This is a genomic window from Kurthia sp. Dielmo, from assembly GCF_000307285.2.
GTDB lineage: Bacteria > Bacillota > Bacilli > Bacillales_A > Planococcaceae > Kurthia > Kurthia populi.
Window position 1 is genome coordinate 337855 of record NZ_HE578959.1, and the last position, 57671, is coordinate 395525.

The 57671-nt window shown below is 39.8% G+C and carries 45 protein-coding genes, 3 pseudogenes and 2 riboswitches (1 of these 50 running past the window's edge); of the genes and pseudogenes, 11 read left to right on the forward strand and 37 right to left on the reverse strand.

All coding sequences use genetic code 11. The features are described from left to right. From KTHG_RS21295 to KTHG_RS12885, 13 genes are all read right to left on the reverse strand, one after another. Positions 1 to 1030, reverse strand: a 1030-nt coding sequence (locus KTHG_RS21295; RefSeq protein WP_147633112.1) for a response regulator, incomplete at its 3' end; no start/stop codon positions are given. Then, positions 1020 to 2444, reverse strand: a complete 1425-nt coding sequence (locus KTHG_RS12830; RefSeq protein WP_126991337.1) for a sensor histidine kinase — start codon at positions 2442 to 2444, stop codon at positions 1020 to 1022. The genes KTHG_RS21295 and KTHG_RS12830, both read right to left, overlap by 11 nt. A 124-nt stretch (positions 2445 to 2568) precedes the next feature. Further along, complete coding sequence (locus tag KTHG_RS12835) at positions 2569 to 3405, reverse strand: substrate-binding domain-containing protein (RefSeq protein WP_139994046.1); 837 nt, start codon at positions 3403 to 3405, stop codon at positions 2569 to 2571. Between the two features lie 68 nt (positions 3406 to 3473). After that, a complete protein-coding gene (locus tag KTHG_RS12840) occupies positions 3474 to 4649 on the reverse strand; it encodes a sugar ABC transporter permease (RefSeq protein ID WP_139994048.1) in 1176 nt (391 codons plus the stop codon). 12 nt (positions 4650 to 4661) lie between these two features. Further along, the gene (locus KTHG_RS12845; protein ID WP_139994051.1) at positions 4662 to 6182 is read right to left on the reverse strand and encodes a sugar ABC transporter ATP-binding protein; all 1521 of its coding nucleotides are present in this window, start codon (positions 6180 to 6182) and stop codon (positions 4662 to 4664) included. Positions 6183 to 6251: 69 nt separating this feature from the next. Next, positions 6252 to 7355, reverse strand: coding sequence for a sugar ABC transporter substrate-binding protein (locus KTHG_RS12850; RefSeq protein ID WP_139994053.1), 1104 nt, complete (start codon positions 7353 to 7355; stop codon positions 6252 to 6254). Positions 7356 to 7507: 152 nt separating this feature from the next. Further along, on the reverse strand, positions 7508 to 8518 hold the full coding sequence (locus tag KTHG_RS12855; protein WP_139994055.1) for an ABC transporter ATP-binding protein: 1011 nt from the start codon (positions 8516 to 8518) through the stop codon (positions 7508 to 7510). Further along, positions 8511 to 9494 carry an ABC transporter ATP-binding protein gene (locus tag KTHG_RS12860; RefSeq protein ID WP_126991331.1) on the reverse strand — a complete coding sequence of 328 codons (984 nt, stop codon included), beginning with the start codon at positions 9492 to 9494 and terminating at the stop codon, positions 8511 to 8513. Before KTHG_RS12860 ends, KTHG_RS12855 begins: the two co-directional genes overlap by 8 nt. An 11-nt stretch (positions 9495 to 9505) precedes the next feature. Then, entirely contained in the window at positions 9506 to 10387 is an 882-nt protein-coding gene (locus tag KTHG_RS12865; RefSeq protein WP_139994057.1) for an ABC transporter permease subunit, read from the reverse strand. Positions 10388 to 10398: 11 nt separating this feature from the next. Further along, positions 10399 to 11322, reverse strand: coding sequence for a nickel ABC transporter permease (nikB, locus tag KTHG_RS12870; protein ID WP_126991329.1), 924 nt, complete (start codon positions 11320 to 11322; stop codon positions 10399 to 10401). A 57-nt stretch (positions 11323 to 11379) separates the two neighbouring features. Next, positions 11380 to 12954, reverse strand: a complete 1575-nt coding sequence (locus tag KTHG_RS12875; RefSeq protein ID WP_255512453.1) for a glutathione ABC transporter substrate-binding protein — start codon at positions 12952 to 12954, stop codon at positions 11380 to 11382. A 187-nt stretch (positions 12955 to 13141) separates the two neighbouring features. Next, positions 13142 to 13912, reverse strand: a complete 771-nt coding sequence (locus tag KTHG_RS12880; RefSeq protein WP_139994059.1) for a YwqG family protein — start codon at positions 13910 to 13912, stop codon at positions 13142 to 13144. A 53-nt stretch (positions 13913 to 13965) separates the two neighbouring features. Then, on the reverse strand, positions 13966 to 14220 hold the full coding sequence (locus KTHG_RS12885; RefSeq protein ID WP_126991327.1) for a hypothetical protein: 255 nt from the start codon (positions 14218 to 14220) through the stop codon (positions 13966 to 13968). A 256-nt stretch (positions 14221 to 14476) separates the two neighbouring features. Here KTHG_RS12885 and KTHG_RS12890 point away from each other — a divergent pair, with 256 nt between their 5' ends. Further along, positions 14477 to 15244 (forward strand): SH3 domain-containing protein, encoded by a 768-nt coding sequence (locus KTHG_RS12890; protein ID WP_139994061.1) that lies wholly within the window; start codon positions 14477 to 14479, stop codon positions 15242 to 15244. Between the two features lie 263 nt (positions 15245 to 15507). On the opposite strand, the gene KTHG_RS12895 is transcribed toward KTHG_RS12890, so the two are convergent. The 5 genes from KTHG_RS12895 to KTHG_RS12915 all read right to left on the reverse strand — a co-directional run bounded on the left by KTHG_RS12895 (position 15508) and on the right by KTHG_RS12915 (position 21501). Then, positions 15508 to 15948 (reverse strand): hypothetical protein, encoded by a 441-nt coding sequence (locus KTHG_RS12895; protein ID WP_139994063.1) that lies wholly within the window; start codon positions 15946 to 15948, stop codon positions 15508 to 15510. 90 nt (positions 15949 to 16038) lie between these two features. After that, positions 16039 to 16770, reverse strand: a complete 732-nt coding sequence (locus KTHG_RS12900; protein WP_126991324.1) for an amino acid ABC transporter ATP-binding protein — start codon at positions 16768 to 16770, stop codon at positions 16039 to 16041. A gap of 12 nt (positions 16771 to 16782) precedes the next feature. After that, positions 16783 to 17568, reverse strand: coding sequence for an amino acid ABC transporter permease (locus KTHG_RS12905; RefSeq protein WP_139994065.1), 786 nt, complete (start codon positions 17566 to 17568; stop codon positions 16783 to 16785). Between the two features lie 22 nt (positions 17569 to 17590). After that, on the reverse strand, positions 17591 to 18430 hold the full coding sequence (locus KTHG_RS12910) for a transporter substrate-binding domain-containing protein (RefSeq protein ID WP_139994067.1): 840 nt from the start codon (positions 18428 to 18430) through the stop codon (positions 17591 to 17593). A 113-nt stretch (positions 18431 to 18543) separates the two neighbouring features. Next, positions 18544 to 18731, reverse strand: a riboswitch (Lysine riboswitch). A 151-nt stretch (positions 18732 to 18882) separates the two neighbouring features. Then, complete coding sequence (locus KTHG_RS12915; protein ID WP_139994070.1) at positions 18883 to 21501, reverse strand: hypothetical protein; 2619 nt, start codon at positions 21499 to 21501, stop codon at positions 18883 to 18885. Between the two features lie 241 nt (positions 21502 to 21742). Between KTHG_RS12915 and KTHG_RS12920 the strand changes: the two genes are divergently transcribed. Then, positions 21743 to 22195 (forward strand): hypothetical protein, encoded by a 453-nt coding sequence (locus KTHG_RS12920; RefSeq protein WP_139994072.1) that lies wholly within the window; start codon positions 21743 to 21745, stop codon positions 22193 to 22195. A gap of 366 nt (positions 22196 to 22561) precedes the next feature. Here KTHG_RS12920 and KTHG_RS12925 read toward each other — a convergent pair whose 3' ends face one another. Both KTHG_RS12925 and KTHG_RS12930 read right to left on the reverse strand, forming a co-directional pair. Beyond that, positions 22562 to 22870 (reverse strand): hypothetical protein, encoded by a 309-nt coding sequence (locus KTHG_RS12925; protein WP_126991319.1) that lies wholly within the window; start codon positions 22868 to 22870, stop codon positions 22562 to 22564. Between the two features lie 51 nt (positions 22871 to 22921). Continuing rightward, positions 22922 to 23335 (reverse strand): YrvL family regulatory protein, encoded by a 414-nt coding sequence (locus KTHG_RS12930; protein ID WP_126991318.1) that lies wholly within the window; start codon positions 23333 to 23335, stop codon positions 22922 to 22924. 271 nt (positions 23336 to 23606) lie between these two features. On the opposite strand from KTHG_RS12930, the gene KTHG_RS12935 reads away from it, so the two are divergent. Continuing rightward, positions 23607 to 24884: a CAP domain-containing protein gene (locus KTHG_RS12935; RefSeq protein ID WP_186439599.1), complete on the forward strand. Its 1278-nt coding sequence runs from the start codon at positions 23607 to 23609 to the stop codon at positions 24882 to 24884. 39 nt (positions 24885 to 24923) lie between these two features. Here the strand turns inward: KTHG_RS12935 and KTHG_RS12940 are convergent, their stop codons facing one another. The 4 genes from KTHG_RS12940 to KTHG_RS12955 form a co-directional block, all read right to left on the reverse strand. After that, positions 24924 to 26093, reverse strand: coding sequence for an SH3 domain-containing protein (locus KTHG_RS12940; RefSeq protein WP_139994076.1), 1170 nt, complete (start codon positions 26091 to 26093; stop codon positions 24924 to 24926). A gap of 153 nt (positions 26094 to 26246) precedes the next feature. Beyond that, complete coding sequence (locus KTHG_RS12945; RefSeq protein ID WP_126991315.1) at positions 26247 to 27272, reverse strand: NAD(P)/FAD-dependent oxidoreductase; 1026 nt, start codon at positions 27270 to 27272, stop codon at positions 26247 to 26249. Positions 27273 to 27286: 14 nt separating this feature from the next. Then, the gene (locus KTHG_RS12950) at positions 27287 to 28072 is read right to left on the reverse strand and encodes an ABC transporter ATP-binding protein (protein ID WP_126991314.1); all 786 of its coding nucleotides are present in this window, start codon (positions 28070 to 28072) and stop codon (positions 27287 to 27289) included. Positions 28073 to 28140: 68 nt separating this feature from the next. Further along, positions 28141 to 29109 carry an ABC transporter substrate-binding protein gene (locus KTHG_RS12955; protein ID WP_139994078.1) on the reverse strand — a complete coding sequence of 323 codons (969 nt, stop codon included), beginning with the start codon at positions 29107 to 29109 and terminating at the stop codon, positions 28141 to 28143. Positions 29110 to 29231: 122 nt separating this feature from the next. On the opposite strand from KTHG_RS12955, the gene KTHG_RS12960 reads away from it, so the two are divergent. Further along, complete coding sequence (locus KTHG_RS12960) at positions 29232 to 30299, forward strand: FecCD family ABC transporter permease (protein ID WP_370362773.1); 1068 nt, start codon at positions 29232 to 29234, stop codon at positions 30297 to 30299. Further along, complete coding sequence (locus tag KTHG_RS12965) at positions 30299 to 31327, forward strand: FecCD family ABC transporter permease (protein ID WP_139994082.1); 1029 nt, start codon at positions 30299 to 30301, stop codon at positions 31325 to 31327. Before KTHG_RS12960 ends, KTHG_RS12965 begins: the two co-directional genes overlap by 1 nt. A gap of 40 nt (positions 31328 to 31367) precedes the next feature. Here the strand turns inward: KTHG_RS12965 and KTHG_RS12970 are convergent, their stop codons facing one another. Both KTHG_RS12970 and KTHG_RS12975 read right to left on the reverse strand, forming a co-directional pair. Then, a complete protein-coding gene (locus tag KTHG_RS12970; RefSeq protein WP_370323622.1) occupies positions 31368 to 31808 on the reverse strand; it encodes a GNAT family N-acetyltransferase in 441 nt (146 codons plus the stop codon). Positions 31809 to 31841: 33 nt separating this feature from the next. Further along, positions 31842 to 32642: a hypothetical protein gene (locus tag KTHG_RS12975; RefSeq protein ID WP_139994084.1), complete on the reverse strand. Its 801-nt coding sequence runs from the start codon at positions 32640 to 32642 to the stop codon at positions 31842 to 31844. A 364-nt stretch (positions 32643 to 33006) separates the two neighbouring features. Here KTHG_RS12975 and KTHG_RS12980 point away from each other — a divergent pair, with 364 nt between their 5' ends. Continuing rightward, positions 33007 to 33483: a hypothetical protein gene (locus KTHG_RS12980; protein ID WP_139994086.1), complete on the forward strand. Its 477-nt coding sequence runs from the start codon at positions 33007 to 33009 to the stop codon at positions 33481 to 33483. 114 nt (positions 33484 to 33597) lie between these two features. On the opposite strand, the gene KTHG_RS12985 is transcribed toward KTHG_RS12980, so the two are convergent. From KTHG_RS12985 to KTHG_RS13020, 9 genes and pseudogenes are all read right to left on the reverse strand, one after another. Further along, the gene (locus KTHG_RS12985; protein WP_186439600.1) at positions 33598 to 34398 is read right to left on the reverse strand and encodes a class I SAM-dependent methyltransferase; all 801 of its coding nucleotides are present in this window, start codon (positions 34396 to 34398) and stop codon (positions 33598 to 33600) included. 291 nt (positions 34399 to 34689) lie between these two features. Continuing rightward, positions 34690 to 34878 (reverse strand): annotated as a pseudogene (locus KTHG_RS22155) (zinc ribbon domain-containing protein); the annotation flags it as partial. 9 nt (positions 34879 to 34887) lie between these two features. After that, positions 34888 to 35181: pseudogene (locus tag KTHG_RS22160) on the reverse strand (DinB family protein); the annotation flags it as partial. Beyond that, the gene (locus KTHG_RS12995; RefSeq protein ID WP_222424345.1) at positions 35174 to 35581 is read right to left on the reverse strand and encodes a VOC family protein; all 408 of its coding nucleotides are present in this window, start codon (positions 35579 to 35581) and stop codon (positions 35174 to 35176) included. The pseudogene KTHG_RS22160 and the gene KTHG_RS12995, both read right to left, overlap by 8 nt. A gap of 64 nt (positions 35582 to 35645) precedes the next feature. Then, entirely contained in the window at positions 35646 to 39566 is a 3921-nt protein-coding gene (locus KTHG_RS13000) for a DUF4132 domain-containing protein (RefSeq protein ID WP_186439601.1), read from the reverse strand. Next, positions 39559 to 40443, reverse strand: a complete 885-nt coding sequence (locus KTHG_RS13005) for a DUF5724 domain-containing protein (protein WP_139994096.1) — start codon at positions 40441 to 40443, stop codon at positions 39559 to 39561. The genes KTHG_RS13000 and KTHG_RS13005 overlap by 8 nt, the downstream gene beginning before the upstream one ends. 7 nt (positions 40444 to 40450) lie before the next feature. Beyond that, a complete protein-coding gene (locus KTHG_RS13010) occupies positions 40451 to 40849 on the reverse strand; it encodes a hypothetical protein (RefSeq protein WP_139994098.1) in 399 nt (132 codons plus the stop codon). Positions 40850 to 40918: 69 nt separating this feature from the next. Continuing rightward, the gene (locus KTHG_RS13015; RefSeq protein WP_139994100.1) at positions 40919 to 41272 is read right to left on the reverse strand and encodes an acylphosphatase; all 354 of its coding nucleotides are present in this window, start codon (positions 41270 to 41272) and stop codon (positions 40919 to 40921) included. Continuing rightward, positions 41273 to 41965, reverse strand: a complete 693-nt coding sequence (locus KTHG_RS13020) for a class I SAM-dependent methyltransferase (RefSeq protein WP_222424346.1) — start codon at positions 41963 to 41965, stop codon at positions 41273 to 41275. Between the two features lie 334 nt (positions 41966 to 42299). Here KTHG_RS13020 and KTHG_RS13025 point away from each other — a divergent pair, with 334 nt between their 5' ends. The 5 genes and pseudogenes from KTHG_RS13025 (at position 42300) to KTHG_RS13045 (ending at position 50254) form a co-directional block, all read left to right on the forward strand. After that, positions 42300 to 43625: a hemolysin family protein gene (locus KTHG_RS13025; protein ID WP_139994104.1), complete on the forward strand. Its 1326-nt coding sequence runs from the start codon at positions 42300 to 42302 to the stop codon at positions 43623 to 43625. 41 nt (positions 43626 to 43666) lie between these two features. Then, positions 43667 to 44729 (forward strand): annotated as a pseudogene (locus KTHG_RS13030) (hemolysin family protein). A gap of 442 nt (positions 44730 to 45171) precedes the next feature. Beyond that, entirely contained in the window at positions 45172 to 46707 is a 1536-nt protein-coding gene (locus KTHG_RS13035) for a M4 family metallopeptidase (RefSeq protein ID WP_139994106.1), read from the forward strand. A 125-nt stretch (positions 46708 to 46832) separates the two neighbouring features. Next, positions 46833 to 49778 carry a formate dehydrogenase subunit alpha gene (gene fdhF, locus KTHG_RS13040; protein ID WP_139994108.1) on the forward strand — a complete coding sequence of 982 codons (2946 nt, stop codon included), beginning with the start codon at positions 46833 to 46835 and terminating at the stop codon, positions 49776 to 49778. Beyond that, positions 49778 to 50254, forward strand: a complete 477-nt coding sequence (locus KTHG_RS13045; RefSeq protein WP_139994110.1) for a helical membrane plugin domain-containing protein — start codon at positions 49778 to 49780, stop codon at positions 50252 to 50254. Before fdhF ends, KTHG_RS13045 begins: the two co-directional genes overlap by 1 nt. Positions 50255 to 50362: 108 nt before the next feature. Here the strand turns inward: KTHG_RS13045 and KTHG_RS13050 are convergent, their stop codons facing one another. After that, positions 50363 to 56065 carry a SpaA isopeptide-forming pilin-related protein gene (locus KTHG_RS13050; protein WP_139994112.1) on the reverse strand — a complete coding sequence of 1901 codons (5703 nt, stop codon included), beginning with the start codon at positions 56063 to 56065 and terminating at the stop codon, positions 50363 to 50365. Between the two features lie 315 nt (positions 56066 to 56380). After that, on the reverse strand, positions 56381 to 57442 hold the full coding sequence (gene cobT / locus KTHG_RS13055) for a nicotinate-nucleotide--dimethylbenzimidazole phosphoribosyltransferase (protein ID WP_139994114.1): 1062 nt from the start codon (positions 57440 to 57442) through the stop codon (positions 56381 to 56383). 90 nt (positions 57443 to 57532) lie between these two features. Further along, positions 57533 to 57671: riboswitch (cobalamin riboswitch) on the reverse strand; it runs 40 nt beyond the window's last position.

The following is a 57671-nucleotide window of genomic DNA, read 5'->3' on the forward strand; positions in this document are numbered from 1 at the left end:
GCGCTTGTGATTCATCGGAAAAAGAAAGCGTCGGTGGTCCCATCTCAAGCCCAAGCTGGTGAAGCTGTGTATGCACTTGCCATAATTTTTGGAAGGCTTCCTCACGCGCCTCCGCTAAGGGCTTTTGCTGCGTCATTTGTTGAAATAATAGCCGAATCTTATGCCAATCGAGCTGATCAATTGCCGCTTGCCAGTCCGCCTCCATCGGCACAAACTGCACATAATCCTCAAAATAAATTACGCGCTGCGCGACGCCAGAGACTAGCCATGCCTCGCGATACCCTCTCGACAGCTCATCTAATGACGGAATTTGACTACTAATCGCGACTGAACTGTAGTGCTGCTCCTCTAACGCCGCAATAAATGCCTTCGCGACACGCATCGTTTCCTGTCTAAAATCTTCTTTTATCGGAATAATAAATGGCCGCCTTTGCTCGTACAAGACGCCACTATACACCCCGTACTGCTGTGCCTTCTTCAATACAGCCTCACCCTTTACCTGCTCCGCAAATGTCACCATTAATACTGCAAAAGAAGTTGTTTCCTTTAATGGAAGCGGTAATACATCCTCTACAGAGTCCATAGCATCAAATAATAGCTGTGATACAAAGGCTTGCTCAATAAATGGCTCAAACTGCTGCTTTTGCTGTTTTTCAGCAATGATTTTCTCCGCAATCGCACCGATAATTTGCGTCATTTCCTTTGGAGTAGTTGGTTTTAATAGATAATCCTTTACCCCTAACTGTAAAGCACTTTTGGCATAATCAAATGTATCAAAGGCTGTCACCATGACAAACTGGCATTCAATTCCCTTTTGTTGAATCAGCTTAATCGCCTCTAAGCCGGTCATTCCAGGCATTAAAATATCCATTAGCACTAAATCAGGTTCTTCCTTTAGCGCATATTCAACCGCTTCACGTCCGTTTTTAGCCTGCATCATTTGAAAATCTGGAAAAGCCTTTTGTAAGATTTGCTGTAGGGCTTGGCGCTCAATTGGTTCGTCATCTACGATTAATAATTTAAGCGTCATCTGCTCGCTCCTCTCTAGGAATATGTATTGTTACGACAGTCCCCTGCCCCTCACTGCTCGTAATTTGCAGTAAGTTCGTCTGACCATAAAATAGCTCAAGGCGTTTTTGGACATTGTAAAAGCCAATATGTGCCTCACTTTGCGGTGCCTGGATACGCTGAAGCTGCTCGGCATTAATACCTTGCCCATCATCCATAATCTGAATCTGAAGTCCCTGTGGCACTGTTTTAATGTTTAGCTTTACCGTTCCACCATTTTCTACTGGCTCAATGCCATGAATAACCGCATTTTCAACGAGCGGCTGTAATGTAAAGCTTGGAATCGGAACGGATAAATCAGCGTCAATCGACGTTGTATACGTCAGCCTGTCCGCAAAACGCGCCTGCTGAATCGCCATATATTGCGCAATAACTGCCACTTCCTCCTCTAACGGAACGGCCTGATCACGATTTTTCAAGTTATAGCGTAATAACCCCGCCACATCAACCAATAAATCACTCGTTTCCTCTGCCCCGTCTAGATAGGCTTTTTTGGATAATGTATTAAGTGTATTAAATAAGAAATGTGGATTCATTTGATTTTGTAAACTCTTGAGCTGACTTTCCTTTAGCAAAAGCTTATTTTTCTGAAGCTCCTGCTCTAAATGCGCCTTTTGCGTTAGCTCATCAATATACTCATTAATATTCACGCGCATATGCTCAAAGGTCGAGGCTAAAAAGGCGAGCTCATCCTTTGACTCCACCTTTACAGGGCGATCAAAATGCCCCTCTGCTAAGTCATTCGCTGCACGTGTCAACTCATCCACCGGCTTTGTAATACTATAGGAAAAGCCATATGTCGCCGCTAGTAACACAACCGTAATGAGGGCGAGGACGAATAGCGCTAATTTATTTAGCTGCTCGGATGTTTCAATTAGCGCGCCATAAAAGCCATTATAGGTTGCCATTTCCTCACTCAAAAGCGTCATTGTCATCTCCGAAATATAGTTGGCAATGCGTGTCGCCTCATTAAATTCCATCGTTGCCTCTTCAAGCTCCTGCTCATTGACAAGGCGCAATACACGCTCAGACGTATCCGTCACACTCTCTAGCAAATGCCGATAGCTCGTAATACGAAAGCCATTGTCATCATTACGTAAGGTTTCAAGCTCTTGCTCTAAATCACGCACCTTCGATAGCTGCGCACGCGTTTGCTGGGCATGATAGGCTGACGGTGTCACAAGCTGTGTATTCAGTGAGGTAATAAGCGCCTTCGTTTGCTGTGACACATCATTAATTTCCATATACCGCTTTAAGACTTCATTTGATTTTTGCTGATTTTGCTCGGTGACATGGGTTAAAGCAAGCCAAATAATGCCCATGACTGCCACCGCTAAAATAACAAGCAGCCAGATTTTTTGCTGAATTTTTGTCATGAGCCCACCTCTTCAATCTCAAAGGAGGTAAAATAGCCTGCTACCTTTAGTGGCATTTCATTGCCATTTAACCAATCGACAAGACGCTTCACCCCTTGTTGCCCCATTTTCTCAGGCTGCTGCGTCACAAGCGCATTAATTTTTTACTTTGTAATAGCGCTTCTGCATCGACCCCATCATCAAAGGTATACAACTGAAAATTACTTAGACGCATTCGCTTTGAAATTTCCTGGACGACTGTATTCGTATAGTTCGCATTAAGCATTATAAAGGCATCGCTCGTCGGATGTTCATTTAATAATTGCTGCGTGGAATCGACAAGTTGCTGCTGCTCATGTCCGGTTGTACGCACAATGACCTCGATTCCTTGACGATGAAATGCTCGCTTCAACCCTTTCAGACGCTGACGCTCAAAATAGGGCTTTGCTTCATCCATTAATACGACGACCTCATCACCCTTTTTCAATGTTTGTAGCGCATGTTTCCCTAGTGCCTGACCTGCTGCCACCTGATCTGTTCCAATATACGTTTTACGCAAGGTATCCTTCACCGGCACATCATTTGCTATCGTAATAATTGGAATGCCGTAATAGGCGGCCTTCACCTGCGCAAGCTCTTTAAAGCGCGGGTTATCAAGACCTTGGATTAAGATACCATCTACCTTTGAATGAATTGCAAGCTCCATCGCATCTAAAAAGGCACTATCATCAAAGGCATACGCACCCATGACCTCAAAGGCAACACCTTGCTTCTTCGCCTCCTGTTTCGCCCCCTGTGCTACGCGGTCCCAAAAAGGTGTATCTAGTTCCTGTGTAATTAATGCGATATGCAAGGTATTTGTGTCCTTTGCTATTTTTGGTAGCTGCGGTGTGGCATCCATCACTTGATACACAGCTCGTCCTACAAGCACACTAAAGAACACAATCAACAGCCCAAATATTATAAGAAGTTGTTTGTTCACGGCATCCCCTTCTTTCCAATAAAATACAAAAAAAGCCAGTGTATATATTTACCACCAGCTTTCTTTATTTAAGCACGTTTTGCGCGGGTTGCTACATCAAAAATTACCGCCGTCGCAAGTACTGCTCCTCGAATCATATATTGATACGAAATTCCGACACCAAGCAGGTTCATCCCGTTTGATAAGGAGGCCATCACAATCGCACCGATAATCGCGCCTGTTACTTTTCCGACACCACCTGCAGCTGATACACCACCAACATAGGCTGCCGCAATCGCATCAAGCTCAAACAATGTTCCTGCCGTCGTTGTCGCAGATTGTAAACGTGATGTATACAAAATACCTGACAGCGCCGCTAGCATCCCCATCGAACCAAATACGAACAACGTAATTTTTTGAACATTAATCCCCGTTAAATGCGCCGCTTCTGGGTTGCTCCCCACCGCATAAATATGGCGTCCTAACACCGTTTTCGTCGTTAGGTAGTAATATACAAGCACCACAACAAGCATAATAATTAATGTCCAAGAGAAGCCATTATAGCCTGCTAGGATCCACGTGATGTATAAAATGACGGCCGATACGAGCACAAGTTTAACGCTAAACATACTCATTGATAATGTGTCAAAGCCATATTTATTTTTCGTGCGACGTGTTTTAAACTCACTATAGATAAAAAAGGCGATTGCTAATAGTCCAATGAGTAACGTTGACAAATGAAGCCCCGCCACTTCCGCAATTGCTGGAATATTGCCGTTACCAATGGCGTTGAACTGGTCGTTTTTAATAATAATCGTCCCCGATTGCTCCGTTACTTGTAGGAGCGCGCCGCGGAAAATCAGCATCCCTGCTAATGTCACAACAAAGGCTGGAATCGCTAGTTTTGCTACTAAAAAGCCGCTAATAAGCCCAATTAAAATCCCGATTAATAAAATGATTGGAATAACAAGCCACATTGACCAGTCCATACGCGTCAGGAAAATCGCAGCGATAGCACCGAGAAAACCTGCTAAAAAGCCGACCGACAAATCGATATGACGAATGACGATTACTAATGTCATCCCGACCGCAAGCACCGCAATATACCCTGCAGAGTCTAATAAGTTACTAATATTGCGCGATGACATAAATAAACCATTTGTTAAAATCGTAAAAATCAACATAATCACAACAAGTGCGATATACATCCCGTACTCACGAATATTTTGCTTTAATAATGTTTTTAGTTCCCCGAAAAAATTCATCTGTTTCGCCTCCTATTGTGTCGCTAATGCCATAATATTTTCCTCATTTGCTTCGCTACGTGAAAGTTCTCCCTTTATGCGACCCTCTGCCATTACATAAATGCGGTCACTCATCCCAAGCACCTCCGGAAGCTCCGAGGAAATCATAATAATGCTCATACCCTTATCAACAAGTTCATTCATAATCGTATACATTTCAAACTTTGCCCCGACGTCAATACCGCGTGTCGGCTCATCTAAAATTAAAATCTTCGGCTCTGTAAATAACCATTTCGCAACAGATACCTTCTGTTGATTGCCCCCACTTAGCTTCCCTACTTCCTGCTCTAGAGAACTTGCCTTAATATTGAGTGACTGCTTATAATGCTGTGCAACCTTTACTTCCTCGTTGACATTAATTGTCCCACCACTCGCAATTTTTTGTAGATTGGCGGCCGATATATTTTCGCGGATGTCCTGTAGTAAAAATAAACCATCCCCTTTACGGTCCTCCGTCACATAGGCAATTCCTGCTTTAATGGCCTCACTCGTATGCTTCAACTTCCGCTTCTTACCAAGTACCTCAAGCTCTCCCTGCATTTTATAATGCTTTGGATTACCAAAAATACTGAGTGCGAGCTCCGTACGCCCTGCGCCCATCAGCCCTGCAATGCCGATGATTTCGCCTTTTTTCAGCTCGACATGTGCATCCTTTACTACTTGGCGATCCAAATTGCTATCATAGGCAGACCAATCACGCACCGCAAGCACGGTTTCTCCAATTTGTTGATTCGGTCGTTTCGGATAAATATCCTCAATATCACGCCCAACCATGCTACGAATGATTTTATTCTCGGTAATTTCTTCAGTCTGCGCATCCATTGTTCCGATTGTCTTGCCATCTCGTAGCACTGTCACCTTATCAGCAATCGAAATAACTTCCTTTAATTTATGCGAAATCATAATGCAGCTAATGCCCTGCGATTTCAATTCCTTCAGTAATTGCAGTAAGTTTTCACTGTCATCTTCATTTAATGCGGCTGTTGGTTCATCTAAAATGAGTAGTTTTACATCCTTACTAAGCGCTTTGGCGATTTCGACGAGCTGCTGACGCCCAACATTTAAGTCACGAATCATCGTCTCCGGTGTAATACGTAGACGCACCTTTTCTAATAACTTTTTAGAAGCGGTAATCGTTTCATTCCAGTTAATAAACGGGCCACTCTTTAGCTCATTGCCAGCAAAAATATTTTCATAAACCGTTAAGTCCGGAAATAACGCCAGCTCCTGATAAATAATACCGATACCGACCTTTACGCTGTCGCTAATTTCACGGAATTGCTGTGCTTTGCCGTTGTAAATAATCTCTCCCTCATATTCACCATGCGGATAAACACCACTTAATACTTTCATAAGCGTCGATTTTCCAGCACCATTCTCACCAACTAAACAATGAATTTCACCGCGCTCCACCTTGAAATTCACATCGGAAAGTGCCTTAACACCAGGGAAGCTTTTTGAAATAGTATCCATTTCTAAAATATAATCTGCCATGCGAATTCCTCCTTTAAAAAAGAAATAGTGATAGCACAGGCCATCACTATTCCACTTGTTCTTATGAAACTACTTCAAGCCTGTGAATTCGTCTGCTTTGTAGTAACCTGAGTCAATTAACTCTTTTTGTACATTATTTTTATCGACTACAATGACATCCGTTTGCTTCGCTTTTACTTTCTTCGTGCCATTGTCATACTCACCCGTTGTTTCTGGTGTTTTATCATCTAATACATCAACAGCCATACCCATCGCATCTTTTACAAGCGTACGTACGTCCTTAAATACAGTCATTGATTGCTTTTCATCAATAATGTATTGAATCGATGCTTTTTCTGCATCCTGACCAGTAATTAAATAGTTTTTAATATCGCCATCTGATTTGAATACATCAGCAATTGAACGCGCTGTGCCGTCATTTGGTGCAAGTACAGCGACATCCCCCTTCATGTCATCTTTGACAGCTGTTAAGTTTGTTTGCGCTTTATTTTTCGCTTCATTGGCATCCCAGTTCGTCGTTACCTGACCAATCACTTTCCCTAACTCTGCGCGTGATAAGTCTTTTTTATCCTTCATTGATTCGGCCACACTTGAGTTAGCAATTTTAAATGTACCATCCGCAATTTTTGGCTGTAATACTTCCCATGCTCCTTGGAAGAATAGAAACGCATTATTATCCGAAGCCGCGCCCGCATATAAATAAAGCGGTACATCTTTTCCTTCTGCATGATCCACTAAATATTGAGCCTGTGCAGCACCTACAGCGATACTGTCAAACGTCACATAGTAATCAACTGCATCGGTATCTGTAATTAAACGGTCATACGAAATCACCGTCACATCATCTTTTTTCGCTGCTTCTACTGCAGCAGCTGCAGCGGCTGCATCATGTGGTGTAATAATAAGAACTTTAATCCCTTTGTTTAATAAGGCTTCCACATTTTCCTTTTCCTTCGCTGAAGACCCTTGACTAAATAAAATTTCGGTTGTGTAATCTGAATCCTTTAGTGCATCTTTAAAGCGCTGTTCATCTTGTACCCAGCGAGGCTCATCTTTCGTTGGTAACACGATACCGATGTCTACATTGCCACCACTACCATTACCACAACCCGCTAGCACACCCCCTACGACAAGCACTAATAACATCACAAGTAGATTCCACTTCTTTTTCATTTTTTCACACCCCTTATTATTCTCTACCTTTAGTTTAAGAGGAAAAAATAGTAAATGTAATCGTTTTCATTATGACTTTTTTAATATTTGATGGAATTTTTCAACATTGACCTAAAAAAAGAGGCATTGCCTTGTCGCAATACCTCTTCTTTTTATAAAATTTGTTTCTTTAATTTTGCCTCTGACTCTGCACTCCCATTATATAAATGACAGGCAACAAAATGCTGGTCCCCGCGAATATCTTGCAGTACTGGCTTATTCTGCTTACACTGTGTCATCGCAAATGGACAGCGTGTATGGAACACACAGCCCGTCGGTGGGTCAGATGGGCTTGGTAAATCACCCTTTAAAATCACACGCTGCTTTTTCACCGTTGGATCTGCGACAGGCACCGCAGATAATAGCGCCTGTGTATATGGATGGAGCGGCTCGCGGTAGAGCGATTTTTTATCGGTCAGCTCGACCATATTCCCTAAATACATCACGCCAACGCGGTCACTAATATGCTCCACAACACTCAAATCATGCGCAATGAACAAATACGTGAGCCCAAGCTCGCGCTGTAGCTTCTTCATTAAGTTTAAAATTTGCGATTGAATCGATACATCAAGTGCAGACACCGGCTCATCGGCCACGATTAAATCCGGATTAAGTGCTAGCGCACGTGCAATTACAATACGCTGGCGCTGACCTCCTGAAAATTCATGTGGGTAACGGTCCGCATGATACGCATTTAAGCCCACCAGCTCGAGTAACTCATTGACTTTCGCGCGCTCATTCTTTTTCTCAATACCATGAATTTTAAACGGCTCTGTTAGCAGCTGGCGCACCGTCATACGTGGATTCAGTGACGCATACGGGTCTTGGAAAATCATTTGGAATTTTTGACGCGCTGCCCGGCCCTTTTGCCCTGTCAATTCTGTTAGGTCCTTCCCTTGAAATACGACAGAACCTTCTGTAGGCTCTAGTAAATTCATAATCATTTTACCAGTAGTCGATTTCCCGCAGCCCGATTCGCCGACAATGCCGAGTGTTTCGCCTTTATAAATTTCAAATGACACATTATCCACCGCTTTAACGGTATCAGGATGTCGATTAAATAATGATTTCTTACCACCAAAGTATTTTTTTAAGTTCTTGACTTCAACCAGCACATCACTCATGAGACCCCTCCTCCTGTAGCCAGCAGCGATAAACGCGCCCGTCCTCATCTGCTTTTAACACTGGATTTTGCTCCTTACAGCGCGCCATCGCATACGGACAGCGCGGCTCGAAGCGGCACCCTGATGGCATTGTTTCCGGTGTTGGAACCGTTCCTGAAATAGACGTCAATTCCTCCACTTCTTCACCGAGCTTTGGAATCGATGCAAGAAGCCCTTGTGTATACGGATGCTTTGGTTGTGCAAAAAGTGCTTCAATCGGTGCCTCCTCGACGATTTGCCCGGCATACATCACCACGACCCGGTCACACATTTCCGCTACGACACCCAAATCATGCGTAATCATTAAAATCGATGTTTGTGACGTTTCGCGAAGCTCATTCATTAGCTCAAGGATTTGCGCTTGAATCGTCACATCAAGTGCCGTTGTTGGCTCATCCGCAATTAAAATTTCTGGGTCACATGCCATTGCCATCGCAATCATGACGCGCTGCCGCATCCCACCAGACAATTGATGCGGGTATTCATTTAAAATTTGCTTTGCACGCGGAATGCCGACTTTCTCAAGCATCTGTTGTGCGCGCTGTGTCGCTTCCTTTTTCGAAACATTTTTGTGTAGGATAATGCCCTCTGTTAGCTGACGCCCAATTTTATAAACGGGGTTAAGCGAGGTCATCGGCTCCTGAAAAATCATCGAAATCTGATTGCCACGGATTTTCCGCATTTGCTTATCCGATGCATGGGCAATGTCTAATGTGCCAAACTGAATCGTTCCACCAACAATTTTCCCTGGCGTATTACGTAGCAACTGCATCACCGATAGCGATGTGACACTCTTGCCGCTCCCTGACTCGCCTACAATGCCGAGTGTTTCCCCTTTATAAAGATGAAAGGAAACGCCATCGACTGCTTTAACTACCTTACCATCGCTAATAAAATGCGTTTCTAAATCTACTACATCTAATACTTTTTCTGCCATGTCGTTTCCTCCTAATCTTTTACTTTCGGATCTAATGCATCTCGTAAGCCATCCCCTAATAAGTTAAAGGCTAACACCGTTAACATAATCGCAAGCCCAGGGAAGTACGTAATATACGGTGCTGTCGTCAAATAATCGCGCCCAGCACTCAGCATCGCGCCCCATTCAGGTGATGGTGGCTGTGCACCAAGTCCTAAAAAGCTTAAACTAGCGGCTGTTAAAATCGCCGTTCCTAAGCGCATCGTGAAATAAACGATAATACTAGAAAAGGACGCAGGTAGGATGTGCCGGAAAATAATATATAAATTCGCGGCCCCGAGCGAGCGCGTAGCTTCTACATATAATGAGTTTTTATACACGAGTGTATTACTGCGAACAATTCGCGCAAACATCGGAATCGTAAAAATCCCAACAGCCACAACAACATTGATCATCCCAGGTCCTAAAATCGCGATAATCCCAATCGCAAGTAAAATCCCCGGGAATGCGAGTAACACGTCACAAAAGCGCATAATCAAACTATCAATCCACTTGCCGTAATAGCCGCTGAGTAGCCCTAAAATCGTTCCGATAATCGCCCCTGCAAGTACCGCACTCAGGCCAACGAGTAGCGTTGTGCGCGTCCCAACAAGAATGCGACTCAAAATATCTCGACCAAAAGCGTCTGTGCCGAGCCAGTGCTTGCCGTTAGGTCCCTGCAGAATCTGACTATAATCTGCCTTTGTATAATCAAACGGTGCAATCCATGGTCCAATAAGTGCAACAATGAACAGCAGCACAATAAAAATAGCGGAAGCAAAGGCCAGCTTCTGGCGCTTAAATTTCTTCCAAAATTCACGCCACGGCGAAGCGGGTTGTGTAGCGGCTACTTTATTTTCTTGAATTGTTGTCATAAAACCCCTCCTTAATCGTCATAGCGAATTTGTGGATTTAAGAAACCATAAATAACATCGACCAATAAATTAATTAATAAGAACTCGAGCGAGAACAATAAAATTTCTGCCTGTATAACCGGGTAATCGCGCGTTGCCACCGCATCGATGAGCCAGCTCCCTAAACCAGGGAAGCCAAATACGGTTTCAATTACAACCGAACCACCGAGTAGGAAACCAAATTGAAGGCCCGTCATCGTCACAACCGGCACCATCGCATTTTTAAGCGCCTGTCTAATCATGATTTTACTTTCAGAAAAGCCCTTTGCGCGCCCTGTCCGAATATAATCTTCCTTCAGTACATCAATTAAAGCGGAGCGGGTAAAGCGCGCAATAATGGCGGCTACGCCGACACCGAGCGTAATCGAAGGCAGTACATAGCCCTGCCAAGAATCAAGTCCTGTTGTCGGAAACCAGCCTAGCTTCACGGAGAACCACTGCATTAATAACAGTCCTAACCAGAAGGAAGGAATGGAAATCCCAACAACTGCCCCAAACATGCCCAAGTAATCCCAAAATGAATTCCGTTTCATGGCAGAAAGAATGCCAATCCCTACTCCGACAATGACCGCAAAAAGCATACTCCAGACGGTCAGCCAAAAGGTGGGCATAAAACGGGATTTCATCTCTTGTAAAACAGGTTCATTCGTTTTTAACGACGTACCTAAATCACCCTTCGCTAAATTACCGATGTAGACGAAATATTGCTCGACAATCGGCTTATCAAGACCTAGCTTCTTTTCAATCATTTCAACCGTTGCTTGGTCTGCATCTGCACCCGCTACAATTCGCGCAGGATTCCCGGGTATCATATGCACAAATAAGAACACAACAATTGTGACGACAAATAAAATCGGAATCATTTGTAAAATACGCTTCAAAATAAATTTCAGCATCCCGTTCTCCCTCCAGAACAAAAGGGCACTATGATTCCTCATAGCGCCGCTATTTTCTTATTTAATTTGTAGTTCTGTCACACTTAATCCACCATCTGGTAGTAACACAATGCCTTCTAAGTTCGATTTCTTACCGAAAATATTATCTGGATTTGAAATCGGCACCCATGGCATATCTGTCCAAATTGTTTTTTGTACATCATCGTAAATTTTTTGACGCTCGCCTTCATCTGAAGTAGCTAGACCTTCTTTTAAGCCCTCATCTACTTCTTTACTTGAGTAATACGAGATGTTATATGAGTTTGGAGGGAACGAATCAGATGAGAATAACGGACGAATCCCCCAGTCTGCTTCACCTGTTGATGGACTCCACCCACCAAAGTACATTTGTACCTTCGCATCTTTTGGATCTTCCACTGCCCACAAGGCATCTGCAAGTGCACCATTTTCCATTGGTTCTACTTTAACTTTAATATTAATTGCAGCTAAAGATTGTTGGATAAACTCCATCGCTTTAATGTAGTTTGTCGTATTTGTAGCCCAAATCGTTGTTTCAAAGCCACTTTCTTTGCCCGCTTCTTTCATGAGTACCTTCGCCTTTTCAACATCATAGCTTTGGTCCTCTTGCTTTGAGTAGAATTGCGTTTTTTCGGCAATGACAGATGTAGCTGGCTTTGCATAATCTGCGTATACTACTTTAATTAAATCTTCTTTGTTAATTGCGTGTGTAATTGCCTCACGCACTTTCGGATCATTAAATGGCTCTTTACTAACATTCATTGATAAATAGTTCATAACAATCGAATCCGTATTTTCAATCGTAATATTTTGCTTTTTCAATGTTTCTACTTGTTCAGTTGGAATGGGGTATGCAAAATCAGCCTCGCCTGTTTGTAGCATCGCTGTACGAGAGCCATTCTCTACAACCGGTTTAAAGGTAATCGAATTGGCCGCTACATCACCATTCCAGTATTTATCATTCTTTTTCACTTTAATAATGTCACTTGAATCCCATGACTCAAATACATAAGGGCCTGTACCAACCGGTTTACGTGCGACATCATCACCACTTGCTAATGATTTCGGACTTTGAAGTGCACCAGCTGGATGAGCGAAATTATTAATCATTGAAGCGAATGAATTTTTCAGCGTAAATTTCACTGTGTAATCATCCACCACATCAATTTTTTCAATATTTGAGAATAATGAGTAGCGTTTCAAGCCATTTTTCTCATCTGATACACGCTCAAAATTTGTTTTGACAGCTTCCGCATTAAAAGCTTCCCCATCATGGAACGTCACATCTTTACGCAGCATAAATGTAAATTCTGTTGCGTCCTTATTCACCTTATAATCCTCTGCTAGCTTCGGAATAATTTTCATATCCTTATCAAAGCCAACTAGCCCCTCTAGCATCGTTTGTTGAACCGAGTTATCCAAAGTGTTGTTCGAGTCTTGCGGATCCAGTGTTACGAAGTTTTGATTGACCGCAATCGTCAAGTCCTTGCCTGCTTTTTTCCCACCACTTTCATTCGCTGAATTCGAACCAGAATCACTTCCACCACAAGCTGCTAATACAACGGCCATCACTACTAAAGCTATAAGTGCGAACCAATTTGCTCTCCTTTTCAATCATTTCTCCCCCCACACTAACAAATTTCATGAATCATCATGATATTATTAGATACCCTATATTATGGAAATTATAATCAAAATGAATCGAAAAGGTAATAATTAACTATTTAAAGCACTGTTTTTGTTTAGACTTTTTATTTATTACAAAAAAAGAAACCGCCTAATAGCGATTTCTTCATATTGTTTAACCACAGTCCCAATTATAGAGAACATGCGAAAAATTCTTTTGTTTTAAATCATCAGTGTTAATAAAGAAGTTCCCAATGCCGACGTCACCCCATAAAATTTCCTGTGAACCAACTGTTTCACTGTCTAGCTGGAAAAGCAGGAAATCAAACGGTGTATCGTCATCACGTGGATCAAATTGTGTAAAGCCAGGGTAACCTCCAATACGGTGCTCGAGGCCGCTAAATAATTCATAATAAGCCTCCATCAGGTCATCATTTTCGCGGAATTCCTCACCAAAATGCGTATCAAAATCGTACGTTTCTGAAGACATAGCCGCTTCCTTAATATCAAAGCTCATGGCAAGTTCCAAACCCTCATCTAATGGAAATTCATCATACGATATCGCATCTAAAAATGAAAAATCATCTAAAGCTGGTGCCTCGGTCGTCTCATGATACACAACGCGAAAACCTTCTTGCGCTGCAGGTTCATCAAAATCCATACCATATAAATCATCTGACGCAAGGAAAAATTGTAGCAAACCCGTCGTTGGTAATTCTTCTATTCCCTGAGGTATTTCTGAGAAGTTAATTTGAGCAAGTAATCGAAGTGGCTCGTGCTCTGGTGAAACTGGGTAAGGTTCATTTACAGGCCAATAAGGATGGCCACCAACCTTACTGTTCGTAAGGCTAATATTTTCTGATTCCTTCAAGGAAATTTTAATATACGGCTTCAAAGTCTCTTGAATCTGACTTTCAAAAGGTTGTAAAATCGCTGGTAATATCATATGAACGCCTCCTTAGAAATTAGTCTACCATAAAAAGAACGTTTGTTCTATTTTTAACGTAGTCGTTCGCCAATTAAACCAGCTAAAAATGCTTCTCGCATTGGCTCCCATTCGATTGTCAAATCAAGTAATTGTAACTGCTGTTTCGAAGCTTTAGGTATTAGAGCAAGTGCTTTTTCGCGAAAAGATTCTTTATACGTTTTTTCAATTTTTTTGTACGCTAAATAGGCTTGAACCTCACCTGATTTCAAACGATAAAGCTGTCCGACATCCCAAATTTTATGTAACGCGTCACTTGTATACTCCATACGAGCCACCATCCTTTATCAATGTAACTTTATTTTAAAGTATAGAAAGGACTGGCGACAATCATGAACGCTGTGTATATTTAGTGAACAGTTTTTTTATTTTATATAGACTGGCGAGTAGTAGTTTTATCAATATAAACAGATAGATATTCACAGATTATTGCATAGTAAGCTATTTCCACTAAATAATTTATGGTAGATATAGATAGTAAAATATAAATAGGTCATTATAATTAATATTTTAGGAGGTATATGTATGAATCGACAATCTTTTTTAATTTATGCACTAGCAACAGGACTTACCGCTTCTACGCTTTCTTTACCGACAACAGCAAATGCTGAGACGGCGGTAGCGTTTGAAACGAAGGTCATGTATACCAATCATGGGGTCTATGCACGTACTGCACCGAACACTACTTCAAGTATTGTCACAACACTTGCAAAAAATACTGAACTGCAAGTTATTGATGGCTCAAAGAAATCGTGGTATCGCGTATTATTAGATGGTGAAATTGTTTATGTATATGGACAATATGTGACGTCTGAAAAGCCGACCACTACACCCGCATTAAAGGTTGTAAAAAAAGGCTATGTCTCGAAAGCGAAACTGAGCGTACGTGCAAGTGCTTCAGCAAAGGGTAAAAAGCGTGGCACACTCAAGGAAGGTGCCACTGTTCAGTTGACACAAAACTACACAGCAGCATCAAAGGATACTTTCTTCCAAGTTCTTTATAAAGGAAAGGTTGGTTATGTTGAGGCGAAGCATATTACCTTTACAAAGAAAGAAGTTGCCACAACAAAAACGGGCGTTGTTCGTAATATCGGCACAGTGACATTGAAAGTTCGTCAAGAGCCAAGTGTGACAAGTACGATTTTAGGCACACTTCAAAAGGGCGAAAAAGTTAAATTCGCTACAGCGTATAAAAAAGATGCCGCTGTTGAATGGTATAAAATTATTTATAAGGGCAAACCTGCATATGTTTCGGCACAATATGTGACCTTAGTATTTCCTAACACAAAATAAAGAGACTCGGACAAAACACGTCATTTTCCTTTTTTAGCGTTCACAACGAAAAACCGGAACCGTGCCACAGCGCGATTCCGGTTTTTCTTATGCTCCTATGAGAGATTATTTTTACACGTATGTCCCAGCCTCTTTATTTAAAAACCCGTTACAAAAGCGTCGATTATAAAAAAATGCCCGATAAAAACGAATGATTTCTCAGAAACCTTATCTATACAAAATGACTGCCATCCGGTTACACTACAGTGGAGATGAGCTTTCGATTATTTCTTCGCTCCAAAATCCCCCACTTGTTGCTTTGTATCCCCGCGATATTCCCAGGTCACCTTATAGTTGATGTCCTCTAGTTGCTGTTGAATTGTCTCTTTATCAAGTTGCACATAAAATACAGCCTCATAGTGATGCTCATTCAATGTATACGACCCAAACCAATAGCTTTTACCAAACAATGCACGTGCATTATCATCGACAGCTAATTTCGCATTCTGTAATTGCTCAAAGTTTTCAATCGTTAATGACAATGATACTTTTTGAAGCGCTTCTCTTGCTGGTTTTTCATCTAGTTGGACAGTGCCTAGCTCCTCATATTCTTGCTCATTGACCGCACTCATTGTCACATCTTTTTTAACAGACACTTTTTCATCTGCACAAGCCACCAATAATAGTGTGAAACAGATGAGAAGCAATACCTTATACTTTTTCATCGCTATGTCCCCTCCAAATCTAGCATAGCACGAAATCGTATACATGCTGCACAAAAAAGAAGCTGTCCAAAAAGACAGCTTCTTCATGATTTATTTGAGTGCACGTTGTAAAAAGGCTTTTGTCCGCTCATGCTTTGGATTATTAAATAACTCATCCGGTGAGCCTTCTTCTACAATTAACCCCTTATCCATAAAAACAATTCGATCTGAAATTTCGCGTGCAAATTCCATTTCATGTGTCACGATAATCATCGTTAATCCCGACTGTGCAAGCTCCTTCATGACACGTAACACTTCACCGACCATTTCTGGATCTAGCGCAGATGTTGGTTCATCAAATAAAAGTGCATCTGGTGACATCGATAACGCACGCGCAATTGCTACACGTTGCTTTTGACCACCTGATAGTTGGTGAGGACGCGCCTTCACATAGCGATCCATGCCAACAACCTTCAAATAGTTCAACGCAATTTCTTCGGCCTCCGCTTTTGAACGCTTCAGAATTTTCTTTTGCCCTACAGTACAGTTATTTAAAACATCCCAGTTATTAAATAAATTGAACTGCTGGAATACCATGCCCATATGCTTACGGTAATCATTCAAATTTTTCTTTTGTAAAATATTTTCACCGTGATAAATAATTTCGCCACCTGAAGGTATTTCAAGTAGGTTAATACAGCGAAGTAATGTTGATTTACCAGAGCCTGATGAACCAATAACCGTTACGACCTCTCCTTTTTCAACAGAAAAGTTAATGTCCTTTAAAACTTCATGCGAACCAAAGGATTTTGATAGATGCTGAATATCAATAACGTTTCCCATACTCTCTCTCCTTTACTCGCGTGATTTCGGACGCATAATGCCCGCTTCATCAAGCATTTGATAATTGGCCTTGCCTTCTAAACGACGCTCGAAGAAACGAAGCACCTGTGTCGCTGTCAGTGTCATAATTAAATAAATAATACACGCGATGAAGAATGATTCGAAGTAACGGAAGTTCGCACCCGCAATCGTTTTTGTTTGGAAGAACAGCTCATTTACGGTAATGACATTTAATACCGACGTATCTTTAATATTCATAATATATTGATTACCCGTTGCCGGTAAGATATTACGCAGCACCTGTGGTAACACAACAGATGTCATCGTCGTCCAATGATTCATCCCCATTGCGCGTGCCGCTTCAAATTGTCCCCTATCGACACTAATAATGCCGCCTCGTACAATCTCCGCCATATAGGCACCTGTATTTAATGACACAATGACGACTGCAGCAAATGTCGCATTCATATCGCCATTAAAGCCGAAATCCGTACCAATTGTTGCTTTAAGCCATTGCATGATAAGCGGTGTGCCGTAGAAAATAACCATGGCCTGTACAATCATCGGTGTACCACGGAAGAATTCCACATAGACACGTAATAAGCCATTTACAATCGCTAAAAATGTTTTTTGACCGCCCTTTTGTGCTTTCGGAGTTGTATTAATGACGCCAATAATCAAACCGATTAATGCGCCAATAAGTGTCCCGAGTGTTGAAATAACTAGGGTCATCCAAGCGCCTCGTAAAAGCATCGGCCAGTTATTCGTAATAATGGTTATAAACCAATCTAAACTCATCAATATTCCTCCTCACAAGCAACTATTTTGCTGCTGGTTGATTTGCAATTGCTTCATCCATTAGCTTCGTACGATCGTCTTCAGAGATTTCTTTTAACGCCTCGTTTACTTTTGCCTTTAAATCACTGCCTTGCTGTAAGCCAACTGCAATTGCTGTATCCTCTTTACTTGTTTTAAAGCCATCTGTAAATTCAACCATTGCAAAATTATCGTTTGCGGCTGCTGCAGATACACCTTCTGGACGCTCTGAAACGTAACCATCAATTTTACCTGACTCTAGTGCTACACGCATTGCCGGAAAGTTATCCATGGCAGATTGCTTTTTCACACCATTAATTTGATCAATTACTGAATAATGGAATGTATTTAATTGTGCAGTGATTTTAGCACCGCTGAAATCTGCTAATGACGTAGCATTTTCATATTTACTACCTTTTTTCACAACCATTACAAGGTTAGATGTGTAATACACATCTGAGAAATCAATTGTTTTTAAACGCTCTTTTGTTGGCGACATACCTGCTACAATCGCATCAATCTTACCTGAAGTTAATGCGGGAACAAGTCCATCCCATTCTGTTTTCACAATAACTAATTCCTTACCTAATTTATCTGCTACCTTTTGTGCGATCGCAACATCGTAACCACCCGCATACTCAGAACCATCTTTAATTTTCACGGCGCCATTTGAATCGTCCTGTTGTGTCCAGTTAAATGGTGGATAACCTGCCTCCATCCCTACTGTAAATGTATCCTTTGAATCACCAGAAGATTCTGACTTATCAGAATCTGAAGCGCCACATCCTGCTAACGCAAGAACGAGTACAAGCATTAAGCCTACTAACCATCCTGTTTTCTTCATCCTACTCTCTCCTTTTTTGTCATTAATTAGTTATTAGGACTAAACAAAAAAGGACCTGAGGTAAACTCAGGCCCCTAAATTATCTTTAGTCCCAGAATCCTCACAACATTCCAAATTGAGATAGCACAACTCACTTAAGGTGGAAACTCAAGCGAGACAGTCCTGCAATTGTTCACTGCAGACCCAGCACATGATGTTGAGAAATCGTCATGCACTTCGGCGATAGTCCCTCATCAATCGTTTCATAACTCTTCTCTAGCTCATCGATTGTATCTTGACTTATCGCGCCTCTACCTCACGAAGCTGTGAGGCATTTATTCTAATTTATGAGACTAAATATACAGGAATGTTGTTTTTATGTCAATATAATTTGTCATAATATTTTTATTTTTCTAAACAATTTCGGTATTTACGACCTAATCATGCACATAAATGACTTCATTCCTTCGTATTTAATTAATTTTTATTTCTTTTTCAATGACATTACCATAGCGAATATAGATTGTATCTTTTTCGTTGATTTGCCATTTATTGAGGGCATAGTCTGTAGCATTGTCTGCTGTTACTGTTAGAACCGGTCTATCCCCTGTTGAAAATTTGCCATTTTCATCATAGTCCAAATACAAATCACCTGCTTGAACGGTATTTTCATATTCCTCTGCATCTGCCCATTCACGCGCTTTTTGAGTCATTCGAACCGTCGCATTACTATTTTGAGATAGTGTAAAGCGTTCTACTTTTGGATCTTTCCCGGCTTCCTCTGACGTATAAAGTACATCCTTATAGCCGATTGTTGCCGGAGCTGTTAATGTGGGTACATCTTTTGTATCAATGCTTGTAATTGCCGGTCTCGTTGCCGGGCTATAAATTGTTCGCGTACGAATTAATTTATCATTTTTATCGTAAATATAAACCGTTGTATAGCCATTTCGTAAAAATGTCACTGGTGCATAGTTAATACGTCCAATCGTATACTCACCAGTTGTCCCACCATCAATCGATAGCATCGCTGGATTATAGCGTACTTTATAGCCACTAACATCTGCTTTTGGTACCTCACCCGCGTATTTTCCATTCACATCTTCATAGTGCCATGTTAAATCATTTAAATTATTAAAGTCGATTTCCGCCTTTGCTGGAAGCTTACTCGTCGTCAGTACTGTCTGTGCAAGTGTTTTCCCACTCGCATTTTTATAATAAATCGTTCCTTTTTGACCGGCAGTAATTGGCGTTAATGACGTATACACTTCAGCGCCTGTAAATGTTTTTATCGGTGCGTAGCGGAATGAGATTGTCTTTGGATACTGAATGATCGATTTATTTGTAGCCTTGTAATAAGGGTCTCCGTATTGGTCTTTTTGTGTTGCACGAAGCCCTGAAACAGCGAGTGGGTTAATATCCTTCTCTATATAGGCCTTATACGTTTTCGGTGCCGTAATCGTTGTTAGTTTCCGCTTACTATCCACCACATTCACTGTAAAGGATTGCATATAGTTCCCAGCCTTGACTGTGATTTTTGCTTTCCCTGCCTTTTTCGCTACTAAATGTGGTGCAATAATAGGCAGTGAATCTTCACTACTAGCGTCCTGTAGATCCTCGTCACGGAATGAAATAACAGACGTATCCGAGCTTGTATAGGTTAGATTTGCACCATTCACACGGAGCCCTGGGTTAGCAAACTGTGCAGTAGAAACATAGCCTAGTTCACCGACAACTAATGTTTTAGTTGGTGTCATTTGATAGTTGTAGTAATCTTGTCGAACTTTTAGATAAATTTCATCTGTTGCTACTTCCTCTTTTGGATTGTAAGCAGTAAAACGAATTTTCGTATCTAGCTCGCGCTTCTTACCATTCTTCTCGACACTTACATGAAGTGGGTACACCCCTTTGTTCGTCGTAGCAAGTTCCCCTGTTGTCGAGGTGGTGCCTTCCGGAAAGATTGCTTGCTGTGCTGTAAATTTTATATCATAGCCCGCTCCTTTCCACTCCTTGACACTCTTTTGAGTAGCACCAATCTGCAACGCCAACGTATTTTCCTCACCCGGCTCAAATGTATCATTCGCAAGTGCTAAACTCGCCTGCGTTAAATCATAGTTTAACGTAAAGCTTTGATTACCAATTTGAATGGCAATGTCTTCATCAAGTGCTACAGGTGTATTCAATAACCAAACAGAATTATCCTCTTCACTTTGTATATAACCTTTGCCTTTTACGTTTTTCCCATTCACCCGAATTTGCTCTTTCAATAACCAACTCGTATCTTCTCCAAGCACTTGAAGACGATTCAAATCAAGCATCGAAACCGAGTCAATCGTCACTATAGGCACGCCTTGATTGAATTTCACTGGGTACGGGCTCGCATCACCATCCGCAAGCTTGCCGTCCTTATAATAGTAAAGGCCTTTATAATCCGTTAATTCTTGGCTTACCTTACCATAAAAATAAAGTGTTCCTTCATATAGATAGCTTCCTTGTGGTGCACGACCCTCTACAAATAAATGACCATCTCTTAGTTGTGTCGGTGCCGCAGTATCTAACTTGCCATCTTTAAATAAATACTGCTTTGTAGCATCCATTTTTTCACCTGTCGATAAATGGCCTTTTTCATATAAATAGTAGAGGCCCGCTTTTTGATATACCTTTTCATCCGCGCTACTTAAACGACCATCCACATATAAATACTGTAAGTCCTTTGTCTGTACATTCCCTTGCGCTAAAAAGCCATTTTTAAATAGAAGTGTATTATTACGCGCTTTTTTCGTACCACTTTTTAGCTGTGTATCATAATAAAGACGCATTAAATTTCCTTCGCCAACAATGGCATAGCCCGTATTTAATACACTATTACGATACAATTTGTTATTCCAATAAACATATCCTTTATTTAATTTGCCGTCCTTATACAATTTTCCTTTGTAGAATGCATATCCTTTTACTACTTTTTTCGTCGTTGCATCAATCAATACACCATTTTTCAATTGGTACGTTGCAGCTTGCACAGGCTGTAAGGTGATTGCTGATGACATCATAAAGGCTAAAATGGTAGAAGCGATGAGTCTTTTCCATTTCATAAAAACACCTCCCTATTTTGTATAAGATTTAATATTTTATTTTATTGTAAAATATTCTCTATTTGCGGACAAGATGACAAGGTTCCATACAATAGATAGTCTTTAATACTTATTTTATTAATAGATACATGAAAAGATAGTATGTCTAATCATGTATGAGAAAGGGTATAAAAAAGTGAAAAGCTTTTTATGTGATTTTACTAAAATGCTTGTTATAATAGCGATATAGTGAGGTGATAATATGACGTTTGGAAGCCACATTGACGCAATGCAACATCTTATGAATGACATACATAAAGCACGCGAAAACTTACGAAAAAAAATGGGTGAGGTGTATTTAACGTCTCAAAGCTGGTATGCCCTGCAACAATACAAAGCGACCTTAGAGAAGTGTGAGCAAATGTTTGATTTTTGCTTTGAATTAACCCTATTACATAATGAAATGACAGATGATGCGAGTCAAAAAATCATTTATAAGTCGGTGCAAAATCGAATGATGGATTTTATTGGCTATGTTGCTTTCCAGCAGCATTTATTAACGATTTGGCAAGAAAGTGATATTACACCAGCGATTTTAAAGCTAGGCAAGCGTATCCAACAAACTTTAAACAGTGCGGCTAGTGATTTAAAACGCTATTTGAAATTACCAGATGATGATAATGATACAATGCCTCCACCTAATGTATTAAATTGAAACTTTTTTACTTTTTAAACGTACATATATGTATCACCATCTGAAGGAGAAATGTTTTTTGAAACGTTGAACAACGATCTTGCTCTTTTTTTCGTATTTTTTAATGCTTAGTCATGCGTACTATCAAACCATCGCTGAGCATTCACCTACAACAGCTAGTCAATTACAATTTATAGCTGTTGACCAAACCGTGACACGGTAAAAAAGAACAAGCATCTGTCGCATCATATGCTATTTTTAAAAGCATTATTATCTTAATCGAACGGATTATTGCGACACAAAAGCTTTATATTTATGGGAATCGACATTATCAATCCTGGCTATAAAGCAAAAACGAGAAGCGCACAAGTAGCCGCTTCTCGTTTTTTATTTGTTATAATTTGTTCCAATTTTATGGAGCTCTACAATTTTGCCACGTTGAAACAGCGAATTATATGTATAATCTATATCATATTCAATCGTATCCGTTGTATCAATACGCTTTTGAAATTGCTCGTCGATTTCATATGACTCATCATCGACGACTAAATAGTACGTATCATTCTTTTGCACAATATTTTCTTGTGTGATGCTCGTCCTCATCTGTCCTTCACTATGGAAAAACAAATAATTCACCGTAAAGAATAATAAGCCACCTATTCCTACAAACACAATGCTCTTCAGCCATTTATTCATAAAAACACCTCCCGTTATGTAATATTTTACCATAAAAGGAGGTTGTATTCATTAAGCTTTTGATGAAGATTCTACATCATCATGAATATTCATCTTGTAATGAATGATTGCCGTTACGAGCGCAAAAATACACGTGCCATACAATGTAATAGAAATTGATGGCATAAAGGCATCCAATAGCCCAATTAAACATAAAGCTAATATGTAATCAATGACGAAATCAAGTCCTGCCTGATATTGTTTTTCTAATAGTTCGAGTTCCACTAATACACTTGGAATCGCACCAATAAAAAAGGCAATAATAAAATCAAATACACCATATAATACAATGAATAATATACCCATCCATAAGGATGTATATTGCAAACCTAAAATTTTTAAGGCAAAAAATTCAATCACTCCTACCCCAATAAAAAGGAGTGCTACCACAAAGAGGCTCGCAGAAATTGCGAATTTTTCTTTCATTTATTAATCCCTCACTTCGTTACTAGCATAACAAGACTATCGACTAAATTCCATAAAAAAAGATAACCTGCCAATTAACACAATAATTAACAATTTATCATTAAATTTGGCATGCTATTATTATCAACTACTAACAAAATTTTATGTGAGTACTGTCGATTCACACAAAAGGGAATACCACTTTAAGTCTGAACGCTTAAAAAAAGAATAATCGTTCATGCTCATTCTTCTACTATATCATTTTGATACACTTTTGATAGGAGTGAAGAATATGAAAAAATGGATTATTAGTTTATCATTTGCAGCCTCTATGTTAGTCGCCGCATCTTCTGCATCAGCAGAAAGCATTACAGGGGACATCCCATCGGAGAGCAGTATTGCGAAATTTATTGTGAAGCATCCGCTTGCGAAATCACAGCCTCAAAAATATGTAACGCCCCCAACTTCAACGACAGTCAGCAAAACAGAGAACACCGCTGCGTTGAATTCCGTAAATCTAGTACGATATTTAACAGATTTACCACAAGTCAAAGAGAATAAAAACTTCTCAAACTTAGCACAAAACGCTGCATTTTTAATGAACAAAAACAATCAGCTGGCGCACCAAATTCGAGTGCCGCAAGGGATGTCCAGTACAAGTAAAACGTATAAAAAAGGTGCATTTGCTGGACTTGCTAGTAATATCGGCGTTGGGTATTACAATATCCAGCAATCGATTTTAAATGGCTACATGATTGACAGTGGTGGTAATAAGACCGCCATTGGTCACCGTAAGTGGTTGTTAAACCCTTCTATGCGCTCAATCGGCTTTGGTAAAGTTGGTAGTTATACAGATACATATGTTTTTGATAATAAAGCAGCTGTCCATCAACAACTACCTGGCTATTATAATTGGTCAAAAAAAGATTTACAGGAACCAGGGGGCTGGGGGCTTGCTGAAAAAAATTATAGCAATGCTAAAATCGCATGGCCTGCTCAGCGTATGCCTATTCAATTAATGACACAAGATACCCCATTCTCTGTATCACTCGGCAAAAATTATACGATTTCAGATCGTGTTAAAATCACGATGAAAACGAGTAAGAAATCCGTAACAATTGATTCAAAAAATTTAAAGAATGGCCAGCATTATAGTGTCAGCTCATCAGGATATGGTTATATGAATGCGATTGTATGGCATGCTAAATTAGGCGATTTTAAATTTAAGGATAATGAAGTGTATACCATTAAAATTTCGGGCTTATTGAAAAATAACAAAGCCACCACGATTAGCTATAAGGTTCGTTTCTTTGATTTAGAAGATTCATTTGCAAAACCAAGCTATCCAACGAAAATCACGTTGAAAAAAGGAAAATCATATACATTTAGCAATTTAAAACGTTTAGATTTCACAAATAGTGCAAATGTTGATTTAACAGTTAGCAATACAAAATCATTAAAAAAAGTTAGCAATTATACATTTAAATCGTTGAAAAAGGGTACTGCCTACGTAACCGTAACGAATAAAGTGCATCATCAAACGAAGAAAATTAAAGTTGTTACAAAATAATCAAAAAACACCGCTTCCATTGGAAGTGGTGTTTTTTAATTACCTTACAAATTGTTTCGATACCCAGCCAGTGCTTCTGCTACCGCTGTCATATACTTCATACCAACCATCTGCTTCACCTGTTACATCCAAATAGGTACCATTTTCAAGTGACGTTACTTTACTATAGCCCTTTCCTGGTCCAGAACGCAGTACTAATGTGCTACTTCCTGTATTGACAACAACTGTACTCGGTAATGAAGGTTGTGAAACGACAGGTTGCTGTGATGACACGTAGCTACTATGCACCCAGCCCATGGCGCCATAGCTATCAACATAGACCTCATACCAGTTGCCTTGACGACCGAGTAAAGTCATACCAGTCGCATTCGGTAAAGATTTGCTTAGACGCTTACTACTCGTTTGGCTAGGGCCTGTACGTAAAAACAGTCCAGCGTTTGATTTTCCTGTATTGACATAGACATAGCCATTTACATAATGATACGGCTCATTTTGTGCCGCATTTGGGTTCACTACAGGTGTCTGTTGCTTTACTGTTACTTTCTCCGCTTTTGCAGCCTGTGCTTTTTTCTCTTCAAGAGAGGCTTCTTTTTTGTCCTTTTTCGCCTGTTCTTTTTTCTTACCCTCTAACTGGTAATATACTTTGTCGCCTTTTACCGTACCTAATTTTTTCGCATCTCTTGCAAGTGTTTGCTTTAGCTTTTTGAGCTCTTGCTTTTCATTTTTAGTCGCTTCACTATCATTTAAGCGCATCGCCTCTGACAAACGAATACTACTCCGTATTGTCTCGTGATACGTTTCTGCTAAAGCAAGCTCCGGTGCATCATCTTTCCATTCACTTGTTGACGATGCTTGTAAAAAATAAGACTCAAAGAAATTTAACGCCATATCTCCATTCGAGCCTGTTGTATAAGACTTGTCTAGTACAGAATCTAAGAAATCATTTAGTTTTTTCCCTTGATTGTCCACGGCCGAGCCATAGGCCTTCGTATACCTTTGCGCATAGGTTGTTAAAGCATCTGTTTTGGCACGCGAATCCTCATAAGAAGCATCACTTAATTTTTTGATTTCCTCTTTATAATCTTTAGGAATCGACTCATCTTGCGGGGCTGCTTGCTGACTTTCATTTGATTTTTCTTTTTCAGAATTACATGCTGTTAATACAAGGGTGGTTGCTAATAATGCTGCAACCCCATACATTTTTTTCATTTATCCATCCACCTCACTTAACAGCATTATACCAAAACACGTCCTTTGTTTGTTATTTTTTACAATTTTTATCATTAATAAGAGCCTATTTTTTATTTTTTCATAAAAAAAGAGAGCCGCTTCTTCAGGCTCTCTACTTTTCTTCGACTTCCTTTAAACATTTGCATAAATTTCTTGGTTTTTCTCACGAAATTTTTCATTATGTGATGATACCATTGCTACTTTATTGGCTTCAGGGTTCATATATAATTTCGCACTATTCACCGCAAGAACTGCATCTTGGAATGTGCCGAGCAATAAATTCACCTTATCCTCATATGTGACAATATCCCCTGCACCAAAAATTCCTGGAACTGTTGTTTGACATTTGCCGATGCTTTGCAAATAATAATTATCTTTGCATTCCGGGCGAATGTCTTCATCAAATTCAAGGGATACTTCACGATCATACCCATGACTAATAATAACATCATCTATATTAAACGTCGTATTATCACCATTTTGACAAACAGTCACTTGTTCAATCGCCGTTTTTTGCTCATTTGACTGTAGGGATACAAGCTCAGAATTTAGCATAATTTCCACGCCATTTTCACGTAGATTACGCACCTGCGCCTCATGTGCCGTCAATTCCTCTTTACGGTAAATTAATGTCACTGATTTTGCAATTGGTAAAAGCTCAACTGCCCAGTCTACAGCACCATTACCGCCACCAGAAATTAATACATCATGATTACGGAAACGTTCGATGCCTTTAATCGTATAATGTAAATTTGTCATTTCGTATTTTTCAGCACCATCGATTGCTAGTTTAATCGGCTTATAAATGCCGCCACCTGTTGCGATAATAATTGTTTTGGAATAATGCTGTGCGCCATCATTTGTTTCAATCACGAAGTAATCTTGTTCTTTACGCACATTTTGCACCTTTGTTTCTAAACAAATCGTTGGATCAAATGTCTTTGCTTGTGCTACAAGATTTTCGACGAACTGCGCTGCAACGATTGGTGGCTGACCACCGACATCCCATAGCATTTTTTCTTGAAAAATATTAACCTTACCACCTAAAGTGGGTTGAAACTCAATAATTTTCGTTTTCAAATCGCGTAGACCGCTATAAAAAGCGCTATATAAGCCAGCAGGTCCTCCACCAACAATCGTTACATCAAATAATTCCATCGAATCGCTCCTCATTAAATTAGTTCGTATGATAAACAGACAGGCTTATCTGTTTTTGGGTCGCGTACAATTGTTGCATCAATATTAAATACTTTCGCAAGAATTTCCGGCTGCATCATTTCCTCCACACTACCTTGCTTCACTAATTCCCCATTACGTAAAGCAATCAGGTTATGTGAAAAACGCGCCGCATGATTTAAATCATGCAATACCATAATAACGGTGCGGCCTTGCTCTTCATTTAATTTTTTTAGTAACTGTAAAACTTCTAGCTGATGCGCCATATCTAAATAAGTCGTTGGCTCATCTAAGAAAATAATATCGGTTTTTTGTGCAAGTGCCATCGCAATCCACACACGTTGGCGCTGGCCACCTGATAAGGTATCTACTTCACGATATTTATAGTCTAGTGTGTTGGTTACTTCAAGTGCCCAGTCAATGATTTCATAATCTTCATTCGTCAGCTTTGAAAAACCCGATTGATGTGGGAAGCGACCATATGACACAAGTTCTCCTACTGTTAAACCTGCTGGATTTTCCGCAATTTGCGGTAAAATTGCTAAGCGCTTAGCAAGCTCTTTTGTTTTGTAGTTAGCAATAGCCGCACCATCTAAATAAATCGAGCCGCTACTATATGGAATAATACGAGTCATTGCCTTTAATAACGTCGATTTTCCGCAACCATTCGGTCCAATAATCGTCGTAATTTCGCCTTCTTTGAAACTTAAAGAAACATCACGTACAATTTTTGTTTTCTCATAGCCAACATCTACATGCTCTACCAAAATGTCGTTCTTCATTTAGAAAATTCTCCTTTAAACAAAAAGAGATTGCCTTACGCATGCAAGTACAATCTCTAATTTAACGCTTATTTTGCTAAAGCGTCTGTAATTTCTTCAACAATTTTTGTATTCGCAATCGCACCTGTGTATAGCCAAGGAGATTCTGTACCTAATTTGTGTAAATTACCCGATTTTACAGCTGGAATTGTATTCCATAGTTTGTCGCTTAATGCCTTTTTACTTGCATCATCATCTGATTCAATTAAGAATAAGTGGTCAGCATCCATTGTTACTAGTTTTTCTAATGAAATTTCGCTCCAGTTACCTGTTGCTTTTTCAGAAATTTCTTTTACAACTGCTGGCACTTTTAAGCCAAGGTCATTGTACATAACATCTCCGCTTGAAAGATTATCTGATACGATGAAGAATTTACCGCCAGTTACCCAAACAGCTGCAGTAGATATGTCGCCTGCTTTATCTTTAATTTCTTTTTTTGCTTCAGCAGCTTTGTCTTCGTAATCAGCTAACACTTGTTTTGCTTCCGCTTCTTTACCAAATACTTCGCCCATTTTTGTTAATTCATCGCGCCAATCATTGTTTACTTCTTTACCGATAACATAAGTTGGTGCAATTTTATTGTATTGATCGTATTTATCGCCCTCTACCATAGAAGCTGAATCCATTACGATTAAATCTGGTTTAAAACTTTGAACGGCTTCAAGTGGTAAATCGTACGAAATTGTTGGAATATCTTTTAATTCCTCTTGTAAGTAATCTTGCACGCCATTTGTAACAGACCACTGCGCTACTGGTGTAATACCTAAAGCAACTAAATTATCTTCTAAATACGTTGCGATAACGCGTTTTGGTTGTTCAGGTACTTTTACTTCATGGCCCATTGCATCTGTTAATGTACGTGTTTTTGTTGCTTGATCTGTTTGCTCTGTTTTTTCTTTATTATCTGAAGAAGAATTCGAGTCGTTACCACACCCCGCTAATACTAAAGCTAATGCTCCTGCGCATGCGAAACCAAATTTTTTCATTTTAAAAGCCATTATTGAATTCTCCTAACTATCTATTTAAGTTTTAAGTAGTTTATTTTCATTTACTATAATGTTATAATTCCTCATATGATGATAATGAAAATCTTTCTCACTTAAGATAAAACAAATTTTTTATTATGTCAACACATGAATCCAGGAGTTATTACTATGAACGAAAAAAATCTTTTAGTTATTTAGCAAGTCACTATCGTTCTTCTTTTAGATGGATTGCAACAATCTTCCTTATTATACTTGTACTTTTTGCTGTTGCACTTTCTATTCGATTTGGGGCTAGTGATTTAACGTATAAAGGAATTTGGGATGCGCTATTTCATTATGATGAAACAAATAGCGCCCATGTTATCTTGCATGAATTACGCCTACCACGCGCCATTGCAGGTCTTTTAGTTGGCGCAGCACTTGCCGTATCAGGTGCAATTATGCAAGGTGTGACGCGAAATGCTTTAGCTGAGCCTTCTATTTTAGGGGTTACAGCAGGCGCTGGGTTTATGCTTTCCATCGCATACGCGGTAACAAAAGCACCTGACTTCTCAACACTTGTGCTGTTTTCATTTATCGGCGCTGGAGCAGGAGCTGCACTTGTCTTTACATTAACGGCTATCGGTAAAGGTGGCATCACACCGGTGAAGCTCGCACTCGCCGGTTCTGCCATTACAGCTATGCTCAGTGCCTTATCAACAACAATTGGCTTAAAATATGATGTCGCAAAAGACATTAGCTTTTGGTACGCTGGCGGCTTATCTTCTATCCAGCCCATACATGTACAAGTAGCCGTACCATTTATTGTTGCTGGTCTTTTGCTCGCATTCTTCCTATCTAAATCCATCTCTGTCATGAGTTTAGGAGAAGAGGTCGCGAAAGGACTTGGTCAACGCACAACACTTATCCGTATTTTATGTACCATTGTTGTACTTTTACTAACAGGGGCCGCTGTATCAATTGCCGGCATTATTGGCTTTGTTGGCCTTGTTGTACCGCATATTGTCCGCGCCATTGTTGGTGTCGATTATCGCTGGATCATTCCGGTATCTGCCATTGTTGGTGGCTGTCTGCTACTCTTCGCAGATATTTTAGGTCGTATAATTATGAGTCCATTTGAGACGCCAGTTGGTGCGATTACCGCAATTATAGGCGTACCATTCTTCTTATACTTGGCACGCAAAGATGGAAGAGGTTTATAATGCAAAATTCATTACGCAAACATTCAAGTCGATTTTATTTCTATTTAGTTGCCTGTCTCGTGTTATTAGTTGTCGCGATGTTTATTAGCATCAATACAGGCTATATTCAAATTTCATTTTTGAGCTTCCTTCAAACAATGGTTGGACTTGGCAACCCAGAGGATGCCATGACTATTTTTGACTTCCGTATGCCACGCATTACGATGGCGATTTTAGTCGGCATGGGCATCGCTGTCTCAGGTGCTATTTTACAAAGTATTTCAAGCAATCCGTTAGCTGACCCCGGTATTTTAGGGATCAACTCAGGAGCGGGCTTCGCCATTGTACTCTATACATTTTTCTTTCAAAGCTTTGTTGCTACAAACTCAGCATTTTTTGTGTTTTTAAAACCCGTTGTGGCATTATTTGGTGCACTGCTTGCAGCATTTCTTATTTATACACTCGCATATCGTAAAGGAAGGATTGCACCCACTCGCATGCTTTTAATTGGGATTGGGATTAATGCCGCATTTAGTGCCGGTATTACAATTTTTCAATTACGCATGGAGCCAGTTGATTTCACACGAACACTCGTCTGGCTATCAGGCTCAATCTATGCAACGTCTTGGACATTTGTTTTAGCATTACTGCCATGGCTTCTTATTTTACTACCAATCGCCTTTTATAAATCCCGTACACTCGATATTATTTCACTAAATGAAATGTCTGCTATTGGTGTCGGTATTAATGTCAATAAAGAGCGAAAATGGCTATTAATTTTAGCGGTGCTTTTAGCAGGTAGCTGTGTAGCCGTTGGTGGTGGCCTGACATTCCTTGGACTGATTGCACCACATATTGCACGTCGTTTAATTGGTCGTTCACATATGCGTGTACTACCGCTAAGCGCACTAATCGGCGCATTACTCGTTGTTGCATCGGATACGATCGCACGTATCGTCATCGCACCTGCAGAATTGCCTGTTGGGGTCATCTTATCGATTGTCGGTGCACCATATTTTATTTATCTACTATTAAAAACACGCAATTAAAAAAGAGGCTGACCGTTTCCCTTGGTCTTAGCCTCTTTTTTTATGCCTTCTTCAGCATATCTACATGTGGAATATCATCTTCTAAATACGTTTCAGAAATAACTTCAAAGCCAAACGAGCCATAAAATTTGCGTAAATAATCCTGTGCTTGGATTTTAATCGTCGTTTCATGAAGCTCATCTTCTAAAAAGCGTAATGCTTTCTTTAGTAATTGCTGTGCTAATCCTTGTCCGCGGTAGTTTTGCTTCACAAGAACGCGTCCAATCGATGCCTCATCATAGGATACACCTGCCGGTAGCACACGTAAATATGCCACAATTTCACCGTCCTGCTCTTTAAATAAATGATACGAAGCAAAATCTTTGCCATCTAGTTCTGGATATGGACATGCCTGCTCGACAACAAATACATCTGTACGCTCCTTCAAAATAGCATACAATTCCTTCGTTGATAATTCATCAAATTTTTTGATTGACCACATTGTCATCATCCTTTACAGCTTTTTACTTCGTCATTATACCATGCTTAGTGCTAACACATCTTCACGCTGCGATAACGGTAATTTTGTATCGATTAGAAGTGTACAAAAAGCAGTATAAACATCTTCTATCGCCTTATCAAAGAGTGCCGGTGGAATCAGCTTACTCCATTGTTGGGCTTCATCATGCGTATACAAATGCATACCCGCGTCCGATTGCGTAATTAAAAACGTTACAGTAGAATCTAAAAATAAAATATCATTTACCCCATCATATTCTTTATAGGTTTTTAGCGCCTTAAGTAACCCACAAACATCAGTGGTGCTCTCTTCGAAAAATAATTCACCATCTAAATAGACGACTAACTTTCCATCAAAGTAAAAATTATCTGCTTGGCTTTTTAAATTATGCCATGCAAACACAGCTGCCCTAGGATCTGTGAGCGCAACATCCTCATCTAACGCCAAAGAGATCATTTCCGTTTCCTCGTCATATTCAATGGGCGGCAGTAAAAGCTCCATACGCATCTCTTTCACTGTCTCTGCCTGATGCTTGAATTCGATAGAGGCAAGCTTCCCCTTTGCAAATGAAAATACAGCATTATAATACGTATACACAGCTGTAGGTTGCTTTCGTAGAATCTTAAAATATGTACCGCCATAAATCGTTAATTTCTTTCGACGTTCGAAATCGTCACGGGTAAAACGCAGCGTCGCAATTTGTTGATTTGCATCAAGTCCAACCTCACAGCCGACATCTTTTAGAAACACCTTTTCAACAACAGGCTGCGGTGTAATCGTAAAAATAGTGCTTTCTTTCGAATGATATATCGTCATGGGTGACCTCCATTTTTAATTAATAAACTCGCTGTGTAGTGTACTACCATGGTATAATTATACATAATATCCCTTTAAAGGTAGTGTTTAGATGCACGATCCGAAAAGCTGCACCGTCAAGAAGCCGAAAAAAATCCAGGTGGTACTTTAAATGACAGCATCAACCAACCTGTTAGAGCCGGGACAAACTAGAAAGCTACACTTTCCATTATTGTCATATTGGTGATTGGTTATGTCATTTATCAATTATTGTTTTAATCTAGGTAGACATCATGGCACGATGTCTGCCTTTTTTATCTTTTCTAGCCCCAATATTATTATGTTAAACTTATTCAATACATTCTTTTCGTAAGGAGTGAAAATAATGAGATGTGTAAACGAAGATTTTTTTAATGAAGACTATTTTACGTTACTTGATGTCGCTTTTAAGCTATCCGACTTTTTTGAGTTCACGATTAAAGAAGAGTCCATTAAAGTTAATGCCGACAATGTGTTGAATGAAAATCTCTTAGAGGAAACCTATTCAATTGTGCTAGAACCGCTAGATGAATTTTTAATCAAACGAAAAGTGCATCGTTATGGAAATATTGCGCATATATATGGCTCTGAACGAAAATCACATGTTTTTCGCTATAAATCCATTCGTCGTGCGAAAGAAGTACTTAAAACCTTTACAAATCATGCATTTGGTTGGGAAATGGGCGAACTCCCTGAATATTTAGCCTTCTATTCCAATGATAAACCGTTATTTGTCATCGTTGAAGATGAAGCCGAGATATGGTTTTACGATGAAAGTGAAGCGGAATTAATTCCAACATTAATCGAACGTCTATCTACATAGCATTATATGCTTACATCATTAAAAAAAGAGGCTGCGACAAAACACGTCATGTTCCGTTTTTTCTTATGCTCATAGGAGAGGGGATTTCTACACGTATGTCAAAGCCTCTTTTATCTATTTCATTGCTAACTTCACCGACACAGGCAGTATTTCTTCAAAAACACCTGCTGGATTAAGCTGCAATAATGTTTCACGAACATCTTGCTCAAATGCTTGTATGCGTGCTTCACTTCCTAAAAATTGTTTTAGACCGTAAGATGTTGAGTAATGATTGCCTAAAATAGCGTCAATTGTCCACGTATATGTATAAGGAGCTAATGAATATTGCTGTAAGGTAAAAGCAGATTCCTCAATTACCGTTGCATGGCTTTTTACTGGATGCGTATACGTTGTATTACCGGCTCTGCGCTCTGCTCCGTACCATTTCTTCACAACTTGTTTAAATGCCTGCTCCCAAGGCGTTATTTCTTTATCCGGTATGTACTGATCAATAAGTGCTACGCCACCACCTGATTGAATCAGTGGATAAAGTGTATGTAACAGCGCTTCGCGGTTCATCCAATGAAAAGATTTTGCCATTGTTACAAGCTGAAGTTTATCTATAGACTGATGCGCTAAAAACTGTACGAGGTCTCCATTGAAAAAATGTACATTTGAGACGCGAAGCAGCTCTTTTTTGCGCATTGCCTCACATAGCATTTCCTTATCCGTATCAATGCCTATGACCTCGTCAAACCAATCGAATAAACGAAAGGAAATTTCTCCGGTGCCACAGCCAATATCCAGCAGTTTCTGCTGACCATTATCAGCAAACTTCTCTACTAAAAAGCGAATGAGATGTGCCGGATACACTGGTCGATACTGTGCATAATACGCTGCTGCTCCTTCAAATAAATTTTCACCATAATTTGTCATATACTTTCCCTCACTCATAATAATTTTCCAATTACCAACTATTAATATTTGTACTATTTTTGACTTTTACCCACTACGCATTTCTTGCATCGTTGGAAAATTTAACGCAACGACCCAATAGTGTTTTTCTCATTATTATTTTAATAATATGGGTACTATTCTTGAACTACCCCCACTTAGCCATTCTTTGAACGTTGCTTGAAGTGGGAGATTCCTACGAACAGTGCTTGCTTGTTTCCAGTTGCTCGAAACAGCGGCTTCACTTTTTTTAGTAGGCTATCCCCGTAGTTCCTACGGTTGTTGCTTTAAAAGTCTTAACCCTTCGATTAAGATATTCTTACTTGCATTAATATCTCGGTCTAGTGTCGTACCACAAGCTGAACAAGTCCACACACGAATAGCCAATGGTTTCTTGCCATCTCGATGACCACAGGCATGACAAAGTTGGCTCGATGGGAAGAATCTGTCGATTTCGACAATTTGTTGACGATGAATAATAAATTCTGCCAGTACTTTATCTTTTTCCGTTACACGCGCATATGCCGCTGATTGTTCATTGATTAAATCTACATTTGGCGACGGCTCAAACTGCTGTGTCGTGAAAAAGAATGGCACACGCTTCGTTAATAAAAATGCATCCCAAAAACGAAAATGACCCATAATCTCTGCAATGCTCCATTTATCAGGTGCAATCTTCCTGCGCCAATCATCCTCTGATAAACGCTGTAATGTTTCTGCAAATGTTATTGATAGGCGTTGATGCTCTATTAATGTATTAATCATACTCTAACAACTCTCCTTCTGGTGCGACGAGCTCCAACTTCATACGATCAGGTCCCTCAAAAAACACTGCATAATAAGCTGGTCCTCCAGCATATGGATGACGATCTTCATATAAAATTGTCGCGCCTCTTGCACGCAATTTTATTGTCATATCATCTACATGCGCTCGAGATTTTGCATGAAATGCTAAATGATTAAGCCCCACTTGACCTCGGTGATAAGGTGCATCTAGAAATTGTGGCTGCGTTTGCGCAAATACGAGGTAGGTTTCCCCGTATTTCCAACTTTGGCCATCTTCCCATGTTTGATACAGCTCATAGCCTAAATCTGCTAAAAACCATTGCCAAAAAGATAAGGCTTCTTTTAAATTTGAGACATTTATTTCAATATGATGCAACACGTCTGTCACCTCTACTTAGCGAAAAAAATAGTATTATTTACAGTATACCCTATTTTTTACATATTCACTGTGTGATATACTGTCTAATTTTTGGGTCATTGATTTGATCATCTTGTGCAAAAAGTAAGAGCTTCGCCATAATCTCTGCTGTTTTCGGGTCCTCATCAACAAACGGTAAAAAGACACGTCCACGATGCTGCGATGGAATGGTCGCAATCGGAATCATCGTGCCACCCTGCTGATGTACATGACCACTTCCAAGATGGAGACTATAGCTACCTAGCTGGCCATCAATCAATACATGTGGCGATTTTACTGTAATATGGTCAAAGCCAAATAATAAAGCAACCTCCTCTGCAATTACTGCACGCATTTCAACCGTTGAATGACTTGCCTCAGGGTCCACTTCACCCACATGTGCTACACTCGCTACTAAATCCAAATCACGCATCATTTCACTGAAATAAACCGGCGAAAGCGACTCGATTTTCTTACCATTACCTGTCATACGCTCTGCAAAATAAACCGTGCCAATTGTAGGGGCTTCAACATCTGCTGGCGTATAGTCGTCATATGTGAAATCCAAATAAGTTACTACATTATACGCATAAGAAATTTGACGAACCGGCTCATAGTACCCTATTTCCCATTTACGTGCACGGAGAAGCGCAACAGCTTTTTTCGGTTGGATTTGATGGCCTTCAAAATGTGTTGTTTTCATCTGCTCAAGCTCATCTGCAGTCGCTACATAAAACTCACGGAATAGCTGTTTAAATGGCTGTTGCCATTCTTCGTTATAAACGAAATGTTGCCACTGTCTCCAGTTTTTAGCCGCGTAAAAATGGGCTGGATGCGCAATCATCAGCTGACCACTAATTGGAAGTCGATGATGTTCAACAGAATAAAAATCATCCGTCAAATAGAAGAACTGCTCCCCCTGTTTCCAAACAAGTTGCGTCAATAATTCCCGTAATAAAGAATGCTGAAGTAATTTCTTCACGATGTCACTATCAAAGACCGCTTCCTCACACATTGCTTCTTCTAGCTCGCTACGCGCACGTCGATATTGCTCCGTTGCTTCTTTTTTTGCTTCCTGAATTTCCATTACAATCGGATGCTTTTTAAGTCTCGCTGGTACATTTTTGAGTAATTTATCTTGTTTACTAACTTGTAGCACCACTTTTTCGCCCTCTCGTACAAGCTGTAGCGTCACATCTTCTACTTCCACTGGCTCGAAGTATGGTTGAATTTTTGTTAACCACTGCGATAGCTCCATCTCCCACATGAATTGCTTCACATTCCCCCTACCAACTTGCTGTGCTAAATTAGCAATAGCCATTTGTGCAGCTTTCGTCTCACTTGCACGACGCTGTGCACCAAATTTTTTACTTTCCTTCGCAAATTTTTGGAAATACATATAACGTTCTGTCGCCTGTTCTTTATCAACCGGTAACAGACTATAGGCACGTAGTTTATCTTTATTACGCTTCGCTTCAATTTCACTACGTAGTTCTTCACCGTCTAATTCACCAAGTGTCGCTTTCGCATACATTTGTGCTCGACGATGATTCCCACCAGATGCACTATATTTTGCGGCCTCATAAACAATCGCAAAGCGCTCAGGTCCAATTTCATCATAAGCTGTTAAAAACCAATGCCGATCAAATGCGCCATCTTCAAATTCATCCGCCTCAATGGCACTATATTCTTTCATGTGAGCCTTTTCAAATTCATCCGAATACTCTGATGTATGCGCCACAAAATACCAGGCAACATTCGCAAGCCCTTTCCAGCCGACAAATTCACTAAGGAGTGGAAGCCATGTCGTATTATAAAGCATTGCCTCAATTAATCGTTCGTTTGTAAACTGCGCTTTTTCCAGTGCTTTAAAAACATAGTCCTTTGCCTCTTCTGTATCTGGTTGTGTCTTCTCTAGTAACGTCGACAAGCTATCCTTTCGAACACTTGCTGAATAAACATAGTTACGACTTAACTTTTCATTACCTAATGCCGTTAGAATAGCTACAAAGTAATCGATACCATAAATCCTGCCAAGAGATGACACTAACCCTGTTAAAGGCGCTTCCAAATCACCGCGTGCAATTTCTCCTGCGATGACATCTGCGCTTATCTTATGTACACAAGCGCGCACCTCATCCGCTTTTTTGCTCACAGCAATTTCCTTTTTAGAATACTCGAGGTCCAACAGACGGTAATACTTATGCTCGATAAAATAGCGTAAATGTGCGGGAAGAACCATATCCAACTCATGCGCGAAAAGGAAATTATGCTGCGAGAGATGTTCAAATGCCATTTCTGGTGCTTCGTCTAATTGCTGATTTGTATAAAGTAACTGTGCAAGCTCTCTTCCATAATAAAGTTGTCGATCAACCGCAGCAATAAGACTTCGAATAAAGGTCACTTCTCGGCTCTTTGACAAACTTCCCTCATAATAGGTATTAACAAAATCGCTACCTTTTGCCTGTGTAATATAATCTAGCACTAAGCCATTGGCAAATGTCGAAAACGGAATCAGTGCATCAAAATGTGCCCGTAGCTCTTTTTGAAGCGGTCCCTCACCACGCTGCACACTAAATTCTAGTAGCGTACTAATTTGCTGCATATAGAGTCCTTGTCGTAGCTCACGAAAAGCACTTTCAGGGTCTAAGCCAGCTAAAAATTGTTCATTAAAGGCGATATCTTCCGTATTTCGGGCAAAGTGGAAGTTACGTGCAATCGCTTGGAATGTGTAATAAATATATAAATCTGTTGATGTCAATTGACTATCCTTTAGCGCTGTCGTCCAAACTTCTGCAAGGGGTAAGCCATCGATAGAATAAAAATCATAATCCTCCCCGTGTTTACGCGTTAAATTATTGCCAATGAGCCTCGTTTCAGTCGTTCCTGTATACATTTCTACCTCATACGTCTCATTTGCATACTGCTCAATCACTCGTTGTAGGTGCCCAAATTTTTCGCGTAATTTTTTAAGATCATAGTGAGCAAACTGCTTTAATGTAAATGGAACGGACTTATCAAATTCAAAGCTAAAGACAATTGGCGGTAGCTCAGCTTCTTCTACAGCCTCCTCTTCAAGCAGTGACAGGAAATGTTGCTCCTTTTCGGTTGGCTCTGGTAGCTGTGCAATAAATGGCCCTACTTGTATATCATCTTTTATTTCAACAAGTAACTCCAGTGAGCCTAAGCGAATCATTTCATTTTTATTCGTTAATAAATGACTTGCATAGCGCTTAATGTCTTCAAGTGGCTGTTTTTTGAGTAGCTTAATCACTGCCTGACGCATCGTGCCAGACTTTTGTTTTAAAAGCGTTTCCGCTGCATCTGCAAATTCTACAAGTGGAAAGGCATATGCATCGAGCATATCAAGCGCATCTTCACGCGTTGCACTACTACGGTCTTTTAAAGCTTGTAAAATAAACGAAAGGTTTGGCTTGTAGACTGTGACAATATGATAAAAATAAGCACGGTCATCTACGGCCCATTTAGGAACCTGTGCCGCAACTTCTTCAAGCGCCACATCATCTTTTAACGTAATAAAGAGTGCGGTCTTTAAACGACGGAGCTTTCCTTTATTTAATTGGATAGCTAAAAATGGAAACGGTGCATGGTCACTCACCCAATCTTCTCCATTAATTTGTTGTTCTACTAATTCTAGTTTTGCTAAAAGCTCTTTTGAGCGGCGCATGAGCCATGGATGATTTTCATGATAGCTTGTTAATCGGTTGGTAGCGTCAAAATTGTAGTAGCGACTAAAATACGGTAATTCCCCTACCACCATCGGATAAGCAAGAGCAAACGCTTGCAGTGTATCCGCTTCAAGTAAATAATCATATAAACGCTCACCAAGCTCATGGTGCATTCCTAACTGACTTAGCGCATAAAGTGTGACATGCTGGATATGAGGTGCCTGCTTTAATAATGAAGGTAGACGTTTTAAAACAAGCTCTACATCTTGACTAGCCATCAGCCATAGTCCGACATACACTTCCCTGCGCATTATCACTTTCAAGCAATGCTTCTTCCCCTTCTTTAAGCCCTTTTAATACCAGCTCTAAAATATGTTGTACCTTTTTCTTATCTTTTGCCTCATAGCCAAAGCCAAACCACACATCTACTGCACGGATAACCGATGAAAAACGTACAAAATCATTCTCTACTAGTAATTTTGTGAAAAAGCATTGTGCTTTAAATGTGCCTGAATCAATATTTTCAACGATGGCTTGACGTACACCTTCTTGATTTTGAGCAGCCTTGAATACATTCGCCAGAAGCTTGTACACTTCCTCATTCTCAGACATCATAATCGCCTGAATCAACGCATAGTCAAATAAAAGATGTGCCCCGTTTTTCCATAAAACATCCTCGACAAAGGCAATCGTCTCCTCATCTTCTTCATCTAAAAGTAACGCAAGGGCATACTTATATAATCCAGCTGGCGCTAAAATTTCATTATCCGCATTAACATAACATTTCGCCCCATTATCATACGTCATACGCGCTGTTGATTCGTAGATACCTTTCATATTGACGGCATAGCCTGCTAGTAATAGCCGAATCACTTCGATAATGGCATGATTATGTAGCATTGGATTATTCGGCGCACGGAAAGATCTACGCATATGCCCTTTTTGATACGGTAACTTTTGTAATAGCTGCATGATTTGCTGCCAGATTGTAAAACGTGCTTTATCTAACATACCTTCTAGCATTTTCGAAAATCGTCCAGTGAGTAATTCATCAAATGATTCAATTTCAAGCTTACGAAAACTAATTTCTAGCTCATAATACTGTACATTCTCACTATCTCTTAGTTGTTCCTCCATCACTAGCCACTTGTCCATACAGCTCCTACCTTCCCGCTAAAAAAGTTAATTTTATAAATGTCCAGGGCTCTGTGCTCCAATGAATCTCTTCATCCAATGAACTATACACATCACTCCCTTGTAAAACTTTAAATAGGCCATCCTCAAAAGCTTGAAGCATGGTATCAATTGCTTGAGTGTTGTCTACATCTGGGCGTTCAGCAACTGGTAAAAACTTAACATATCCTGTCGCTTCAAGGTCTTGCTGCTGTTCATCTGTAATAAAGCTAAGGAGCGGTGTTCCTTCATTATAGGTTGACACTTCTATTTGAACGAGCATCGTTAAAAGCTCGCGTAAGGTATGCGGTTTTTCAGGTAATTCATATGTCATCTGCTCTAGTTTCCGTGAACGCCCTAATGATTTTCGTTGTACTAGAATTTCCATCATGCATCCTCCATTCATCATATTTTTATCATTTTTCCCTGTTTTAAACAGAAAAAAACTCCCTCTCTTTTATGAGGGAGTGATATCAAATTTAGTAGCAGCAATCGGTGACAATTCGTAAGAAGTAATTTTTTTTACTTTTGCACGTTTCAGCTGATGCATATGTGCAATCACATAATGAATCGCTGTTGATGGCCCTTGTAAAATCGCTTCAACATCGCCATTTTCTAAATTATATACTGTACCAGTGAGTGGTAACCGCTTCGCAAGCGTTGCAAGCTCCAGACGAAAGCCTACCTTTTGAACGCGTCCACTAAAGCGAATTTTTTGCGTACAATGCTCCTCTTCAAAATATGTCGGTAATTGTGCTCTATTGGCATGCCAGACAATATAATCATCTCGCCATTTGCTTAAACGTCCCACTTACTTCACCCTCTCTAAACAAAATGCTTCAATATGATAGGCACGAAAATATGCATGACGAATCTGCAAGCCCACCTCATCGCATAATTTAAGTAACTCCACTGTTGAAATAGGCATTAATGTATCGCCAAATGATGCGCGAAAGGCCTGCCATTGGTGCTCTTTCACCCCATTACGAATCATCGCCTTCCCCCAAGCTGTTAGCGTTTGTTGGAATGCTGCATCCTCTAAATCGCCATTGATACTTGATAAATAAACTGTCCCACCTACTTTAACATGCATAGCAATTTCATGAAGTAATGCTTTTTTTAATGCGATTGTCGGTAAAAAATGGAGGACAAGATGACATGTCACCAGATCAGCTGGCTCAAGCTTCGCCGCTGTTAGCTCCGCTTCAATATACGCAACATCCCCACTCAATTCCTCGGCAACTAGTCGCTGTTCAGCTAGCGCAAGCATTGTACTCGACGGATCAATTGCTTTGAAATGCGCAGCTGGTAATAAAGGCAATAACGTACTTAACTCTTGCCCTCCTCCCGCACCAACAATCGTAATATGCTCTGGCTGCTCTATTGATGCATCAATTAAGTCCTTCATTAGTTCAAAAATTAAATCGTAGCCGATAATTCGCCGGCGAATCGTATCATTGTAATCCATGGCTTTTGGATGCTCCCACTGAAATGGATTTGTCATCATGCATACCTCCTTTTCTTATGTTGTTCGGCATCTTATAAAGAAACTCCTTTACTGTCACGAAAAAAAGTGTCATTTTGCAACTATTTTGCTTTAAAAGCATATATTTTATTTGTAAATATGGCGATATCCTCAGACTTTCTTAAACATTTTTTTGCTATTTCACATGAAATAATTGCGACAAAATAACCTTTTCCGTATAATTTTCTTATAGCCCAATTATTGTGACTGTATTCACTGCCACGCTTTCCATAAAAGCGACATGTGAGCTGTTCACTATTTTTTAAAAATTCAAATTATTTGGAGGTGAATCCCTCATTGCTGAGGGAACTGATTGGACATAACCGGAATAGCCAATATTATTTTATTAATCGTTTTACTTGCTGCTACAGCATTCTTCGTAGCGTCGGAGTTTGCTGTTGTAAAAATTCGAACATCGAGACTAGATCAACTCATTGCAGATGGCAATAAACAGGCCATCGTGGCAAAAAAAGTTGTAACAGACCTCGACTATTACTTATCCGCCTGTCAACTAGGGATTACGGTCACATCAATCGGACTAGGTGCTTTTACAAAGCCTTACGTGCAGGAATTGATGAAGCCTCTTTTAAAATGGGTCCATGTGCCAGACGTTTTAATTTATGTAATTTCGTATATTTTAGCATTAGCGATTGTCAGTTACTTGCACGTCGTAATTGGTGAAATGGCACCAAAAACATTAGCAATTCAATTTGCTGAAAAACTTTCATTAAAACTTTCTGGACCACTTTATTGGTTCGGTAAAATTATGAAACCATTTATTAAAGCCTTAAATGGCGCATCTCGCTTGATTTTACGTATGTTTGGGGTTCAACCTGCTGGTCATGAGCAAGCTTATTCAGAAGAAGAGCTTAAAATTATTATGGCACAAAGCTTCCAGGGCGGCCAAATTGATCAGACAGAACTTCAATACTTGGAGAACGTATTTTCATTTGATGAACGCGTCGCAAGCGATATTATGGTACCGCGTACAGATTTAATCACAATCGATAAAGAAATGGGCTACGCTGAGATTATCCAAATTTTAGATGAACATAATTATACGCGCTATCCAATCACGAAAGATGGCGATAAAGACCTGATTATTGGGGTTGTAAATGCCAAGAAAATGCTAAATCATATCGTCACAAATCGTGAAGAAGCGCTTGAACAATATGTACGTGATGTTCCTTTTATTGTTGAAACTACCCCGCTACAAGATGCCTTATTAAAAATGCAAAAGCAAAAAGTGCATATGACCATTGTCATTGACGAATATGGTGGTACAGCTGGTATTTTAACAATGGAGGATATTTTAGAAGAACTTGTCGGCGAAATTCGCGATGAGTTTGATGATGATGAAGTCGATGATATCCGTCCATTAGGTACACAAGATTATTTAATTAATGGTCGTGTACTACTGGTCGAACTAGAAGAACGTTTTGGCCTAGAGTTTGACGATAGCGAAGATATTGATACAATTGGCGGTTGGCTTCAGCACAAAAACGTTGATGTCCTGCACGTTGGAGATCAGTTCAAACAAGGAAACCATATTTGGACAGTTTCTGAAATGGACAATTATCAAATTCGTGAAGTCACATTCCACCAATATAAATTAGAACAAACAGACGAACAATCTTAATCATCTCGGAGGTGAAAAGGCTAGTTTGACTAGCCGACTAATTGGACAGTTCAATTATCATTAGCTTAATACTGATTGTCGTATTTATCATCTTAACCGCATTTTTCGTAGGCGCAGAGTTTGCGATTTTAAAAGTGCGAATTTCACGACTCGATCAGTTAATTTCAGAAGGCAATAAAAAAGCCATTACTGCAAAAAAAGTAGCGCAGGATTTAGATTATTATTTATCTGCGTGTCAACTCGGTATTACGTTAACAGCGTTAATTTTAGGGGCGCTTGGTGAACCAGCCGTTGAAAAAAATGCTTCACCCGCTATTTGTACACTTTGAAGTTCCTGCTGCGCTTGCAACAACACTGTCATATGTTATCGCATTAAGTGTTGTTACATTCCTCCACGTTGTATTCGGTGAACTAGCACCGAAAACACTCGCAATTCAATATGCAGAGCGCATGACCTTGTTACTTGCTCCACCATTGTATTGGTTTGGTAAAGTTTCGAGTCCATTTATCAAAGTATTAAATGGTTCATCTCGCTTACTATTAAAATCATTTGGTGTGAAGCCTGCAGGTCATGATACGGTTTATTCAGAGGAAGAATTAAAATTAATCGTCACACAAAGTTATGAAGGTGGCGAAATCAATCAAACAGAGCTTGCCTATTTAGAAAATATTTTCGCATTTGATGGGCGACAACTACAAGAGATTATGATTCCGCGTGCAAATATTGTCACGCTTGAAAAGCATCAATCACTTGAAGAAATGGTGAAAGTAATTGAGGAATATGACTATACACGCTACCCGATAACGGACCGTGATAGCAAACAAAGTACTTTTATCGGCTTTATCAATACAAAAGAAATGATGACGGACATTGCTGCGGGACGCACAAGTCCAATCGATAACTTTATTCATAAAATTCCTCGTTTTAAAAATACGACGTCGATTAAAGATGTTTTTGTTAAAATGCAAAAGACACGTACACATATGGCACTCGTATCGGACGAACAAAATAAAACAGTTGGCCTTGTGACAATGGAGGACATTTTAAGTGAAATCGTTGGAGATATGCACGATGATGAGGACGGTACAATCCCTATTGCGTAATGTCATAAATTCGCTGTTTTAGATATTTTTTTGAGGTAAAACAACCATTTTACGTATTAAAAATCAAAAATATGTTATGATTCTTTTTGGTTAGCGATAACAACTGTATATAAAAAGGCGAGGGATTTATTCCCTCGCCTTTTTTATATACTCCATTCCATAATAATCAACATATTCCCATGAAAATACGCCCCCTTTACTTCTCTAATTTCATTTTTAGTATCCTTTCTTTTTTTATACATTTTTCCATACTATTGACTCGAAATGAATAGGTATTCAGAACAAAATTATGTATATTAGCTTATTAATTCCAACCAAGTAAATTGGATTATTTTTAGTAAAATGTAAAAATACACTAGACAAACCCTTAATAAATATTTAGTATTTATTTTCAAGAATATCATTTTCTTAATATTCTAATAATTTTCGAGGAGTTGTTTAAATGACGTACAAACAGTTCGTAAAAACCGGTGTTGCTGCTTCCCTTCTTATGCTTCTAGGAACGGGGACAATTGCACAAGCACAAACAACAAAAACGATTGATGCATCTGAGCACAAGGCTTTTTCAAAAATGGAAGTTACGAGTAAAGCCGATGCTAAAGCGCTACTGCAGCAGTTACCAGGTAACAACAAAGCAAGTGAAAATTATGAGCAATATCAAGTAGTCGATGTAGAAAAAGATGAATTAAACTACAAGCATTATACGCTAAAACCGAAAGTGGACTCGGTATATGCAGACAATCAAGTAGTCAAAGTGCATGTGGATGACAATGAAAAAGTAATACTTGTTAACGGCGACATTAATGCACCTAAAGTCTCATTTAATAACAGCAAAAAAATTTCTCAATCCAAAGCAGTTAACAAGGCTTTTAAAGCAATTGGCCAAACAAAAAAATCCGTTAAAAATTTAGAAGGACATGAAATTATCAATAAAGCAGAGTTAGGTATTAATGCAGACAAAAATAAATTAGTTTATAATGTTGAACTTATTTATTTACAACCAACACCTTCACGTTGGCAAATTCAAGTCGATGCACAAACAGGCAAGGTGCTCGCTAAGAAAAATATTTTACACGAAGCAACAGGTACTGGAATCGGAACAAAAGGTGACACTAAAACAATTAATATTTCAGCAATTAGTGGTGGCTATAGTTTAACAGATACAACACATACCGGAAAAATTATCACATATGATGCAAAAACAACACAAACTCGTGGAAATGTGGTAACAAGCACGTCAACATTATTTAACACGACAACACAACGTGCAGCAGTGGACGCGCACTATTATGCAGATGTAGTATATGATTATTACTTAAATACACATAATCGTGATAGTTATAATGGCAAAGGTGCTGCAGTAGAATCTGTAGTTCATTTTGATAAAAATTATAATAATGCTGCGTGGACGGGTCAGTATATGATTTACGGTGATGGTGATGGTGTCACATTCTCTGAACTTTCTGGTGCAAAAGATGTTATCGCACATGAATTAACACACGCGGTAACCGAAACATCGTCAAATCTTGTTTATGAAAATCAGCCTGGCGCTTTAAATGAATCGTTCTCTGATGTATTTGGTTATTTTGTAGATCCAGATGACTGGTTAATGGGCGAGGATATCTACACACCTAAAATTGCAGGAGATGCGCTTCGTAGCTTATCAGACCCAGCGAAATATGATCAACCAGCGCATATGAATAACTATCAAAACTTACCGAATACAAAAGCTGGCGACTGGGGTGGCGTTCATATCAATAGTGGGATTCCAAACAAAGCAGCCTACAATACCATTCAAAAAATCGGTAAAGCAAAAGCCGAAAAAATTTACTACCGCGCGCTTACACAATACTTAACGACAAACTCTCAATTTGTAGATGCGAAAAAAGCACTTGTCCAATCAGCTACTGATTTATACGGTGCAACCGAAGCAGCTGCAGTGACAGAAGCTTGGAATGCAGTTGGTGTTACAAACTAATATTCGCCATAAAGAACTTCTCGCAGAAAAAAGCAAGAAGTTCTTTTTTATGTGCTCAAAACCATCGTTTACGTCGATATTCTAAAGGGAATTAAAAACCATACGACTTTTTGAGGGGGGATTTTATGCTAGAGAAGATTCAAATTGTAGTAGATGGCGAGCACTATACTGTACCGATTGGTAAAACAATTGTCGATACATTGAATGATTTAGCACTTGAACACCCACAAGTTTGTTACACACCTCCACTTAGTACACCGCAAACTTGTGATACGTGTATTGCAGAGGTAAATGGACAGCTTGTACGAACTTGCTCTACACCTGTGGAGGCAAATATGGTAATTGAACGCACATCAGAAAAAGCTGAAGAAGCACGTGTAGAAGCGATGAATCGTCTACTCCGTAATCATGAGCTATATTGTACAGTTTGTGAAAATAATAATGGCAATTGTAAACTACACAATACGGTTGAAATGATGGGCATTGAGGAACAAAAATATCCGTTCGAGCCAAAAATTGATGGACGGGTTGTCGATAATTCTCACCCATTTTACCGTTATGACCCCAATCAATGCATTGCTTGTGGACAATGTGTAGAAGCCTGTCAAACCGTGCAAGTAAACGAAACATTGTCGATTAATTGGGAACGTAGCCGACCACTTGTTATTTGGGATGAAGGTGTGAAAATTAATGATTCATCTTGTGTTGGTTGTGGACAATGTGTCACTGTGTGCCCTTGCAATGCGTTACAAGAGAAGTCAATGCTTGATGAAGCAGGTTACTTAACAAGCATTGAACGTCCGTTACTAAATAAAATGATTGATGTCATAAAAGATGTCGAGCCACCTTATAGCTTAATTTTTGCACTTTCTGATATTGAATCCAATATGCGTAAAAATCAAATTAAGCGTACTAAAACAGTGTGTACATTTTGCGGGGTTGGTTGCTCATTTGAAGTATGGACGAAGGACCGTAAAATTTTAAAAATCGAGCCAAAGCACGGACCAGTGAATCAAATTTCGACTTGCGTCAAAGGCAAATTCGGCTATGACTTCGTTAATGATCAAGGACGCTTAAAAACCCCACTTATTCGAAAAGGCGACCACTTTGTTGAAGCGAGCTGGGAAGAAGCAATTGCTTTTGCAGCAGAAGGGCTACGTCGTACAAAAGAGCAATTTGGTAGCGATGCAATCGGGGTTATTTCATCTTCGAAGATTACAAATGAAGAAAATTATGTGATTCAAAAGTTCACACGTCAAATTCTCGAAACAAATAATGTTGACAACTGCTCACGATATTGTCAAACACCTGCAACGGAGGGGTTGTTTCGAACAGTAGGTATGGGCGGCGATTCGGGAACAATCGATGATATTGCATCCGCAGGACTTGTCATCATTATTGGTGCGAATTCAGCCGAAGCGCACCCCGTTCTTGCTTCTCGCGTAAAACGAGCACATAAATTCTTTGGTCAAAAACTCATTGTAGCTGATTTACGAAAAAATGAAATGGCCGAGCGTGCAGATGTCTATTTACATCCAAAACAAGGCACAGACCAAGCGTGGCTGATGGGCGTCACAAAATATATCATCGACCAAGGATGGCATGATGAAGCCTTTATTACAGAAAATGTAAATGATTTTGAAGCCTACTACGAAAGCCTGACACCTTATACACTCGAGTATGTAGAAGAAGTAACGGGCATTTCTAAAGCTCAATTAATCGAAACTGCACGCATGATTCATGAAGCGGATGGCACATGTATTTTATGGGGAATGGGTATTACACAAAATGTCGGCGGCAGTATGTCGAGCGCAGCGATTTCTAACTTATTACTTGTGACAGGAAATTATCGTCGCCATGGTGCTGGTGCCTACCCACTCCGCGGACACAATAATGTACAGGGCGCATCTGATATGGGCACATTACCAAATCAACTCCCTGGTTATCAAAAAGTAGCGGATGACGAGGCACGTAAAAAATTTGAAGCGGCCTATGGTGTTGAGATTTCACCAGAGCCAGGCCTCAATCATATTGAAATGGTGGAAGGGATTGAAAAAGGAACGATTCAAGCCTTATATGTTGTCGGGGAAGAAATGGCACTTGTCGATGCCAATTTAAATCAAGCACATGAGTTACTAAGTAAATTACCATTTTTAATTGTGCAAGACATTACCTTCTCTAAAACAGCTAGCTATGCAGATGTCATTTTACCAGGGGTCCCTTCCCTCGAAAAAGAAGGAACCTTCACAAATACAGAACGCCGTGTGCAACGCTTATATCAAGCACTTCCTGAAATGGGCAATGCAAAATATGACTGGCGGATTACACAACAGCTTGCCAATGCACTTGGTGGGGATTGGTACTATACTCATCCAAGCCAAATTTTTGCGGAAATGGCTTCGCTTACGCCATTATTTGCGCAGGCCAATTATGATGTACTCGCAAATTGGGGTAGCTTCTTCTGGGGTAGTAATGACGGTGCAAGTACACCACTTCTTTATACAGACGGCTTTAATTTCCCAGATAAAAAAGCACGCCTGGCCATTCACGAATGGATTGAACCTGTGAAATATGACGCACAGTATGATTTACATTTAAATAATGGTCGCTTACTCGAACAATTTCATGAAGGGAATATGACGCGAAAATCAAATGGTCTTAATACACGTCTTCCGGTGACATTTGTTGAAGTATCACCAGAATTAGCAAAAGAACGCCATATCGAAAGCGGCACGATGATAAGACTCGTTTCACCATTTGGTAGCGTAAAAGTACCCGCGCTAGTGACAACACGCGTACAACAAAATGAAATTTTCTTACCAATGCATACACGTAATAACGAGCATGCGGTTAATATGTTAACAGGTGCTGGGTTTGATAAATTTACGAACACACCTGCCTTTAAACAGACGAAAGTTCGTATGGAAGTATTACAAGAAAAACATGAAAATCCATTACCAAAAAATAATCAACGTAATCGTAAACGTCATCCACAACTGGGTGTTGAAGTCGAACGAAAATGGCGACGTAGTGATTATGAGTCCCTAACAGACCTTGGAGGTGATCATTAATGGCAAAACCAATTCAAAAAATCGAATTAAAACAACCTACGCCACAACAAATTGAAGATGCACAAATAGCCAATCTACTACATGAGCTCGCACATAATGAAGAAGCACTCAAAAAAGTATTATCCATTGTGCAACAACTCGAAAAAATGGGTGGCCTCGATGCTGTTGATAGTTTACTAAAAGCACGCACTGAAGTAACCCATGTTGTCGTAGACCAAGTACAAAAGCAACCTGCACAAAATTTAATTTTACTTGTACAGGCATTAGCAGGAATTGGCGCCTCCATTGACGGTGAACGAACGAAGGCCTTCTTATCAGATATAAAACAACAGCAACAAGAAGCTCCTGCTTTCAAGAAAAGTCATCCCCTTTTACGCGTCTTAAAGCTGATGAAGGACCCTGATACATGGCGGGCTGTAACCTTTTTACTCGTCATTTTAAAAAGTCTCGGTAGCGTTTTAAAGAAACCGAGATAGCCCTCACACAAAAAGAAAAGAAGGAATCGCACTTTGACTGTGCGATTCCTTCTTTTTATTGTGCGTGTTGAGGTAGGCTTCTATCCTAGCCTCTTTTTAGATTAGTTCTTAATGTGCTCTACGTGAGCGACGGATTAACCACCATGCGAACAATACAATAGCCATTCCGGCTGCTACAGTTGTTGCATAGCCTACACCTGTTTGTGGTAATAGACTCTTCGTTCCTGCAGTCGTTGTTGGAGTAGCTGATGCTTGTGGCGGATTTGTATACGTTGTTGTCGCCTTCACAGTTGGTGCTGACGCGTTATTTGGCGTATTCGTTCCCGTCGATGTGCTTGGTGTTGTTGGTGTCACTGGCGTTGTTGGTTTCGTTGGTTTTCCTGGTGTACCTGGGTTTGATGGTTCTTCTGGTTCCTCAGTTGGTGCTTCGTATGCTTTCCAGTTAATAAATGAAATCAACACTGGGTATGTGACATCTTCCGTAATCGTGAAGGTCATTGGTGTTTTATTCAATTTATAACCTTTTAATGTTTTTGTTTCAACAAATGCATACGTACCAGGTTTTAAATTACTAACCGTAATACGACCGTTGCTATCTGTTACTAGATTTTGCTGTAGCATCGTACCATCACTACGTTTTAGATTAAATACAACACCCGCAAGTGTTTTACCTGTTTTACCATCAACTTTCGTTAACATAACAGTACCTGTGACCATTTTATTCGTTTTCGTCACATAATTTAGTTGGTTTGACCCTTTAGCAACCGTTACTTTTGTTGGTGTTGCATCCAGTTTATAGCCTGCTGGTGCTTTTGTTTCGATAAAGTAATAATCGCCCGGCTCTAAATCATTGACAACAATTTGACCTGCTGCATTCGTAACAAGATCCGCTTTTACAACATTGCCGCCACTATCTTGTAGCTTGAATGTTGCACCTGCTAATACAGCATTTGAATCTTCATCTACTTTTGTTAGAACAACACTACCGCGTTCTAAGTCATTTGTTTTTGTTACCTGCACTGCAGCTGTTTGGTCTGCTGTAATCGTAAATGCAACTGGTGCCACATCCAGTTTATAGCCTGCCGGTGCCTTTGTTTCGATAAAGCTATAAGCACCTGGCGCTAATTGATCCACCATAATTTGACCTGTTGCATTTGTTGTTAAGCCTTCTTTTACCGTTTTACCTGTCGCATCTACTACTTTGAATGTCGCACCCATTAATACATGGCCTGATTTTTTATCTGTTTTCGTCAGTACGACACTACCCGTATCTAGTTTGTTTGTTTTTGATACATAAACCGTATCCCCTGTTTTCACAGTGAAGGTTACAGGATCTGTATTCAGTTTATATCCTGCTGGTGCGACTGTCTCAATGAAGCTGTAAGTGCCTGCATTAAGATCCTTCACGATAATTTGTCCTGTCGCGTCGGTTGTCAGACCCGACTGTACCACTACATTTTGTGCATTTCGTAATTCAAAGACTGCTCCTTGTAACCCTTCTTTCGTGTCTACATCTGTTTTTGTCAACACAACATTACCTTTTAAGATTGGTGGTACGACAACCGTTTTTGTGTTTGCAAATTCTCGTTGGAATGATAGTTGGTCTTTTGTTAATGTGAAATTCACAATTTCACTATTTAAATTGTAACCTGCTGGTTGTACAGTTTCTTTGAAGTAGTAGCTTCCGAGTGGTAACTCACTTGCTTTCACTAAACCTGTAGCATCAGAAGTGTATGTGCCGTATAATGCACCGTCTTTATACAATTCAAATGTGGCATTCGCAAGTGGTTCCTTCGTATCGCTATCTACTTTCATTAAAGTTGCTGAGCCAAGTACTGGTGGTGTTACTTCTTTTTCGTTGAGTACTTCACGCTCAAATGTCCTATCTTTTTCACTTAATGTGAAATGAATTGGTTTGTCATTTAGCACATAGCCTGCCGGTGCCGTTACTTCTTTAAAGTAGTAGTCACCAAATGCTAAGTCACTTACTTTAATAACACCGTCTGTTGTTGTTGTCATCGGGTCGCCGTATGGCTCGCCATCTTTATAAAGTTGGAAGACCGCTCCAGCTAACGTTTGTTTATTTTGGCCTACCTTAACTAATGTCGCGCTACCTGTTTCAACTGGCAACAATTTATTTACCGCATAAACTTTAGAATGGCCACCATGCTTTGTGACTTCAACTGAGTACATTTTTGTTAAATCAGCTTCGTAGCCAGCTGGTGCCTTTATTTCAACAAAGTAGTAGTTACCTACTTCAAGATTATCAACAATCGCATAGCCGTCTGCTCCAGATGTTACTTCCTTCACAAAGGTTTTATCGCTTGTGAATAAATGGAATACGGCGCCTGCAAGTGGCTTGCCATCTTCATCCACTTTCTTAATTGAAGCTTTTCCTTTATGCGGCTCCGGTTTCTCTCTTTCATTTTTAACTGTTTTTGTAAACTCTTTATGCTCTTTTGAAATCGTAAACTTAATTGGTGTTGAATCTAGCTTATAGCCCTCTGGTGCTTTCGTTTCAACAAAATAGTAATCACCATAAGCTAATTTCGCTACGCCTGCGACACCATTATTGTCTGTGACAATTGGTTCGCCTACTTTTTCATCACCTTTATACAATTGGAACGTCGCGCCTTGTAGTACCTTGCCTTTTTCATCTACTTTTCGAATGGATGCCGAACCATTGTCCTCTTCTACTGTCGATTTGTTATTTTTAACGACAATTTTTTTCGAATGATGGTCGCCACCTTTTGCTTTATCTTCCCCTACTGTAAATGGATAGCTTTGCTCATTTTTGTCATACCCTGCTGGTGGGACAAGCTCTTTAAAGTAATAGCTACCCGCTTCAAGTCCTGTAGCCGTAGCCGTACCGTCCGCACCCGTTGTTACTTTTGTAACTGGCTCGTCGCTACCTGCTTTGTACACCCCAAACACCGCTCCTTCTAATACAAGCTTATGATCTGCACTATCAATTTTTAATAGCGTTGCATCATATAAGGTTGGTGTTGAGATTGGCATATTCGTCATCGTAAATCTTGGGTAATATTTTTCTTCGTCTGTTGAACCTTTTTCATTCGGAAGACTAAATTCAATTTTTTCTGTGTTCTTTTCATAGCCAGGTAGTGGTCCCGTTTCTTCAATATAATAGTTACCCATTGGAAGGTCACCACGATTTATTTGACCCCATTCATTTGTCACGACTGGAATGATGTCTCCCGTATCCTTATTGACGATATTAAATTTAACACCCGCTAGTGTATTTCCTGTGACCGCATCTTTTTTCGTCAAACCAACTGCGCCCACTTTCTGTGTTGTTTTTTCATTTTCCATCGTCACCACACCAGGAGTCACTTCTGCGCCTGCTACAACTTTTTGGAAACTTGTATTTGGTTCATAGCCATCTAATGCTTTTGTTTCCTGGAAGTAATATGTTTCTCCAAGTGTCAGACCCGTTACTGTAATGAACCCATTTTGTGTTGTATACACCGTATCCGATACTAGCTTATAGTCTGCATCATATAATTTAAATTGAACACCTGTTAATAGCTTGTCCGTTCCTTTTTCAGTCTTTTGTAGTTTAACAACACCTAAACCATTTTTCTCTACCTCATTTTTAACGGTTACACTATTTACATTATGATGCTTACCTTTTTTCGTATCCTTTACGGTTACGGTGAACTTCGTATCTATTTTTTTGTAGCCTGTTGGTGCTTTTGTTTCTTGGAAGTAATATGTTCCTGGCTTCAGGTCGGTCACTTCAATATAACCATCTGCACCTGTTGTTTTTTCTGCGACTTTTTCTCCTGCTTCATTGAATAAAGCAAATGTTGCGCCTTCTAACGCTTTACCTGTATCGTTATCAATCTTCTTCAACGTTACGCTGCCTTTTTCATCTGTCGTTTTCTTTTTATTAAAGAAGACAAGTGATACGGCGCATTTATCTTTTCCTTTTACCTTATGCTTATCTGAATCAATCGTTACTGTTTGGGTGCCTGTAATTTTTTCATATCCAGCTGGTGCCGCAACCTCTTCTACAGTATAAGTTGCATCAACTGGTAAATTTTTAATGACAAGAACGCCTTGCTCATTTGTAATTCCTGAGCCAACTACTTCACCCGTTGCTTTATTTGTCACTTTAAATTCTGCCCCTGCTAATAAAGCATTTGAATCTTTGTCTTTCTTCACAATTGTTAATTCGCCAGTTTTTGCAGGTTTTTCTTTTTCGTTATAGAAGACAACATCTTTATTCGAGCCCTTGTCTCCGCTATACGTTGATGCATATGCGCCGCCAATTGTTACAGATTGGCTAGTCGTTAATGCTTTATAGCCTGCTGGCGCTTTTGTTTCTACAACTGTATACGTTCCCGCTGCAAGACCAGCAAATTGAACAACACCATTTGAAGCTGTTACTTTTGTTCCAATAACTTGATCACCTAGCTTCAGCGTGAATTCTGCCCCTGCTAGTGGTGTCTTCTTATCAGTTGCATCTTTTTTGTAAATCGTAATACGATGCTTACCCTCTGGTGGCGTCACTATTTTTTTGTTATAAAAAACAAGTGATGTTGTAACTTCATGGCTGCCTCCATTTGTCTTCATTTGCGCGCCAAATGTCACCTTCTGCTCACCAGTTGCCGGCTGATAACCTACTGGTGGGTTTGTTTCTTCTACCGTATAAGAGCCTGTTGTATCAAGCCCGCTAAATGTTACGGCCCCATTCGCATCTGTTGTTTTGCTTAGAATTTTATGACCATTTTGCTTTAATGCAAATGTTGCACCTTCTAATAGCTTGCCTGTGTCACTATCTTTTTTATAAATTGTTACTGAACCTTTTTTCGTTGGTATTGGCGTCTTAGGACTATTAAAGAACTGTACGTATTTTTCTGTACCGGCTGTAATTACTTTTGCACCCTCACTAACTGTATAGCCCTGTGGCGGGTGTGTTTCTTCTACTGTATATTTTTTACCAACAACTAAACCTGTTACAGTAGCTATTCCGTTCGCATTTGTTGTCACAGATTTAGCCGTACCACTACCATCTTGTTCTTTCACGCTAAATTTAGCACCTGCTAATGGTTTTTGTGTATCTGATGCTTTTTTAGCAATTGTTAATGTTGTAAATTGCTCAACTGGCTTTTCTTTTTCATTATAGAAAGCAAGTGTATTATGACTTTGATGCACCGTATGAACCTTTGATGTATTCAAAGCCTTATAACCTATTGGTGCTTTAATTTCTGTAATGGTATACGTTTTGCCAACAATTAAACTATTTACATTTACAAAACCAGAATTATTCGTTGTTACTGTCACATTTGAACTACCATCTTGAGCCTTTACAGTAAAGACAGCTCCGGCTAATTTTGCCCCTGTATCTTTGTCATATTTCGTAATGGCTAAATTTGACTTTGTTGTCTGAGGCTTCGTTCCTTGATTATCTTTACCTTTATCTCCTTTATTATCCTCTTTTTCTGGTGTTGGTGCTCTTGGTTGCTCAGGATTACCCTTTTGACTATTGTCTTTCGTTGACGAATCATTCGATGCAGGTGGTGTTTGTGCTGCAGGTTGCTGTGTAGCATCATCTGATGAACTGGTTGTTCCCTTTGAATCGGGTGTTTGTGTTGTAGGTTGCTCTTTTGTTTGACCCTTGTCTTCTGAAACTTTTGGTTGCTCGCTAGAATCTTGATTTGTAACCTTAGACTGTCCACTGTCTGTTGTCGTACCTTCTGTTACAGCAATTGAATTCATCGTTGGAGACACAAATACAAACGTCGCTGCAAGCGCAATCAAAAATCTTTCTACTAGCGGTTTCCTCATCAGCCTTTCTCCTTTCTATTATTAAATTCATCAAAAAACATAAAAATAAGCTTTCTACCACGAAAAAAGGTTTATTTAATTTCATTTAATACAAAAAAGCTTTTCTCGTATAGTCATATTTTCCTCTTATTTTTATAACGAAACGTAAAAAATAAAATTTGAGTTCAAAAACTTAGTTAAATTAGCTCAATTATGTAATAAGTCAGAAAATTCTAAAAATAATAGAATGAAAAAAGAAACCCATAACTTGTTCGTACATTAGGAATTAAGGTAATAAAAAAAGCCTCGTATAAAACGAGACTTTTCACTCAAACTCTAGACCTTTGGTTGAATAATTGATGCAGCTTGCTCTAATGTAACCATAGTTGTCGCCATAGATAATGCCGCTTCAATAATTGGGAATGCTAAAACAGCACCGGATCCTTCACCTAAGCGCATATTCATATGTAACATTGGTTCAATATCGAGACGCGCTGCTGCAATTTTAGCCCCCGGTTCTTCAGAGGCATGTGATGCTAACACATAGTCTTGTACATGTGGATTTAGTTCCGCTGCGATTAATGCAGCTACGGTTGAAATATAGCCATCCACGACAAGTGGTACTCGATTTGCCGCTGCAGCTAGGGTAACTCCTGCCATTGCACTAATTTCAAGACCGCCTACTTTGGCCAACACATCAATAATATCGTCACGATTAGGTTGATTTAGTGCAATTGCTTTGCGAATAACTTCCGCTTTATAAGCGATACCACCTTCTCCAACACCTGCACCAAAACCTGTTACTTCAAGCGGGTCACAATCCTCTAACACGGATAAAATTGCTGCACTTGGTGTCGTGTTACCAATACCCATTTCCCCAGTTGCTAACAAGTTTACCCCATTCTTAATTTGCTGTGTTGCTACTTCAATTCCAACTTCTATCGAACGAATGGCTTCATCTCGACTCATCGCAGGGCCCTTCGCCATATTATCTGTACCATATTTAACTTTTTTCAAGATCACACCTGAATCTGCTGGTAAATCTTCTAGCACACCAACATCTACCGCCACAACTTCTGCCCCTACCGATTTTGCAAGAGCACATACCCCTGTTGTCCCTTTAGGAAAGCCTAATGTTTGAAAAACCGTTACAGATTGCGGATTGGTTGTAACACCCTCATCGCATACTCCATGATCTCCTGCACAGACAATAACCGCTTTTTTATGAATTGTTGGGAATTCTCCATCGTGGATTGCCGCTAGTTTTGCCGCAATACGCTCTAGCTTTCCTAAACTTTTTGGTGGTTTTGCAAGCGAATCGATATAGTTCTCCGCTTTATCGTAATTCGCCTTTGTTGTTGCGGTAATTTGTTCAATTGTTTGTTGTAATAATGACATCTGTTCTTCCTCCTCGTTGTCTACACAAAACAAAAAGCCTGTAGTTTATTTGCATTACAAATAAACTACAGACTTTTCCATCGTCTATACGTACGTATACAGCGTTAGGCAGGTCTCCTGGCTTCAGGTCAAGATAGTCGTAAGCCTTCCCGAAAAAATCAGTGGCATCCTTTACGACCATTCGCTGTTACAGTGGCGGGACCGCTAAAGTTTTGCACTTTATTCCCTA

Coding starts and splice junctions, on each gene's coding strand:
- KTHG_RS12830 (WP_126991337.1), bottom strand. CDS start 2,444: ATGACAAAAATTCAGCAAAAAATCTGGCTGCTTGTTATTTTAGCGGTG.
- KTHG_RS12840 (WP_139994048.1), bottom strand. CDS start 4,649: ATGAATTTTTTCGGGGAACTAAAAACATTATTAAAGCAAAATATTCGT.
- KTHG_RS12845 (WP_139994051.1), bottom strand. CDS start 6,182: ATGGCAGATTATATTTTAGAAATGGATACTATTTCAAAAAGCTTCCCT.
- KTHG_RS12850 (WP_139994053.1), bottom strand. CDS start 7,355: ATGAAAAAGAAGTGGAATCTACTTGTGATGTTATTAGTGCTTGTCGTA.
- KTHG_RS12855 (WP_139994055.1), bottom strand. CDS start 8,518: ATGAGTGATGTGCTGGTTGAAGTCAAGAACTTAAAAAAATACTTTGGT.
- KTHG_RS12860 (WP_126991331.1), bottom strand. CDS start 9,494: ATGGCAGAAAAAGTATTAGATGTAGTAGATTTAGAAACGCATTTTATT.
- KTHG_RS12865 (WP_139994057.1), bottom strand. CDS start 10,387: ATGACAACAATTCAAGAAAATAAAGTAGCCGCTACACAACCCGCTTCG.
- nikB (WP_126991329.1), bottom strand. CDS start 11,322: ATGCTGAAATTTATTTTGAAGCGTATTTTACAAATGATTCCGATTTTA.
- KTHG_RS12880 (WP_139994059.1), bottom strand. CDS start 13,912: ATGATATTACCAGCGATTTTACAACCTTTTGAAAGTCAGATTCAAGAG.
- KTHG_RS12885 (WP_126991327.1), bottom strand. CDS start 14,220: ATGGAGTATACAAGTGACGCGTTACATAAAATTTGGGATGTCGGACAG.
- KTHG_RS12890 (WP_139994061.1), top strand. CDS start 14,477: ATGAATCGACAATCTTTTTTAATTTATGCACTAGCAACAGGACTTACC.
- KTHG_RS12895 (WP_139994063.1), bottom strand. CDS start 15,948: ATGAAAAAGTATAAGGTATTGCTTCTCATCTGTTTCACACTATTATTG.
- KTHG_RS12900 (WP_126991324.1), bottom strand. CDS start 16,770: ATGGGAAACGTTATTGATATTCAGCATCTATCAAAATCCTTTGGTTCG.
- KTHG_RS12905 (WP_139994065.1), bottom strand. CDS start 17,568: ATGAGTTTAGATTGGTTTATAACCATTATTACGAATAACTGGCCGATG.
- KTHG_RS12910 (WP_139994067.1), bottom strand. CDS start 18,430: ATGAAGAAAACAGGATGGTTAGTAGGCTTAATGCTTGTACTCGTTCTT.
- KTHG_RS12915 (WP_139994070.1), bottom strand. CDS start 21,501: ATGAAATGGAAAAGACTCATCGCTTCTACCATTTTAGCCTTTATGATG.
- KTHG_RS12920 (WP_139994072.1), top strand. CDS start 21,743: ATGACGTTTGGAAGCCACATTGACGCAATGCAACATCTTATGAATGAC.
- KTHG_RS12925 (WP_126991319.1), bottom strand. CDS start 22,870: ATGAATAAATGGCTGAAGAGCATTGTGTTTGTAGGAATAGGTGGCTTA.
- KTHG_RS12930 (WP_126991318.1), bottom strand. CDS start 23,335: ATGAAAGAAAAATTCGCAATTTCTGCGAGCCTCTTTGTGGTAGCACTC.
- KTHG_RS12935 (WP_186439599.1), top strand. CDS start 23,607: ATGAAAAAATGGATTATTAGTTTATCATTTGCAGCCTCTATGTTAGTC.
- KTHG_RS12940 (WP_139994076.1), bottom strand. CDS start 26,093: ATGAAAAAAATGTATGGGGTTGCAGCATTATTAGCAACCACCCTTGTA.
- KTHG_RS12945 (WP_126991315.1), bottom strand. CDS start 27,272: ATGGAATTATTTGATGTAACGATTGTTGGTGGAGGACCTGCTGGCTTA.
- KTHG_RS12950 (WP_126991314.1), bottom strand. CDS start 28,072: ATGAAGAACGACATTTTGGTAGAGCATGTAGATGTTGGCTATGAGAAA.
- KTHG_RS12955 (WP_139994078.1), bottom strand. CDS start 29,109: ATGGCTTTTAAAATGAAAAAATTTGGTTTCGCATGCGCAGGAGCATTA.
- KTHG_RS12965 (WP_139994082.1), top strand. CDS start 30,299: ATGCAAAATTCATTACGCAAACATTCAAGTCGATTTTATTTCTATTTA.
- KTHG_RS12970 (WP_370323622.1), bottom strand. CDS start 31,808: ATGTGGTCAATCAAAAAATTTGATGAATTATCAACGAAGGAATTGTAT.
- KTHG_RS12975 (WP_139994084.1), bottom strand. CDS start 32,642: ATGACGATATATCATTCGAAAGAAAGCACTATTTTTACGATTACACCG.
- KTHG_RS12980 (WP_139994086.1), top strand. CDS start 33,007: ATGAGATGTGTAAACGAAGATTTTTTTAATGAAGACTATTTTACGTTA.
- KTHG_RS12985 (WP_186439600.1), bottom strand. CDS start 34,398: ATGACAAATTATGGTGAAAATTTATTTGAAGGAGCAGCAGCGTATTAT.
- KTHG_RS13000 (WP_186439601.1), bottom strand. CDS start 39,566: ATGGCTAGTCAAGATGTAGAGCTTGTTTTAAAACGTCTACCTTCATTA.
- KTHG_RS13005 (WP_139994096.1), bottom strand. CDS start 40,443: ATGGACAAGTGGCTAGTGATGGAGGAACAACTAAGAGATAGTGAGAAT.
- KTHG_RS13010 (WP_139994098.1), bottom strand. CDS start 40,849: ATGGAAATTCTAGTACAACGAAAATCATTAGGGCGTTCACGGAAACTA.
- KTHG_RS13020 (WP_222424346.1), bottom strand. CDS start 41,965: ATGACAAATCCATTTCAGTGGGAGCATCCAAAAGCCATGGATTACAAT.
- KTHG_RS13035 (WP_139994106.1), top strand. CDS start 45,172: ATGACGTACAAACAGTTCGTAAAAACCGGTGTTGCTGCTTCCCTTCTT.
- fdhF (WP_139994108.1), top strand. CDS start 46,833: ATGCTAGAGAAGATTCAAATTGTAGTAGATGGCGAGCACTATACTGTA.
- KTHG_RS13045 (WP_139994110.1), top strand. CDS start 49,778: ATGGCAAAACCAATTCAAAAAATCGAATTAAAACAACCTACGCCACAA.
- KTHG_RS13050 (WP_139994112.1), bottom strand. CDS start 56,065: ATGAGGAAACCGCTAGTAGAAAGATTTTTGATTGCGCTTGCAGCGACG.
- cobT (WP_139994114.1), bottom strand. CDS start 57,442: ATGTCATTATTACAACAAACAATTGAACAAATTACCGCAACAACAAAG.